This is a genomic window from Rhodoferax sp. OV413, from assembly GCF_900104385.1.
Taxonomy (GTDB): domain Bacteria; phylum Pseudomonadota; class Gammaproteobacteria; order Burkholderiales; family Burkholderiaceae_C; genus Rhodoferax_B.
Genome location: NZ_FNJA01000007.1, coordinates 56,619 through 114,289 on the forward strand (window position 1 = coordinate 56,619; position 57,671 = coordinate 114,289).

A 57,671-nucleotide genomic window follows, 5' to 3' on the forward strand; every position below is an offset into this window, starting at 1 on the left:
GCATCACCGCCGCGGCCCGCCGCACCGGCTTCGAACGCCTGCCCTTGCCCGCCTACCCGGAAGGCAAGAACAAGCCGTAGCGTGGAGCCGGCAATCTGGGGCACAATGCCAGCGTTACTGTACTTTTTATAGCAGCTAGCGCAGGTGGAATATGCGCTGGCGGCCTATTTGGCTTGAAGTTTTACCCCAGGACGCTATGACCACTGCCGAAGTTTTCTCCCTGGCCGCCACGCTCATCTGCCTGCTGTGCTTGGCGCTGGCCGCGATGGCAGCCTATGTTGCACGCCGCGCCGCCGGAGCCGCCCGCGATGCGCAAACCGCCACGGCGCTGTTGCTGCGGCAGCAAGAAGTACATGAAGCCGTGGCCGCCGCCAGCGCCGTGCAACGCGAAGCCGAACACGCGCAGCGCCTGGCGGCCGAGCTCAGCCGAGCCTATGGTTTGCTGGGTTTGTTTGCCGATTCTTTTGGCGACATCGATATGCAGCAGTCGCAGCAGATAGCCGACACCAAGGCCGACCTGGCCGGCGAGATTGCCAACCAGGCGCAGGAATTTGTCAGCTCCAGCCACCACCAGCTAGACGAGGCACCGCCACAGGAAATCGACCGCGCGGTGCACGGTTTTCACAAGGCGCTGGCCGAAGTGCGCGCCATGCGCGAAGACGTGGAACGCGAACAGGCCGCGGTCGAACGCCAGCGCACCAGCCTGCGCTGAGCAGATAGTTAAACCAGGCTTTTACGCTGCCACCAACCCAGCAGCTCGTTCGCCACCAAGGCGCCCAGCACCAGCGAGCCACCCAGCAGCACCGACTTGGCCGGCGCCTCGCCCGCGCCCAGCCACACCAGGACGATGCCGAACAGCACCTCCAGCAGCGCCAGCAAAGACACTTCGGGCGCCTTCAGCACGCGCGCACACCACACCGACAGCACGCAGGGAATCGCCAACTGCACCGCGCCCAGCATGGCCAGCAGGCCAACGTCACGCGCCGTGGCCTGGAACGGCAAGGCCAGCGGCAAGGTCAGCGCCGTCGACAGGATCGCGCCGACCAGCACCGAAGGCACCAGGTCCACATCCTGGCCCTTGGCGTGGCTGCGCTGCACCACGGTCCAGTTGACCGCACCGGCAATCGGCACGCACAGTGCTACCAGGCTGCCGACCCACTGGCCGGAGTCGCCGGCCAGGCTCAGCTGGGTGCCGTACATGGTGGCAATGCCCACGCCGGCCACCGCTATCGCCACCCAGGTGCGCAAGGGCAGCCGGTGGCCGATGAAGATGCGCGCCAGCAAGGCGGTGAACAAGGGGCCCAGGGCCATGGTCACCAGCACATTGGCCACCGGGCTCATGCTCAGCGCCACCATGAAAGCGGTGAACATCACCGACCAGCACACGCCCGACATCCACAGCGCCGAGCCACCCTGGCGGATCTTGGTGAACACCACGCGGCCTTGCAGCAGCGGCAGGATCACCAGCAAGGACAGCACGGTGAAAGCGCTGCGCCAGAAGGTGATTTCAAAGCTGTGCGCCGACTCCAGATGCCGGGTGGTAACACCCGCGATGGACCACATCAGCGTAACCACCACCATCATAAAAACAGCGCGCGTGTGAGATAACTTCATAGGTAGATTGTCAACCAGGCATGCAAAGAAAAACCCCGGCACGCCGCAAAGCGTCCGGGGTTTCAGCGGCCAGTCATCCACCTAATGGTGGACGCGGCTACCGATTAACGGCCAGCGCGCTTGCGTTCGCTCTCAGTGAGGTAGCGCTTGCGCAGACGGATCGACTTCGGCGTGATTTCCACCAGCTCGTCGTCCTCGATGAACTCGACGCCGTATTCCAGCGTGCAGTCGATCGGTGGCGTGATCTTGATCGCGTCTTCCTTGCCGGACACGCGGAAGTTGGTCAGCTGCTTGGTACGCGTGGCGTTGACCACCAGATCGTTGTCGCGGCTGTGGATACCGACAATCATGCCTTCGTACACCGGGTCGTTGGCGCGCACGAACATGCGGCCGCGATCGTCCAGCTTGCCCAGCGCGTAGGTGAAGATTTCACCAGCGTCCATGGAGATCAGCACACCATTCTTGCGGCCACCGATGTCGCCCTTGTGCGCCTCGTAGGTGTCGAAGATGTTGGAGATCAGACCGGAACCTCGGGTCAAGTTCAGGAATTCGTTGGTGAAACCGATCAGGCCACGGGCCGGGATGCGGTATTCGAGGCGGACGCGGCCACGGCCGTCCGGCTCCATGTTCACCAGCTCGCCCTTGCGCTCGCCCAGGGCTTGCATCACGCCACCTTGGTGTGCGTCTTCGATGTCGGCGGTCACCAGCTCGATAGGTTCGTACTTCTCGCCGTTGACTTCCTTCATCACCACGCGGGGCTTGGACACGGCCAGCTCATAGCCTTCACGGCGCATGTTTTCCAGCAGGATGGTCAAGTGCAGTTCGCCGCGGCCCATGACTTCGAAGATACCTTCTTCGTCGGTTTCCTTGACGCGCAAAGCCACGTTGTGTTGCAGCTCTTTTTGCAGGCGGTCCCAGATCTGGCGGCTGGTCACGTACTTGCCTTCGCGGCCAGCCAGCGGGCTGGTGTTGACGCAGAAGTTCATGGTCAGGGTGGGCTCGTCAACCTTCAGCATCGGCAGCGGTGCGGGGTTGGTCGGGTCGGTAATGGTCACGCCGATACCGATGTCGCCGATACCGTTGATCAGCACGATTTCGCCTGGGCCGGCTTCAGCGGCCTGCACGCGTTCCAGACCTTGGAAGGTCAGGACCTGGTTGATACGGCCTTTGACGGGCTTGCCGTCCGGGCCTTCCATGACCACCACGTCCATCATGGGCTTGATCGTGCCCTGGCTGATGCGGCCCACGCCGATACGGCCGACAAAGGACGAGAAGTCGAGTGCCGAAATCTGCAACTGCAGCGGCGCTTCGGGGTCGCCCTTTTGGGCTGGCACGTGCTTGAGCACGGTGTTGAACAGGGCCGACATGTCGGGGCCCCACTGTTCACCCTGCGCGCCTTCTTCCAGCGACGACCAGCCGTTGATGCCGGAGGCGTACACCACGGGGAAGTCCAGCTGTTCATCGGTCGCGCCCAGCTTGTCGAACAAATCGAAAGCGGCGTTGACCACGAAGTCGGGACGTGCACCGGGCTTGTCCACCTTGTTCACCACCAGAATCGGCTTCAGACCCAGGGCCAAGGCCTTCTTGGTCACGAAGCGGGTTTGCGGCATAGGGCCTTCTTGCGCATCGATCAGCAGCACCACGCCGTCGACCATGCTTAGTGCACGTTCCACTTCACCGCCGAAGTCGGCGTGACCGGGGGTGTCGACGATGTTGATGTGCGTGCCTTCCCAGGTCACGGCACAGTTCTTGGCCAGAATCGTGATGCCACGTTCTTTTTCGATGGCGTTGTTGTCCATCACCGTGTCGACCACTTTTTCGTGTTCGGCAAAGGTACCGGACTGGCGCAGCAGCTGGTCGACCATGGTGGTCTTGCCATGATCGACGTGGGCGATGATGGCGATATTACGGATTTGTTTAATGCTCATATTTCTCTACTCCTAAATCGGTTGGCTCTCTGCTTTTTGCGCCTGGGCCAAAATCTGGCCAATATCCAGCGGGCTTAGCAGTCGCCCTGGTATCAATTCACCGCTCTTCACCTGGGCCGTGCCCAGCAAAGCCGGTGGGTTATCGCTGTAGACCGCCACATGGGCAGCGTCTGGCCAGTCACCCCGGCGTCGCACACCGCTGAGGAACCGCCCTGCATTCTCCGTATCCAGCGTGACATGCCGGTGTTGCGGCAGCAGCGCATCCACCGGCAGCAGGCACGCCAGCCGCTCGTCTTCGGTCATGGCCTCGAGTGCCGCCAGACTCACACACTGGCCAATCACAAAGTCGCCGGTCGCAATCCGGCGCAAAGCCGTCAAATGCGCACCGCAACCCAAGGCTTCGCCTATGTCTTCGCCCAGCGTGCGGATATAGGTTCCCTTGCTGCACTTAGCTATTATTTTTATAGCTTCATGCGCAGATTCCGCCTCTGCCAAAGCCACTTCCAGCTGAAAAATCTCCACATCACGTGCAGGCCGCTCAATCTCTATGCCTTCACGTGCGTACTCGTACAAAGCCTTGCCGTCGCGCTTCAAGGCGCTGTACATCGGCGGCACCTGCTGGATTGGGCCAGTAAAGCGCCGCACCACCGTATCAATCTGCGACTGCGTCACCGCCACCGGCCGGGTCTCAACTACATCGCCCTCGGCATCGCCGGTACTGGTCTTGACGCCCAACCGGGCCACGGCCAGATAGGTTTTGTCAGCATCCAAATGCAGCTGGCTGAACTTGGTGGCAGCCCCAAAACACAAGGGCAGCACACCGGTGGCCAGAGGGTCCAGCGTGCCGGTATGGCCAGCCTTCTCGCCACGCAGCAGCCATTTCACTTTTTGCAGCGCGTCGTTGCTCGACAGGCCCAGAGGCTTGTCCAGCAGCAGCACCCCGTGCACGGGGCGCCTGGCAACCCGTACACGTGGCGTTGCGGTCATGGTGCTCAGTCTTCCTTGGCCCGGGATGCCACCGCCCGCGCAATCAGCGCGTTCATGTCGGAGGCTTTCTCGGTGGTCCGGTCAAAGTGAAAGTGCAAAGTCGGCACGGTATGGATGTGCAAGCGCTTGAACAAGCCAGCACGCAGAAAGCCTGCGGCCTGGTTCAAACCCTCGGTGCATTCGTCCGGGTTGCCCGTCAGCACGCTGAAGAACACCTTGGCGTGCGCATAGTCGGGCGTGACCTCCACCGCCTGGATCGTGACCATGCCCACCCGCGGGTCTTTCAACTCGCGGGCGATCAGCTCGGTCAGATCCCGTTGGATCTGGTCGGCGACTTTGAGGCTGCGATTCGGCGCAGCGGCTTTGCGTTTGACCATTACAGGGTACGGGCGATTTCTTTGATCTCAAAGAATTCCAACTGGTCACCCACGGCGATGTCGTTGTAGTTCTTGAGCTTGATACCGCACTCGAAGCCTTCGCGCACTTCGCGTACATCGTCCTTGACGCGCTTGAGCGAATCAATTTCACCGGTGTAGATGACGATGTTTTCGCGCAGCAGGCGGAAGCGGGCACTGCGGTTGACAGAACCGTTGGTAACCATACAACCGGCCACCGTACCAATCTTGGACGCAACGAACACGGTGCGGATCTCGGCCATACCGATGACTTCTTCGCGTTGCTCGGGAGCCAGCATGCCAGCCATGGCAGCCTTCAACTCATCGACGGCGTCGTAAATGATGTTGTAGTACTTCAGGTCGACAGCATTGTTCTCGGCCAGCTTACGCGCACCGGCATCGGCACGCACGTTGAAACCGATCACGATGGCCTTGGAGGCGATCGCCAGATTGACGTCGGACTCGCTGATCCCGCCCACAGCGGCGTAGACCATTTGCACCTTGACTTCGTCGGTCGACAGCTTGAGCAGCGACTGGGCCAAAGCCTCTTGCGAACCCTGCACGTCGGCCTTGACGATGATCGGCAACATCTTGACCTCGCCCGCCGTGATGTCGGTGAACATGGTTTCCAGCTTGGCGGCTTGCAGCTTGGCCAGCTTGGTGTTGCGGAACTTGCCGGCACGGTAGGTGGCGATTTCACGGGCCCGACGTTCGTCGAGCAAGACCATGAATTCATCACCGGCTTGCGGCACTTCGGTTAGACCCTGGATTTCCACCGGGATCGACGGACCAGCGGACTTGGACGGCTTGCCGTTCTCGTCCAGCATGGCGCGCACGCGGCCGTAGGTAGAACCTGCCAGCACGATGTCACCGGTCTTCAAAGTACCCGACTGCACCAGCACGGTGGCTACCGGGCCCTTGCCCTTGTCCAGACGCGCTTCGATCACCAGGCCCTTGGCCATGGCGTCGACCGGTGCCTTCAGTTCCAGCACTTCGGCCTGCAGCAGCACTTGTTCCAGCAGCTCGTCGATACCCTGGCCGGTTTTGGCCGACACGGAGACGAAAGGCGAGCTACCACCGAAGTCTTCGGGGATCACGTCTTCGATCACCAGCTCGTTCTTCACGCGCTCGGGGTTCGAATCGGGCTTGTCGATCTTGTTGATCGCCACCACGATGGGCACACCCGCCGCTTTTGCATGCTTGATGGCTTCTTTGGTTTGCGGCATCACGCCGTCATCGGCAGCCACCACCAGAATCACGATGTCGGTCGCTTGCGCACCACGGGCACGCATGGCGGTAAACGCTTCGTGGCCCGGGGTATCCAGGAAGGACACCACGCCGCGCGCGGTTTCCACATGGTAGGCACCGATGTGCTGGGTAATGCCGCCGGCTTCACCGGAGGCCACCTTGGCGCGGCGGATGTAATCCAGCAGCGAGGTTTTACCGTGGTCGACGTGGCCCATGACGGTTACCACAGGAGCACGCGGCAGCGACTCCGATTCTTGCTGTTGCACTTCTTCGGCGGTAAATGCTTCTGGATCGTCCAGCGCAGCAACCACGGCCTTGTGGCCCATTTCCTCGACCACGATCATGGCCGTATCTTGGTCCAGCGGCTGGTTGATGGAAACCATCTGGCCCAGCTTCATCAGGTGCTTGATCACCTCGGAGGCCTTGACCGCCATCTTGTGGGCCAGTTCGGCCACGGTGATGGTTTCTGGCACGTGCACTTCAATCGTGCGCGCTTCCACCGGTGCTTGCGACATATTGTCGTCACGCTGGTCGCGGTCATTGCTGCCACGGCGGCCACGCGGACCACCACGCCAGTTGCCACGGCCCACGCCGCCACTGGAGTCGCCACGTGTAGGCAGCGGCTTCTTCTTGGCCGGATCGGCCCAGCTGCTGGACAGCTTGGCGGACTTGACTTCCTTGCCCGTGCCTGCGCCTGGCGCAGCAGGTGCGTTGGCTGCTGGCTTGGCAGGTGCGGTGCCCGCTGCAGGCTTGTGCAGCGTGCCCTTCATGCCGGCCTTGGCGGCATCGGCCACGGCGGGCTTGGCGACAGGCTTGGGTTCTTCAGGCTTCTTGGCGACCAACACCTTCTTGGGCGTGGACATCATCAAACGGATGGCAGCAGCCTCGGCTTCGGCCTTGCGGCGGCGATCGCCCAAGTCCACCACACGGGCGGTTTCTTCGTCGGCACGGGCCTTGGACTCGGCAGCGACTTTGGCGCGGGCATCGGCATCGGCTTGCGCCTTGGCTTGTGCGGCAGCCGCCTCGGCCTGGGTCTTCGCCAGCGCAGCGGCGTCGGCCGCGGCGTTGATGTTTTGCCCCACGGCGGACAGCGGAGGCGCAGGTATGGCGGTTTTCTGTTGCTCGGCCTGGGCGCGTGCAGCAGCTTCGCTCGCGGCAGCAGCTTTTTCAGCAGCTACGCGGTCGCGGGTTTCCTGTTCTTCGCGCTGGCGGCGCTTTTCGATCAGTTCTTCTTCCTGGCGGCGCATCAGCTCGACCTGGCGGCGGGCTTCTTCTTCACGGCGGGCCAATTCGGCCTCTTCCGCGGCATTGCTGACCGGTGCTTCGACTTCCAGCTCGGGGGCCGCAACGGCTTCGGCGGGCACATCCAGCTCGTCTTCGCGCTTGATGAAAGTACGCTTCTTGCGCACTTCCACCTGGATGGTGCGGGCACGGCCGGTGGAGTCGGCTTGCTTGATCTCGCTGGTAGATTTCTTCACCAGAGTGATCTTCTTGCGCTCCAGCGTGGCTGTGCCATGGCTGGCCTGCAGATAGCCCAGCAAACGCTGCTTGTCGGACTCGCTCAGAACGTCAGACACGGCAGCTTTGGCAACACCGGCACCCCGGAGTTGTTCCAGCAGGGTGTCAGGGGATTTTTTGAGTTCAGCAGCAAACTCGGCGACGGTAGTAGTGGACATGTATTGTGTGACCTTTCATGACCATTACTCTTGAGAAGCGGCGTCATTGGTAAACCAATGTGCGCGCGCTTTCATGATCAAGGTCGTGGCCTCGTCCTCAGACTGGCCGGTAATTTCGGAGAGCTCATCACCGGCCAAGTCGGCCAGATCGTCGCGTGTGTGGATGCCGCCGGCTTGGAGCTTGGCGATCAATTCAGGGGTCAGACCTTCGAGGTCGTTCAGGTCTTGCGAGACCGGCTCGGCCGCTTCGGCGTCTTCTTCCAGGGCAATTTCCATGGTCAGCAGCACGTCTTTGGCACGCGAACGCAGCTCGTGGACGGTTTCCTCATCGAAGCTTTCGATTTCCAACATTTCCTGCAGCGGCACGTAGGCGATTTCTTCCAGGCTGGTGAAGCCTTCGTGGATCAGGATGTCGGCCATTTCTTCGTCAACATCGAGCTTTTCCATGAACAGCTTGCGGCTGGAATCGGTCTCGGTGGCCTGCTTCTGGGCCGACTCGGCGGCGTCCATGATGTTGATCTTCCAGCCGGTCAATTCGGCGGCCAGGCGCACATTTTGTCCGCCACGGCCGATCGCGATCGCCAGGTTTTCTTCATCCACCACCACATCCATCGCGTGGCGCTCTTCGTCCACCACGATCGAGCTGACGTTGGCCGGGGCCAGGGCGCCAATCACGAACTGGGCAGGGTCTTCGCTCCACAGCACGATGTCGACACGTTCGCCGGCCAGCTCGTTGGTTACGCCGTTGACACGGGTGCCACGCACGCCGACGCAGGTGCCGATAGGATCGACGCGCTTGTCGTGCGACAGCACGGCGATCTTGGCGCGCGAACCGGGGTCACGGGCGCAGGATTTGATCTCCAACAGGCCTTGTTCGATTTCCGGCACTTCCTGGCGGAACAGCTCAACCATGTAGGCAGGCGAGCTGCGCGACAGGATGATGGGTGCGCCACGCAGGGTCAGGTCCACTTCCATGATCATGGCGCGGACGCGGTCACCGGTACGCAGATTTTCCTTGGGGATCATCTCGTTGCGGCGCAGGCGGCCTTCGACACGGCCGCTTTCGACAATGATGTCACCCTTGTCCATGCGCTTGACGGTGCCGACAAAAATCTTGTCGCCACGGCTCATGAAGTCGTTCAGCAGCATTTCGCGTTCAGCGTCACGGATCTTTTGCAGAATGACCTGCTTGGCGGCCATCGCGCCAATCCGGCCGATCGGCAGGGACTCGATCGGCTTTTCGATGTAGTCGCCTTCTTCGATGTCAGGAATATCGTCGCGCACGTCCGACACCAGCTCTTCTGCCTCGGGGTTTTGCAAACCGGCAGAGTCTGGCACCACCAGCCAACGGCGGAAGGTTTCGTAGTTGCCGCTATCGCGGTCCAAAGCGACGCGGATATCCACTTCGCCCTGGTACAGCTTCTTGGTGGCTTGCGCCAAAGCCGATTCCACGGCGCCAAATACGACATCCCGCTCCACGTTCTTCTCACGTGAAATGGCATCTACCAACATCAACATTTCGCGATTCATGTCACGAATCTCCTGAACACTTAAACCAAAAAAATCAAACCCGCCGGACTGTGCTTACGCAGCCATCACGCCGGACCATCACTCTTGCGCAACACCCGTGTCTTTTGCGTTGCGACCATTGAAACTAACGATAGGGGCCAGCCGCGCATCGCGGATCTCATCCAAGGTGAAACCCATGGCCTGCAAGGGTGCTGGAACACGCTTCTTGCTGACGCGCACACCGGGCTTGGCCTCGGGCTCATCGCTCCAGACGATCTGCCAGCTAGGCGCTGCATCACCCACAGCAGCAACCGCTTCCAGCGTGCCGCGAAATTTCTTACGATTGGCGTTGACCTTGCCTTCTGCCGCGCCGCCAATGGCTACCTTGAGGTTCACGTCAATGACGTAACCGACAAAACGCTCAAAATCATTCTTGTTCCGCAACGGGCGATCGATGCCCGGCGATGACACTTCCAGCCGCTTGTATTCCACGCCGTCCACTTCCAGGGCAAACTGCAGCTGGCGGGTGACTTTTTCGCAGTCTTCGACGTTGATGAATTGCTCAGGAGTACCTGCGACCCAAGGGTGGTCGATCGTGATGCGCAGCAAACCACCGGCAGAGCGGTCGATCTCTACGAGGTCATAACCGAATCCGGTTACGGTTTGTTCAACGATTTCTTGTAACGCCACGTGTGATATGAGAGTGTGCAATTGCCCCAAAAGCCTGAAAAACAGCCACTTTTAGAGCGTGTTAAAAACAATCGACCAAAAAAAACGGGCGGTAATTACCCGCCCGTTTGGTCGTGAGCTCTTATTCTAGCCCAGAAATGGGCTTATTGCACTGATTTGTAAGGGCTTTTACGGTGACGGCTTGACGATTTAGCCCAAAGCAGGACGCAAAACGCACCCGGCCTGGAAACATCGCGGTGTTGCGGCCGAGAGACGGCGCGCTTCACGCACTGGCAGAGACCAAAGTGCGGGTATAGGCATGCTGGGGCGCGTCCAGCACGGCATGCACCGGGCCGGATTCCACGATCTCGCCGTTTTGCACCACCAGCACCTGGTGGGCCATGGCACGGACCACCTCCATGTCGTGGGTGATCAGCAGATAGGCCAGGCCACGCTCGCGCTGCAGGCGCTGTAAAAGCTGCAAAACCTGCTTCTGAATTGTTACATCCAGCGCGCTGGTCGGCTCGTCCAGCACCAGCAGCTGTGGTTGCACGATCAGCGCCCGGGCAATTGCCAGCCGCTGGCGCTGGCCGCCCGAAAAAGCATGCGGATAGCGCTGCAGCAGGCCGGGAAACTGCTGCTCCGACATACCGACATCCAGCAGCGCCTGGATTACCTGGCGCTGGCGCTCGGCCGGGCCATGCTGCGGCGCATGCACCAGCAGGCCTTCGCCAACGATCTCTTCCACCGTCATGCGCGGCGACAGCGAGGAAAACGGGTCCTGGAACACTACCTGCACCGCTGCGCGCAGGGATTTGTTTCTGGCACTGTCCCGGCTCCAGGTCTGGCCGCCCAGCTGCACCGCGCCGGTATAGGCTTGCAGGTCCAGCACCGCCAGGGCCAGCGTGGATTTGCCCGAGCCCGACTCGCCCACCACGCCCAGGGTCTGGCCGGGGGGAATCGAAAAACTGGCGTCTTGCAGGGCCACGAACTCGCTTTTCTGGAACCAGCCCTTGATGCCGGGCTGCGCCGTCGGGTAGGCCACCCGCAAGCCCTGGGCCTGCAGCAAGGGTGCATCGGTGTGCTCGGCCACCACATCGCGCACCGGTTTGCTGTCGATCAGCTTGCGGGTATAGGCGTGCCGCGGATCGCCGAATACCGTGGCCACCGGGCCGGTTTCGACAATGCAGCCGTTTTCCATCACCGCTACGCGGTCGGCAAAGCGGCGCACCAGGTGCAGGTCGTGCGTGATCAGCAGTACCGCCATGCCGTGCTGGCGCTGCAGATCAGACAGCAGGGCCAAGATCTGGCTGCGCACCGTCACGTCCAGCGCGGTGGTGGGCTCGTCGGCCAGCAGCAGCTTGGGCTTGCAAGCCAGGGCCATGGCGATCATGGCGCGCTGGCGCTGGCCGCCGCTCAGCTGGTGCGGATAGCTGTTGGCGCGGCGTGCGGGCTCGGTGATGCCGGTGCTCGCTATTATTTCAATAGCTGCCTGCGCAGACTGTTGCTGCGTCAAACCCTGTTTTAGCTCAAAAACCTCGGCGATCTGCCGGCCAATGGTGAACAGCGGGTTCAGCGCCGTCATCGGCTCCTGGAAGATCATCGCGATGTCCTGGCCGCGGATGCCGCGCAGGCTGTGCTCGGTCAGCGCCAGCAAGTCCTGCCCGCCGAACAAGGCTTTGCCGGTGGTCTGCGCATCGGCCACCAGGCGCAGCAGGCTGAGCGCCGAGATGGTCTTGCCCGAGCCCGACTCCCCTACCAGCGCAAACTTCTCGCCCGGCTGGATGTGGAAGCTGATGCCATCCACCACCGGCTTGCCGCCGAAGCCGACCGTCAAACCCTGTACGTCGAGCAAACTCATGCCTGCACCTTCCGTGGGCTGGATGGAAGTTGATCCACTTTGCGCGGATCAAGGGCATCACGCAAAGCATCGCCCATAAAGGTCAGCAGCAGCAGCGTGATGGCCAGCACCGCGAAAGTGGACAACGAAATCCACCAGGCGTCGATATTTGCCTTGCCCTGGCTCAGCAGCTCGCCCAGCGACGGCGTGCCCGGTGGCACGCCCAGGCCTAAAAAGTCCAGCGAAGTCAGCGCCAGGATCGCCGCGCTCATGCGGAACGGCAAGAAGGTGACCACCGGCGTCAGGCTGTTGGGCAGGATGTGGCGCCAGATGATTTGCGCATTGCCCACGCCCAGGGCGCGCGCAGCCTTGACGTAATCCATCTGCCGGTTGCGCAGAAACTCGGCGCGCACATAGTCGCTGAGTCCCATCCAGCCGAACAGGCTGAGCAAGACCAGCAGCAAGCTGATGCTAGGCGCAAAGATGGCGCTGAAGATGATCAGCAGATACAGCTCGGGCATGGAGCCCCAGATTTCGATGAAGCGCTGGAACGCCAAGTCGATCTTGCCGCCGAAAAAACCCTGCACCGCCCCGGTCAAAATGCCCAGCACCGTGCCCACCGCGGTCAGCGCCAGCGCAAACAGCACACTGACCCGAAACCCGTACACCAGCTGCGCCAACAGATCGCGGCCGCGGTCGTCGGTGCCCAACAGGTTGTCGCGCGACGGACCGGACGGATTCGGGTACTTGGCAAAGTAGTTCAGCGTCTTGGGACCGTAGGGGTTCGGCGGATAGATCGCCCAGTTGCCGTCCTTGGCCAGCTGTGCCTGGATGAAGGGGTCGAGGTAGTCGGTCGCGGTTTCGAAGTCACCGCCAAAGGTCTTTTCCGAATAGTCCTTGACCAGTGGGAAATAGGTCTGCCCGTTGTAGCGCAATACCAGAGGGCGGTCGTTGCTCAGCACCTCGGCCAGCAGGCTCAGGACCACCAGCACGCAAAAGATCACCAGGCTCCAGTAACCGAGGCGGTTGCGCTTGAAGCGCTGCCAGGCGCGGCGGCCCGGGCTGGGCGAGATAGATGCGCCGGGGGCGTTAGTCAAACTTGACACGTGGGTCCACCCAGACGTAGCAGAGATCGGAAATCAGCTTGGTGACCAAGCCGATCAAGGTAAACAGGTACAGCGTGCCCAGCACTACCGGATAGTCGCGGCGGATCACGCTCTCGTAGCTCAGCAAGCCCAGGCCGTCGAGCGAAAACAGGGTTTCGATCAGCAGCGAGCCGGTGAAGAAAGCGCCGATAAAGGCCGCCGGAAAGCCCGTGACGATGGGGATCAGCGCATTGCGAAACACGTGCTTCCACAGCACCTGCCGCTCAGATAGGCCTTTGGCGCGGGCCGTCAGCACATACTGCTTGCGGATTTCCTCCAGGAACGCGTTCTTGGTCAGGATGGCGGTGACAGCAAAGCTACCCAGCACCATGGCGGTGATGGGCAGCGCGATGTGCCAGAGGTAGTCGACGATCTTCGCGCCCCAGCTCAGCTCGTCAAAATTGCTAGAGGTGAGCCCGCGCAGCGGAAACCACTGCAACTGCCCGCCAAACACCACCAGCAGCACCACACCCAGCACAAAGCCGGGTATCGCATAGCCCACCAGCACCAGCAAGGTGGTGACCAAATCAAACGTGGAGCCGGCCCGCACCGCCTTGGCGACACCTAGCGGCACGGCGATCAGGTAGCTGAGAAAAAAGGTCCACAGGCCCAGGCTGATGGACACCGGCAGCTTCTCCCGCACCAGCTGCGACACCGCCTTGTTCTGGAAAAAGCTCTTGCCCAGGTCGAAGCGCGCAAACTGCCCCAGCATCTGGAAGAAGCGCTCATGGGCAGGCTTGTCGAAACCGTACAGCGCCTTGATCTGCTCGACGCGCTTGGGGTCCACGCCCTGCGCACCGCGGTAACTGAAACCACCGCCCTCCGCCCCACTGGCGCCCGCGCCCGCCTTGGCCTCGGCCATGTATTGCTCTACCGGCCCACCGGGCACAAACTGCACCACCACAAAGGTGATGAGCAGCACGCCCAGCAAGGTCGGCACCATCAGCAGCAGGCGTTTCAGGATATAGGCCAGCATGGTTTATTTGCTCGTACGGGCAGGCTGCGCCCACCAGGTGTGGATGGCCCAGCCTTCGCCGGGGGAATACGGCGGCACCTGGGCCGGCCGGGCCAGGCGCCAGGCGTTGTAGGCCATGCGGTGGGTACTGGCCGTCCACTGCGGAATCAGGATGTGGCTGTGGCTGATGACGCGCTCCAGCGCGCGGCAGGCGGGCAGCAGCTCGTCCTTGGTCTTGGCGGCCGTCATGCGCGCGATCAAGGTGTCTACCGCCGGGTTCTTCAGGCCGGTGTAGTTGCCAGAATCCTCCACATCCGCCGCCTTGCTGCCAAACATATCGGCAAACTCCTGGCCCGGGCTGTTGGTGCCCGGGTAGTTGATGGACATGATCTCGAACTCAAACTTGCTCAGCCGCTGCTGGTACAGCGCAAAGTCCACCGGCCGGTAGTTCAGCTGGATGCCCAGCTTCTCCAGGTTGCGCGCCCAGGGGCTGACCACGCGGGCACCGCTCTCGTTGCTATCCAGGTATTCGATCACCATGGGCTCGCCCTTGGCATTGCGCAGCGCGCCGTCGCGCACCGTCCAGCCGGCCTGCTGCAGCAAGGCCTGGGCACGGCGCAGATTGGCACGCAGCGACGAGTCTCCATCCGTGCGCGGCGGCAGCGCCATGGGGCCGAAGGCGGCCGCCGGAATGTTCTTGCGCAGCGGCTCCATCAGGGCCAGCTCCTGCGGGCTGGGCAGGCCGGTAGCCTGGCAGTCGGTGTTGCCGAACAAACCCACCACGCGCTGGTAGGCGCCATAGAACATCTGCCGGTTCATCCACTCGTAGTCCATCGCCAGGCCCAGCGCCTCGCGCACCCGCGCGTCCTGGAACTTGTCGCGGCGCAGGTTGATCACGTAGCTCTGGAAACCCGATGGCAGCCGGTGCTGGAATTCGCCTTTGACCAGCTCGCCGGTGTCGAAGCGCTTGCCGGTGACGCGGCGCGCCCAGTCAGCGGCAGAGAAGAAGCGCATCAGGTCGAACTCGCCGGCCTTCAGCGCCTCGAGACGGGCCGTGCTGTCCTTGTAGATCTTGACGGTGATGCGGTCGAAGTTCTCGGTGCCGCGCTTCACGTTCAGGTCACGCGCCCAGTAGTTCGGGTCGCGCACATAGGTGATGTCCTTGCCGAAATTGACCGGGCCGATGCGGTAGGGGCCGCTGCCGATGGGGATATCCATCACCACCTCGTCGAAGCGCTTGGCCTTGCCATTCTCCATGCCCCATTTATGGCTGAACACCGGCAGGCCACCTACCGTCAGCGGCAGCTCGCGGTTTGCCTTCTTGAAGCGGTAGCGCACGGTGCGGGCGTCCAGCACGTCGATGCCGGCCACATCTTCCAGCACCGTTTTGTAGGCGGGCGAGGTGTAAGGGCCCATCAAGGTGTCGAAGACGAATTTCAGATCGGAGGCCAGCACCGGATCACCATTGTGGAAGCGGGCCTCGCGGCGCAGCACGAAGGTGGCGCTCAGGCCATCGGCGGCGACTGCCACATCCTCGGCCAGCAGGCCGTAGCCTGCGCCGTTTTCGTCCATCGACCCAGCCAGCAGCGAGTCGAACAGCATGTCGCCCAGATAGGCAGGGGCACTGCCTTTGATGGTGAAGGGATTGTATTTGTCGAAGGTGGAAGTGCGCAGATTGCTGACCAGGCGCAGCTCGCCGCCCTTGGGCGCATCGGGGTTGACGTAGTCAAAATGCGTAAAGCCTGGCGCGTATTTCAGCTCGCCCCACAAGGCATAGCCGGGCGCAGCCGCAACCGATGCAGCGCACAACATCCCCCCCAGAGCCAGTAAAAATCGCATGCGACAATTCTGCAATACTTTTCTGGAGACCAAGTCATGGGATTTCTTGCTGGCAAAAAACTACTTATCACTGGCGTGCTGAGCAACCGCTCCATCGCCTACGGCATTGCCAAGGCCTGCCGCGCACAAGGCGCCGAGCTGGCCTTCAGCTACGTCGGCGAACGTTTCAAGGACCGCATCACCGAGTTTGCTGCCGACTTTGATTCGAAGCTGATCTTCGATTGCGACGTGTCCGACGACGCGCAGATCGACAAGCTGTTTGCCGACCTGGGCCAGACCTGGCCGCAGTTCGACGGCTTTGTGCACAGCATCGGCTTTGCGCCGCGCGAAGCCATTACCGGCGACTTCCTCGAAGGCCTGAGCCGCGAGAGCTTCCGCGTGGCGCACGACATCAGCGCCTACAGCTTCCCGGCCATGGCCAAGGCCGCCCTGCCCTATTTGAGCAACAAGTCGGCACTGCTGACCCTGACCTACCTGGGCGCGCTGCGCGTGCTGCCCAACTACAACACCATGGGCCTGGCCAAAGCCTCGCTGGAAGCCAGCGTGCGCTACCTGGCCGAGTCGGTCGGCCCCAAGGGTATCCGCGTCAACGGCATCAGCGCCGGCCCGATCAAGACCCTGGCCGCCAGCGGCATCAAGGACTTCGGCAAGATGCTCAAGGCCACGGCCGAATGCCCGATCCGCCGCAATGTGACCATCGAAGACGTGGGCAATGTGGCAGCCTTCCTGCTAAGCGACCTGGCGGCGGGCGTCAGTGCCGAGATCACCTATGTGGACGGTGGCTTCAGCCAAGTGGTTGGCGGCATCGGCGAAGCGGCGTAAACCTCGTCGTTTCAAGTAAAAAGGGGCGCTAGCGCATATTGCACGAGCGCCCCTACCTATATCAACTATAGCAAACTAAACCATCAGTAACCCAATGCCAAACCGGTATTGCGGCGCGGATCGTTGGCGCCGTAGAAGCGGTTCTTGCCGCGCGGCTTGCCTTCCAGGCTGGGCGCGCCCACCAGGATCGCCGCCAAGTGGTTAGCCGGCTGCGGTGCCGCCAGGTTGTGGCCCATGCCTTCCAGGATCTTGCGGGTGTCCGGGCTGATGCCGAAGGTGTCCACCTGAGTCACATCGGGCAGCCACTGCTGGTGGAAGCGCGGAGCGTCCACGGCTTCCTGCACGTTCATGCCGTAGTCGATGACGTTCAGGATGGTGTGGGTCACCGCCGTGATGATGCGGCTGCCGCCTGGCGTGCCAACCACCATCACCGGTTTGCCGTCCTTGGTCACGATGGTGGGGCTCATGGAGCTCAAGGGCCGCTTGCCGGGCTCGATCTTGTTGGCTTCGCCCTGCACCAGGCCATACAGGTTGGGCACGCCGATCTTGGCGGTGAAGTCGTCCATCTCGTTGTTCAGCAGCACGCCGGTCTTGGCAGCCGTCACCTTGGCACCGAACCAGTCGTTCAAGGTGTAGGTGACGGAGACGGCATTGCCGAACTTGTCGACGATGGAGTAGTGGGTGGTGTTGCTGCCTTCGTGCGGTGCCACGCCGGGCTTCAGGTCTTTGGAGACACCGGCCTTGGCGGGGTCGATGGCGGCGCGGATCTTGGCGGCGTAGCCCTTGTCGAGCAGGCGGTCCAGCGGGTTCTTCACGAAGTCTGGGTCGCCCAGGTAGCTGTTGCGGTCCAGGTAGGCGTGGCGCATGGCTTCGATCTGGTAGTGCACGGCCTGGGCCGAGCGGAAGCCGAGTTCTTTCAGCGGGTAGCCTTCGACGATGTTCAGAATCTCGCAGATCACCACGCCGCCCGAGCTGGGGGGCGGCGCCGAGACGATGTGGTAGCCGCGGTAGTCGCATTCCACCGGGGCCATTTCGCGCACGTTGTACTGGTCGAGGTCGGCCTGGCTGATGATGCCCTTGCCGGCCTGGCTGGCGGCGACGATGTTGGCGCCGACCGTGCCTTTGTAGAAGCCATCGGTGCCCTTCTGGCTGACCAGGCGCAGGGTCTTGGCCAGGTCTTTTTGCACCAGCTTCTGGCCAGTCTGGAAGGGCTCGCCTTTGTTCAGGAAGATGGCGGCCGAGGGCGCATCCTTCTTGAAATCGGCGGTGGCGGTTTGCAGCATGTCGACATCGCCTTCGGTCAGCACGAAGCCGCGTTCGGCCAGGGTGATGGCCGGCGCCAGCAGCTTGGCGCGCGACATGGTGCCGTACTTGGTGCGGGCGGTCTCCATGCCGGCCACCGAGCCGGGGATGCCAACGGCCAGGTAGCCGTTGGTGCTGGCGCCCTTGACGACATTACCGTCGGCGTCCAGGTACATATTGGCGGTGGCGGCCAGCGGGGCTTTCTCGCGGAAATCCAGGAAGGTCTTGCGGCCATCGGCCAGCTGCACGGTCATAAAGCCGCCGCCGCCCAGGTTGCCGGCGGCCGGATAGACCACGGCCAGCGCGTAGCCCACGGCCACGGCGGCGTCGATGGCGTTGCCGCCCTTCTTCAGCACATCCACGCCGACCTGGGTGGCCAGGTGCTGGGCGGTGACGACCATGCCGTTCTCGGCGGCGACCGGAGCCATGGAGGCCGCGTGGGCCGCGCAACTCAGCGTGACTGCGCTAGCGACCAGCGCCAGACGAAAGGAAAAAATCTGCATGCGAATAAGTCTCCAGGCTGAGGTTGAAATAGGAAGGCCGCCAGCAAAAGCACAGCTGCGCCCGCAGCACTGTAACAAGACAGCTTGATGAAGCCTCATGCTTTTTGTTACGCAAAGTATGCTGCTTTGTGGGGATAAATCGCCGGCCCGGTGATTCCCTGCGAACCGTGCTGGGCGTTAAATATGCGGCATGCACACCCTGCCCTCTACACCCCTGCTGCGCCGAACCCTGTTGCTGATCGCCGCCGCCAGCGCCGCGCCCGGCTGGGTCTGGGCCGAGGTACCGCCGCTGATGCTGCCCAAGGTCTACAAGCCCGGCATGGCGCTGGACGGCTACTGGGTCAGCGAGAAATACGACGGCGTGCGCGGCTACTGGGACGGCAAGCAGCTGTGGACGCGCGGCGGCCAGCCTATTACCCCGCCCGCCTGGTTTACCGCTGGTTGGCCGGCGGTGGCGATGGACGGTGAACTGTGGGCCGGCCGCGGCGCGTTCGCCAGCGCGGTGTCGACCATGCGGCAGCAAGCCGCGGCGGATGCGGCCTGGCGGCAGATGCAGTTCATGGTGTTCGACCTGCCTGCGCACGGGGCCATCTTTGACCTGCGGCTCGCCGCCCTGCAGGAGCTGCCCTTGCCGCCCTGGGTACAGCCGATAAAGCAATCACGCATCGCCAACCCGGCGGCGCTGCAAGCCCTGCTGCGCAAAACCGTGCAGGACGGTGGCGAGGGCCTGGTGCTGCACCGCGGAGAGTCTTTGTATGTGGGCCAGCGCAGCGACGACCTGCTGAAGTTCAAGCCCTTTGACGATGCCGAAGCCCGGGTGGTCGGCCACATCGACGGCCAGGGCAAATACAAGGGGCTGCTGGGGGCCTTGCTGGTGGAAACGCCCGAGGGCCTGCGCTTCAAGCTGGGCAGCGGTTTGAGCGATGCCCAGCGGCGCGCCCCACCGCCCGTCGGCAGCTGGGTGACCTACCGCTTCCGCGATGTCAACCCCAGCGGGATACCGCGCTTCGCGAGCTTTTTGCGGCTGCGCGAAGAGGTGTAGGCAGAGGCCGAATTACTTGGGCAACAGAACCTTGTCGACCACGTGGATCACGCCGTTCGACTGGTAGACATCGGCGATGGTGACGTTGGCGGTGCCGCCTTTTTCATCCGTGACCATCACCTTGCCGCCGCTGGCCTTGGCCGTCAGCGTACCGCCGCTGACCGTCTTCAGCGTGGCCATGCCCTTGCCGTCCATGATCATCTTGGCCAGGGAAGCCGCATCCACCTTGCCGGCGACCACGTGGTAGGTCAGGATGGTGGTCAGCGTGCCCTTGTTCTCCGGCTTCAGCAAGGTATCCACAGTGCCAGCCGGCAACGCGGCGAAGGCTGCGTTGGTGGGCGCGAACACGGTGAACGGGCCCGGGCCTTTGAGCGTGTCGACCAGGCCGGCGGCCTTGACCGCCGCCACCAGGGTGGTGTGGTCCTTGGAATTGACGGCGTTGTCGATGATGTCCTTGGAGGCCAGCATCGGCGCGCCGCCTACCATGACGTCTGCGGCCAGCGCGGAGAAAGAGACCGCAGCCATCACGGCGGCCAGGCTGAAAGATGCCAATGTACGGGTGGTTTTGATCGAGACCATGGAGAGCTCCTAGTAGTTGGATAACAAGCCGAAATGTTGCGGCTGATACCAATACGGAGCGGTGCATGGCTTTGGATTCAAAACCCTTGCAAATCACCCAAAATTTATAAAAAAAGAGCCGCTGACGCAGGCACTACCTGCGCGAGCAGCTCTTTATTTAATAGCAAACCAACTGGGAGGGATTAGGCCTTCACGCAGTCGGCGAAGTAGTGGTGCTTGCCGTCGGCGTCCACCTCTTCCACCAGGCCGTGGATGTCGGTCTCGAAGCCCGGGCATTGGGTGTTGAACTCGCGCGAGAACTTCAGGTAGTCGACGATCTTCTTGTTGAACACTTCGCCCGGAATCAGCAGCGGAATACCCGGTGGGTAGGGCGTGACCAGGCCCACGGTGACGCGGCCTTCGAGGTTGTCGATCTCCACACGCTCGGTCTTGCGCAGCGCGATGTGGGCGTAGGCGTCGCTGGGCTTCATGGCCGGGGTCAGGTCGCTCAGGTACATGTCGGTGGTCAGGCGCGCGATGTCGTACTTGGCGTACAGCGCATGCAGGTGCTGGCAGAGGTCGGCCAGGCCCATCTTTTCGTAGCGTGGATACTTCTGACAGAACTCCGGCAGGATGCGCCACATCGGCATGTTCTTGTCGTAGTCGTCCTTGAACTGCTGCAGCGCGGTCAGCATGCTGTTCCAGCGGCCCTTGGTGATGCCGATGGTGAACATGATGAAGAAGCTGTACAGGCCAGTCTTCTCGACCACCACGCCGTGCTCGGCCAGGAACTTGGTGACGATGCTGGCCGGGATGCCGGTCTTGGCGAACTTGCCGTTCAGGTCCATGCCGGGCGTGACGATGGTCGACTTGATCGGGTCCAGCATGTTGAAGCCGGTAGCCATCTTGCCAAATCCGTGCCAGTTGGCCTTGGCATTGGTTTTGGATTCGCCCTTGATGATCCAGTCGGTGGCGCGGCCTATGCCCTCTTCCACCAGTTTGTCCGGTCCCCAAACCTTGAACCACCAGTCGGTGCCGTACTCTTCGTCGACCTTGCGCATGGCGCGGCGGAAGTCCAGCGCTTCGGCAATGCTTTCCTCCACCAGCGCGGTGCCGCCGGGCGGCTCCATCATGGCGGCGGCCACGTCGCAGCTGGCGATGATGCTGTACTGCGGGCTGGTGCTGGTGTGCATCAGATAGGCTTCGTTGAACAGATGGCGGTCCAGCTTGACGTTCTGCGAATCCTGGATCAGCACATGGCTGGCCTGGCTGATACCGGCCAGCAGCTTGTGGATCGATTGGGTCGCATACACCACCGCGTGCTTGGGGCGAATGCGCTTCTTGCCCATCGAGTGGTAGCTGCCGTAGAACGGGTGGAAAGCCGCGTGCGGCAACCAGGCTTCGTCAAAGTGCAGGTTCTCCACATAGCCATCGAGCATGCTCTTGATGGTTTCGGTGTTGTAGAGCACGCCGTCGTAGGTGGATTGCGTGAGTGTCAGAATGCGCGGCTTGACCGTGTCGGCGTCCACATGCTGCAGCAGCGGATTGGCGCGGATTTTGGCCTTGATGGCGGCGGGCTCAAACTCGCTTTTGGGGATAGGCCCGATGATGCCGAAGTGGTTGCGCGTGGGCTTTAAAAACACCGGAATCGCGCCGGTCATGATGATGGCGTGCAGGTTCGACTTGTGGCAGTTACGGTCTACCACCACCACGTCGCCCGGCGCCACCGTGTGGTGCCAGACCATCTTGTTGCTGGTGCTGGTGCCGTTGGTCACGAAGAAGCAGTGGTCGGCATTGAAAATACGCGCGGCGTTGCGCTCGCTGTCGCCAATCGCGCCGTTGTGGTCCAGCAGCTGGCCCAGCTCTTCCACCGCGTTGCAGACGTCGGCACGCAGCATGTTTTCGCCGAAGAACTGGTGGAACATCTGGCCGACCGGGCTCTTCAGAAAAGCCACGCCGCCCGAATGGCCGGGGCAGTGCCAGGAATACGAGCCGTCTTCCGCGTAGTCCAGCAAAGCCTTGAAGAACGGTGGCTGCACGCCTTCGAGGTAGCTCTTAGCCTCGCGGATGATGTGGCGCGCCACGAACTCGGGCGTGTCCTCGAACATATGGATGAAACCATGCAGTTCACGCAGGATGTCGTTAGGCATATGGCGCGAGGTTTTGGTCTCGCCATATATATACAGGGGCACATCCAGGTTCTTGCGCCGCACTTCGGCAATGAAATGGCGCAGGTTCAGTACGGCCGGGTCCAGGTCCGGGCCGGGCGAGAATTCTTCGTCATCGATCGACAAAATAAAGGCGCTGGCGCGGCTTTGCTGCTGGGCGAACTGGCTCAGATCGCCATAGCTGGTTACGCCCAACACCTCAAACCCCTCCGTCTCAATCGCCTGGGCCAAGGCGCGGATGCCCAGGCCCGAGGTGTTCTCAGAGCGAAAATCTTCATCAATGATGACGATAGGGAAACGAAACTTCATGCCGGCCTCCAGCCATAACGGGATAGAACAATGTTCAAAACAGGCGCGAAGTGTAAGGACTTACGGTGAAGCTTCTTCGGCACCCCGTCGCTTTTGTCTGAAAATGTGGCGATAGCAATACAACAGGAGGCGCAATGGCGGAATCAACTTTATGGTGGCTACTGGCTGGAGGGGCGGTCGTGGTCGAGCTGGTCACCGGCACGTTCTACCTGTTGATGCTGGCGCTGGGCTTCGCCGCAGCCGCCCTCGCCGCCCATTTCGGCGCTACCACCGTCGTCCAGACCGTGCTGGCCAGCCTGGTGGGCGGCGGCGCCGTCATTGCCTGGTACCGTATCCGCAGCAAACACCCCAAAAACCTGCCTGCGGGCGCCAACCCGGATGTGAATCTAGACATCGGCGAAACCGTGATGGTCGACAGCTGGAATGCCGACGGCACCGCCCAAGTCCATTACCGCGGCGCCAACTGGACGGTGGTGCACCGCCCGGGCAATCTGCCCGTCAGCGGCCCGCATCGGGTGGCCGAAGTGATCGGCAACCGTTTATTACTCGACAAACTGTGAAACACTGAACCATCTTCACCGGAGCCTTTATGGAAATTGCCATCGTCTTACTCGTTATCGCCATCATCTTTATCAGCCGCACCCTCAAGGTCGTGCCGCAACAACACGCCTGGGTCATAGAGCGGCTAGGCAAATACCATGGCACGCTGACGCCGGGGCTGAATTTTCTGGTGCCATTTGTCGACCGCGTAGCCTACAAGCATGTGCTGAAAGAAATCCCACTGGACATCCCCAGCCAGGTCTGCATCACCCGCGACAACACCCAGCTACAGGTAGACGGCATTCTGTACTTCCAGGTGACGGACGCCATGCGCGCCAGCTACGGCTCTTCGAACTACATCATGGCGATTTCACAGCTGGCACAAACCTCGTTGCGCAGCGTGATCGGCAAGCTGGAACTGGACAAGACCTTTGAAGAGCGCGACATCATCAACGCCCAGGTGGTGGCAGCTATCGACGAAGCTGCTTTGAACTGGGGCGTAAAAGTGCTGCGCTACGAAATCAAAGACCTGACCCCCCCCAAGGAGATCCTGCATGCCATGCAGGCCCAGATCACCGCCGAGCGCGAAAAGCGCGCGCTGATCGCCGCCTCCGAAGGTCGCCGCCAGGAGCAAATCAATATCGCCACCGGCGAGCGCGAAGCCTTCATCGCCCGCTCCGAAGGCGAAAAACAGGCAGTCATCAACAAGGCGCAAGGTGAAGCGGCCTCCATCACCGCAGTCGCCACCGCCACCGCAGATGCCATCGAACGTGTGGCCTCCGCGATTCGGCAACCTGGCGGTGAGCTGGCCGTGCAGCTCAAAGTTGCAGAAAAAGCCGTCGAAGCCTACAGCCGTGTCGCCGCTGACGCCAAAACCACCTTGATCGTGCCCAGCAACATGACCGAGGTATCGGCCTTGATCGGCTCAGCCATGAAAATGGTCAACGCCACCAAACCGCAATAGGAGCCCTATGGAAGACCCGGCCATGGAACACAACGTACTCGGCTCCGAGCTGGTGCCATGCTCCTACGACCCGCTGACGGGCTACTTTCGAGATGGCTGTTGCACCACCGATGAAACCGATAGCGGCTCGCACGTCATCTGCACCAAGGTGACGGCCGAATTTTTAGCCTTCTCACTGGCGCGCGGCAACGACTTGACCACGCCCCGGCCCCAGTGGCGTTTTGCGGGACTCAAGCCGGGCGACCGCTGGTGCCTGTGCGCCAACCGCTGGAAAGAAGCCCATGAAGCCGGGGTTGCCCCACCGGTGGTGCTGGAATCCACCCACATCCGGGCGCTGGAGTTCGTGTTGCTCGAAGATCTGGAGAAACATGCAGTGCCCCGCCGAAATGAGGCTTATTGACTGCTATACTTGTGGGCTTAGGAACGGTGGATGAGCGGTTTAAGTCGCACGCCTGGAAAGCGTGTGAGGGTTAATAGCCCTCCGCGGGTTCGAATCCCGCCTGTTCCGCCAGTTTAGGCCCGCCGTATTGCACGGCGGGCCTTTTACTTTGTGCAGTAACACCACGTGTTCGGCAAGACACCCCATGCCTCAAGCGTGAAATAGTTCCGATTCCGGCCACCGAATACGCCAATAGTCCGAATGGACTATCGACTAGGGTTAACACTGCCTTTACGATCCAGCCGAAGCCGGTTTGTATGCAATCTAAAAAATGCATGCCCCAGCGCCCCCCCCCCACCCGCCACCAAGGAAGTAAACAATGCGTAATTTGATGATGGCCATCGCTACAGCAGCCGTAATGGCAACCAGCGTACCCGCTCTAGCCGCCACAACAAATGTGGGCGTTTTGACTGCTTTGGGATCGACCGGCTACGACACGCCCGTGACCTACTCAGCCGGCAGCTTTAGCGACTCTTTTACGTTCAGCACCACCGGCGGAACCAATATTTTCTCAGTACTCGCCGTCAAAAACTCGCTCACTACGGCCAGCTTGCTGGACCCTTTCACGGCGGTGTTGACCAGCCTGGGTGGCTTGACCACGTATCTGACCTACTCCACCGCCATCAACTCAGCTACCAATTCCTTTAGCCAATCGCTTTACTACACGGGCAATATTGCAGCAGACACATACACCCTAACATTGTCTGGCGGTGCCAACAACGCAAGCTCGTTCAGCCTACTGATGTCTGCGTCCAGCCTTTCGCCAGACATCACAACCCCAGTACCTGAGCCTGAAACATACGCCATGATGTTGGCCGGTCTCGGATTGATCGGCGCGGTCGTGCGTCGTCGCAACAAGGCCAAACAAGACGCGTAACCGTTTTTCACCGAGGTTTCAAAAGGATTGCATGGCAATCCTTTTTTTTGCCTGGATTGAGTGAGATTTATCACAAAGACCATGCTGCAGCGCAGCATGCGCCTCCCTAAAATTCAGACAAAGATTGGCGCAAGCTGCATCTTTTACGTTTCATAACGACATCCAATTGCAGGAGTTCCACCACATGGCGTTTTTGCCATCTTTGTCATTTAATGAACTCCAGCATTACCATCGCGTTATTTGCGGTTCAGTGGAAGTGCGCAACCAGGCGGAAATGCGGGTATGGCTGCAAGGCGATATGCAGCGCTATCTACCGCACGACATATTGATAGCAGCGTGGGGGCAATTCGCCAAAGGCCAGGTGCAGCACGACATCATTTCGCCACTCACCGGTATCAGTGCCCCTGGTATCCCATCTAAAGCCTTCTCCACCCTGTTACAACACTGGTTCGCACGATGGATCGAATTTGGGAGAAAACCCTTCATGCACCATCCGCACGAGTATGGTTTTCCAGTCGAAGTCTCCGGCTTTGCACTGAGAGAGATGCAATCTGTCATGGTGCATGGCATCCGTGACGCAAGAGGAAGCCATGACTGTCTGTATGTGATTTTCAGCAGACGCCCCCCGCAAAGCCAGATTGAGCTTAGTGCAATGTCCGTGCTACTGCCGTACATAGACACCGCTTTGCGCCAGATCCCCCTCCAGCCCCGGCAGACACATGCAACTCAACCTGAAAGCCAGACACCTACTGGCGCAGTGTTGAAAAAGAACCATGGCTTAAGCGAACGCGAAGCTGAAATCCTAAGCTGGGTCACTGAAGGAAAGAGCAACTCCGAAATCGGCAGCATTCTGGAAATCAGCGCTTTCACAGTCAAAAACCATATGCAGCGTGTCTTCAAGAAGCTAAATGTAAGTAATCGTGCACAAGCCGTTGGCAAGCTTAAAGCGCTTCGAGAGCATGCATAATGGCGCGCAATAAGGTCAAACCCGGTGTTGCGCCAAGCTGAGCGAACAATCTCAGCTGCGGCGCTAAGTTGCTATAGCAAAGAAAGGCCATATCGGCGGTGCTGTTGATTAACCAAGCCTACGGGTTGTTGGCATCTACATTGCTTTATCTTTCAACGACCCATCAGGTGGTCATAAATCAGCCAACCCTCAACGCATGCATGTAAAACGCCCGTACGCTCTTCTGCTCCCAGCCCTGTTGCTCTTGACAAGCATGCCTCTCGTCTGGGCGCAAACTGAAGATACCTTAAAGCTGAATGCGGGCTATGCGTTGCAAACCGACAATAATCTCTTTCGCTTGCCCGCCAGCACCCTGGCCCAAGGAGGTAATGCCAGTGCAACGGAACGCATCAGTCAGTCGTCGCTCGGGCTAAGTTTAAACAAGCCTTACAGCCTTCAGCGCTTTGAAGCCGACGTCAATCTCATTGACTACAGGTACCAGCACAACAGCTATCTCAGCTTTACAGCCCATAACGCTAGCGCCGCATGGCGCTGGAGTCTCACACCCAAGCTGCACGGCAATTTGACTAGTTCGCTCAAAGAAGCCTTAAACAGCTTCGCAGACAACCAGACGCTGAACGTACGCAACCAGCGCACCGACACCACCACCCGCCTCGACTCAACTTATGAGTTAGGTGCGGCGTGGCACGTGATAGGTGGCATCGGTACCACGTCGCAAAAGAACGTACTACCTCTGGCGGCCGAGGGCAACACCTCCACCACAGCAGGGGATGCGGGTTTAAGATATCTGTGGCCTTCAGGTAGCACACTGTCTTATACGTTCAAGAAGACCAGCGGCGAGTACACCAACAGAACAATTCAGCCTGCAACATTATTTGACAACCGGTTCAACCAGCAGGACAACGAAATCCGACTGCACTGGTTGCTAAGCGGTCAAACCACAGCCGACTTGAGCGCGGCCTACATCAATCGCAGCCACCCGAACTTCGGACAACGTGACTACAGCGGCATCAACACGGATGCCAGCCTGAAATGGGCAATTTCAGGAAAATCGACATTGACGGCCAACTGGGCCCGTGAACTAGCCAGTTTCCAAAATAGCAACACGAACTTCACGAGAACAGACCGACTGTCCCTCAGTCCAGTCTGGCAAATCACCCCCAAAACCGCTATTCGCGCACGCTATGAAATAGCCCTGCGCGACTATCTGGGCTCACCAAGTAGCGCTACGCCAAGCCAGCGCAGCGACACGACGCGGGATGCCAGCTTGAATTTTGACTGGCAACCCTACCGGAACCTCACACTAACTACCTCACTGCAAAATGCCCGACGTACATCCAACCAGGCGGGCCTAGACTACAACAGCAATATGGCGTCGTTCGCTGCGCAATACAGCTATTAATTGGCAACCATGAAGCGCCATCTCTACTATTGCACTGTTATTCCGTCTGTTGTAGCGCTGAGCCTCGCGGCATGTGGCGACAAAGGCAACCCCATCGCTACTACACAGGTAGCCGCTAAAGTGGGCTCCGAAGAAATATCGGTCCACCAGATAAACCAGGTGCTTAGTCGCGCCAGCAAATCAAGTGATTCGCCAGAAGCAATACAAGTACTAACACGCGAAATTCTTGAGAAGCTGATTGACCAGCAATTGGCGATAGACCAAGCCACAGAAAGCAAGCTCAACCGCTCGCCCCAGGTGATAGCTGAACTGGAGGCCGCTCGTCGCGACGTTCTTGCAAGAGCCTACCTGCAACAAATGGCGAGTGGATTACCAAAACCTACGCCTGAAGAAATAAAAAGCTATTTCACCGACCACCCTCAGTTATTTGCAGAGCGGCGCATATTTAACCTGCAAGAAATCATCATTCCTATCGCGCCTGGCTTGGTAGAACAACTGCGCAGCTTTACGACAAACGACAAAACCGTAGAGGAAGTCTCTGCTTGGCTCAAAGGAAAAAATATCGCTTTTACCACCGGTAACGCCTCTCGCGCTGCAGAGCAAATTCCACTGGAAATTTTGGCAAAGATACATCCGCTCAACACTGGACAAAGCGCCGTATTAGAAGCGACCAAGGCCATTACGTTCTTACACATCGCTGCGTCACAAAAAGCACCTATAACCGAAGCCGCCGCATCGGCCGGCATTGAGAAGTACCTGATGAGTCAACGCACGGATGAAGCCTTGGCCAAGAAGCTAAAGGAATTGCGTGCCAACACCCAAATTACCTACATGGGTGAATTTGCCAAAGCGCACAACGCATCTACCACTCCCCCTATAAACACATCAACCACCATCGAAAAAGGTGTCGCCGGACTCAAATGAACACGATGGACATCAGTTATTCCACCGGCTTGCCAACACGGATATCCAATATGACAAAGCACCTGTTCCGCCCATTTCAGTTTCTTTTAGCCGCCCTGACAATGCTTTGCTGCTTTGCGGCCCAGGCCCAGACGCAGCCCGATTACCCTTTGGGCGCAGGCGACTCAATTCGCATACAAGTATTCCAAAACCCCGATCTGACGGTAGAAACACGCGTCTCGGAAAACGGCGCCATCACTTACCCACTTATTGGAACCGTCGCACTCGGAGGTCTATCGATCGCGACGGCCGAAAAGAAAATTGCCGATGCTTTACAGAATGGAGGTTTCATCAAGAAACCCCAAGTCAATATCGTGCTGGTGCAAATACGCGGTAACCAGATCGCCGTATTGGGCCAAGTTGCTCGTCCCGGTCGTTTTCCGCTAGAAACCACCAATACCCGACTCAGCGACATGCTTGCAATGGCAGGCGGCGCTACACCCATAGGCGACGACGTTGCGATAGTTTCCGGCACACGCAATGGGCAGCCATTCCGCAAACAAATCAACATCGCATCGATCTTTCTGACCGACAAAGAGCAAGACAACATCGTATTGCAAGGTGGTGACAGCATCTATGTAGACAAGGCCCCCGTGTTCTACATCTACGGTGAAGCGCAGCGCCCAGGTGCCTACCGTATCGAAAGAAACATGACCGTCATGCAAGCCCTGGCTTTGGGCGGTGGCCTTACGCCCCGCGGTACCGATAGACGCATGCGCATTGACCGCAGCGCCCCCGATGGCAGCGTTCAGCACATAGAACCCAAGCTCACCGACACCATTCAACCCAATGACGTCATTTACGTCAAAGAAAGCCTGTTCTAAGCCGAGCGCACCCACCATGACGTTTCAACAACTCCTGCTCATTCTGCGTGCGCGCTACAAAATAGTGCTGCTCATTTTTGTGCTCACCGTGATCACCACGGTCAGCATAAGCCTGCTGCAATCAAAGCAATACACCGCCAATGCCGCACTCGTGGTTGATGTCAAATCACCGGACCCCATGAGTGGCCAAGTTCTGCAAGGCTTGGCAACAACAGGGTATATGGCAACCCAAATTGACATCATCAACAGCGATCGCACAGCCAAAGCGGTGGTGAAGCTTTTGCGCCTGGAAGATAACCCCACAATTCGCCAGCAATGGCTCGAAGCCACCAAAGGCAAAGGCCAACTCGCAGACTGGCTAGCCACGTCATTACAAAGAAGTCTGGACGTAAAGCCATCCAGAGACAGCAACGTCATCAACATCACATACACAGGAGCAGACCCCGACTTCAGTGCGGCTACCGCCAACGCTTTTGCTCAAGCCTATATGGATGTCAATTTGGACCTGCGCCTAGCGCCTGCTCGCCAGTACGCGCAATTCTTTGACGAACAAACCAAGGCAGCACGCGAAAAGCTGGAAACAGCCCAACGCGCCATGTCGGACTACCAGCAAAAAAACGGTATTACCTCCTCCGAACAGCAAGTCGACTTCGAAACCACCAAACTGAATGAAACCTCCAGCCAGCTTACCGGTGTGCAGGGGCAGACTACCGACAGCCAAAGCAAACGCCAGTCATCCAAGGCAGATACCTTGGCTGAGGTCATGCAAAGCCCTTTGATCAACGGACTGAAGACAGACATAGCCAGGCTCGAAGCCACGTTGATGCAAAACAATACCAACCTGGGTAAAAACCATCCGCAGACGCTGCGCTCCGAAGCCGAGCTGGCAACCCTCAAAGCCCAGCTGGAGTCGGAAACTCGCAAAATCACTACGTCAATCGAAACGTCCTACCAAGTTGGCAAACAGCGCGAACAGCAATTGCAAAGCGCACTCGCAAACCAGAAGGCACGCGTGCTGGTACTGAACAAGCAGCGCGACGAACTCAATGTATTGCGCCGCGACATCGAATCAGCTCAGCGTGCCTTTGAAGCCGTAAGCCAACGTGCATCGCAAACCAACATGGAAAGCCAAGCCAATCAAACCAACATCTCGCTGCTGAACCCAGCCGTAGTGCCTACCAAACCGTCCTCGCCTCGCGTTGTGTTTAACACCTTGGTTTCCATATTTTTGGGCATCCTGCTCGGAGTCGGGCTAGCGCTGGTGCTGGAACTCACCAACCGCCGCGTGCGCTCCGCGGAAGACCTGCCGGAAGCACTAGGCTTGCCAGTCCTAGGCACCATTGCATCCGCGGCAGGCATGCTTAAACACGCCAAAGGAGCCCGCGCATGAACACATTGGTTAACGGAGCAACCCGCTCCATTGGCGACATTCTGGTTGCGACCGGCCGCTTGACTGTCGAAGATGCTGCGCGCATCACGCAGCACCAGCAAAAGGAAAACCTCAAATTTGGCGATGCTGGCATTGCATTAAAGCTGCTAAACAAAGAGCACATTGACTTTGCGCTCTCTTTGCAATTTGACTATGCCTACCTGTCCGACCAGGACACCAGCCTCAGCCCAGAACTGGTAGCCGCCTACAAACCCTTCAGCCGCGTGGGCGAAAACCTGCGCGCCGTGCGAAGCCAATTAATGCTGCGCTGGTTCAATACCGACCCTGCCCGCAAAGTACTCACCGTGGTGAGCCCGGACAAAGGCGAAGGCCGCAGTTTTATTGCCGCCAACCTGGCCATCGTATTTGCCCAGCAAGGTGAACGTACGCTGCTGATTGATGGCGACCTGCGCGCGCCGCGACAGCACATCTTGTTCAAGCTCGTCAAAAATGCAGGTCTCTCCGGCATATTGGCCGGGCGCGCAGGCTTGGAAGTGGCCCGCCCCATACCCAGCCTGCAAGGTTTATGCGTTCTGCCCGCTGGCGCCACCCCACCCAACCCACAAGAACTTCTAGGTCGCCCAGCCTTTGGCAGCCTTTTGCAGCTGGCCGCGCAAGACTTTGACGTGATCATCATCGATACCCCCGCCGGCTCCGTTTACGCTGATGCAGAAATCATCGCAGCGCGCACCGGTGCGGCATTGGTGGTCACGCGTAAAAATCAGAGCTTGCTCCCCAGCGCAGTCAAACTCACCCGCCGGCTCCAGGACGGCGGCGTAGCCCTCGTTGGCGCCGTGCTCAACGATGACTAAGCACCGCCCCGCCATTCAGGCACGCTCCAGCGCACCCGTGTGAATCCAGAAGCCCAGAAAATACATGTTGTCCATACCGCCAAGCCCCTGCGTGCAGAGCTGGTGGCGTGGCTGCCTGTCATTTTGGGATTGGCGGTGCTGTATGTACCAAGCCTCCACGACCTGCTCACCGGCGTATGGAACCAGGATGAGCAAAGACACGGCCCCATCGTCCTAGGCATAGCCATATGGCTGGTGTACCGCAGCTGGCCCAGCATGGTCGCGGTCAGCCTTGGTAAAGCTACCAGCCCTTGGGGTTGGCCAATCGTTGTTTTCAGCCTGCTGCTGTACATACTGGGCCGGTCGCAAGACATACTGATGTTCGAGGTGGGCTCGGTGGTCTGGCTGCTGGTGGGCACCGTCTTGCTCATGTACGGATCTGCTGCACTCAAGGCGCAATGGTTCGGCTTGTTTTTCATGCTGTTCATGGTGCCCTTACCTGCTGCGGTGGTCGACACCCTCACCATGCCCATGAAAATGGCCGTCTCGTACGTGGCAGAGCACGTGTTGTTCTGGGCCGGCTACCCCATTGGCCGTACAGGCGTCATGCTGCAAATTGGCCAATATAGGCTGCTGGTCGCCGACGCCTGCGCCGGCCTGCACACCTTGCTCACCCTGGAGGCACTGGGCCTGCTGTATCTAAACCTGGTACGGCGCGATTCACCTTTTCGCAACTTGGGACTAGCCATCTTGGTTGTACCCATCTCCTTCACAGCCAATGTCATACGCGTTATGGCCTTGACGCTAATTACCTACCATTTGGGCGATGCAGCCGGCCAAGGCTTTTTACATGGTTTTGCAGGCATGGTGCTCTTTACCAGCGCCCTGCTGCTCATCATCGGCGTCGACACCCTGCTCCACACGGCCGAAGCCTATTACCAACGGCGCAATGCCCCACAAGGTGTAGCCTCGTGAAAGCACCTCTCAAAAGCCTATCTCTGCTAGCCATGATGCTGCTGGGCGCCTGGCTTACCGTCTACTTGCGGCCGACGCAAAGCCTGGCCGACTTCCGCCCGTCCATCGCCCTGGCATCTCTGGTACCCACCACATTCGGAGATTGGAAAGAAGTATCCCAAGGGCAAGCACAAATTGTTGACCCGTTGCAAAAAGCCGCTGTTGAAGCAAGCTACGACCAAACCCTGGCACGCACCTACACCAACAGCCAAGGCTATCGAATCATGCTGTCCATCGCCTATGGCAAAAGCCAGCGCGGGGAGCTTCAGCTACACCACCCAGAGCTCTGCTACCCCGCCCAGGGCTTTGAGGTGCAATCCAATCGCGTTGGCAGCTTGGCTACACCGTATGGCGTAGTGCCCGTCCGACGTCTTGAAACGCAACGCAACCACGACCGCACTGAACCCGTAACCTACTGGGCCATGGTCGGTGAGCAGGTAGTGCTGGGCAGCGTGCAACGCAAACTGGTTGAAATTCGCTATGGGCTAAGGGGTCTGGTCACAGACGGCTTGCTGTTCCGCGTATCCAGCATCGACACCGCGCCCAACAACGGTTTTGACCAGCAAGCCGCATTCGCGTCAGCGTTGCTGGCAGTACTTACTCCCACAGACCGCCAACGCATTGCCGGTATTTAACTAGCTATGCCTTCGCCACGCTCCATATTTCCGCACATGACCCCAAACAAATACCAAGGGTTGACCGAACGCTCAACGCCAGCCTATCCGGCGCGCTTGGTTACAGGTATCTTGATAGCTTCGGTTACCTATCTGTCCATCCTGAGTTTTCTGAATGCCAGAGGCATTTATGCATCCGCGGCCATTGCAGGCGGAACAGAGGGTTTGATTTACGCCGCCTGCCTGTACGTCGTGCGGCGCCACCTGCCGCTATCCACCATTACATTCAGTTTTTGTGCATTTGCCTGGTTGATTTTTGCCTGGTTGATACGCCAGTCACCCGACGTAAAAAGCTTGCGCGACCTGCTGATACCAATTCTCTTCCTCAGTCTTGGCAGGTATGTTGCAGACATCCAATTCGCGGATCGCTCTGTGAAGCTGATCAGCTACATCCTGATTGCGGCCGGTTTGTTCGAGGTTTTCTTCACAGACACCTATGCCAACCTGTTCAATACCTTTTCGTTCTACGTACACATTGGTGGCATAAGTCAAAGTTCGGCGGCTTTCGAAGGACAAATGCTGACCTTGAATGGCTATCGGCCCGAAGGTATTGGCCGCACCATATTGCCGCAAATATTTGGACCACATCGTGCTTCGTCTCTGCTAATGGAGCCAGTAGCTGTTGGCAATTTTTCAGTTATTTTGATGGCTTGGGCGCTTAGCAAGCCTTGGGCGGAAATGCGCAAAATGCCCGTATTCATTATTTGCGCAGCGGTTCTCATCACACTGTCTGACTCCCGTTTTGGCATGATGATGAGTGCTGCTTTGCTGCTGCTGCGCTTGTTCCCCGTACGCATGGTTAGCAGGATCGCACCAACCATCCCTTTCCTGCTCTTGGCCGTGGTCCTCGGAATTGCCGCAAACCTCTATAGCAAAGAAGACAATCTCATCGGAAGAATTTACCGCAGCGGCGTCGAGGTATTGAATTTCGACTGGACCTTGCTCATGGGCTTGAGCAACCCTCTGCCCAACTACGGGGACATGGGCTATGCCTACATGATTTCCCGCTTTGGTGCACCGCTGTCCATACTGCTGATCACCTTGGTCTTCTTAATTCCAATGTCTGACCAGCGCGGGATTCGATTTCGAGCTTTGATAACACTCTATATTTTTGCCAATCTTGGCATCAGCGGCACATCCATTTTTGCGTTGAAGACAGCAGGCGTTGTGTGGTTTTTGATGGGAGTGTTAACTGACCGAGCGCAAATCCCAGGGCAAACGCCCAAGAGTCAACCGGACCAAGTCTTAGCTTCCCAGCAAACTCATCTAGTGTCGGCAGCTACCACCACCGCACACCCCTCGGCCACCAAAGGAAAAACTGCATGAAAGTCGCCCACGTCGTACGCCAGTACCTCCCATCCATAGGAGGCATGGAGGAAGTGGTGCGCAACCTGGTGCAATACCAGCACACATCAACCACCTACCAACCTTACGTCGTCACGCTAGACCGGGTCTTTCGCGAGCCCAACCAGGCGCTGCCAGTGCATGAAACACTGGACGGCATCCCCGTACACCGCCTGCCATATAGCGGGTCTGAACGTTACCCGTGGTGCCCGCAGGTATTGCAAAAGCTGCGCGAGGCGGATCTGGTGCACGTACACGGCGTTGATTTTTTCTTCGACTTCCTAGCCTGGACAAAGCTGCTCCACGGTAAACCACTGGTGGCGTCCACACACGGCGGTTTCTTCCACACCCAATTTGCTCAGCGCCTAAAGAAAATTTATTTTCATAGCATGACCCGCATGTCCTGCATGGCTTACAACCGGGTTATTGCCACAAGCGACAACGATGGCGATATCTTTAGCCAAATACTGGGCGACCGCAAACTCAAGGTCATTGAAAACGGCGTCGACATCCAAAAGTTTGACGATGCTTCCTCGCAAAGCCTGCTACCAGAGCTGATCTACTTCGGCCGCTGGTCAGTCAACAAGGGCCTACTGGAAACGCTGGACGTGCTGGCAGCCCTGTGTGCACAGCAACCCCAGACACCCTGGCATCTCACCATTGCCGGACGCGAATACGATCTGACGGCCCAGGCCATACTCGACCACGCCGCGCAAAAAGGCTTGGCAGACCGCGTAACCATATTCCCAGGCCCGACCAACCAAGACTTGCGCGCCCTGATCGCCAAAGCCAGCTACTTCATTTGCATGTCGCACCACGAAGGCTTTGGCATCGCCCCCATTGAAGCCATGAGCGCCGGCTTGGTACCCATCTTGAGTCCAATACCCCCTTTTAAACGCCTGGTGGACAGCACAGGCGTTGGACTGGTTCTTGCGTCCTCCGACCTCGCTACCCAAGGCAAGCAAATTGCGGAACTGCATACACGGCTCATTCAGCAACTTGGCGCAGGCCAAGACCACAGGGCTGCCGCCCGCAATGCAGCACAAGCCTATTCCTGGAAAGACGTTGCTGCCCGCTACACGCAGCAATACAACCAAGTGATGAAGGTAACGCAATGACCAAACGCACTGCGTCGCTCACCCTGGGCATGGGCTTCAAGAATCTCGGCGTCACATTTTTCATGCTGTGCATGCTGCTTCTTGGCCATGCCCATGCTGGTTGTATCGACCAGAAGCGCCTCCTAGGGGTCAATCTGTCTGGCGGCGAGTTCGGCCACACACGCCTACCGGGTGTTCTCTACAAAGACTACATCTATCCGTCACGCAACGACCTCGCGTACTTCAAAGCGCAGGGTATGAATATCGTACGCGTGCCATTCCGCTGGGAGCGCGTACAACGGCAAATTAACACCCCCTTGGACGTTGCCGAGATTGAACAACTTCGTAACGTGGTCGGTTGGGCCCGGGATATGAACATCTGCGTATTGCTGGACCTGCATAACTTCGGCACCTACCAAGGACGCGTACTAGGCAGCGTAGATCTGCCCGCTAGCGCATTTTTCGACGTATGGCGGCGCTTATTGCAGGCATTCAACAATCCAGACGAAACGGCCTTTGGCCTCATGAATGAGCCCGCGGCTCTGTCCGTACCACAGTGGATGCAAATTGCCCAACAAACCGTGCTGACACTTCGCAGCGCTGGGGCACGCCATTTGCTTCTGGTAGGTAGCGGGCGCTGGAGCGGCGCCCATGAATGGGAGAAGTCATATGACGGTGTTGCAGCAACCAATGCATTCCGTACCTTTTACGACCCCCTCAACAACTTTGCAATTGAGCTACACCAGTATGCAGACGCCAACTATTCGGGAACAGGCACTAGCTGCATTGACGCAGCACGTCTGCGCGACGCTCTGGCACGCATCACCGTCTGGGCAAAACAAGAAAAGAAGCGGTTCTTGCTAGGAGAGTTTGGGGTAGCTCCGTCCACTGAGTGCCTGGCTGCACTTAGAGCCATGCTGGAGTCCATGCAAGACGCAGATGCATGGCTGGGCTGGACCTATTGGTCGGCAGGCCCCTGGTGGGGCAATTACGCATTCAGCATACAGCCGGGTAATGGAACAGAGGCACCTCAACTGGGCCTGCTAAAAAATTTCATACCTCAGTAATTTAAGAGTTCGAAAATAAATTAATGAAACCATACAAGCATGCGGAAGTAGTAAGTGCGATAGAACTTCCCCCAAAAACATCAAAGTCTTTTTTGCCAAATCTAGATGGCATTAGAGCAATTGCATGTTTATTGGTTGTTTTAACACACATACCATTTTCAATTAACACAGAAGTAATGGGTGCAATAGGTGTTGGAATTTTCTTCACTCTTAGTGGGTTGCTCATGAGCCACCTCTATGCGCGTGAGCCATGGAGTGCCCCCGCCGTAATTAAATATGGAGTAGCCAGATTTTCCAGAATTGCACCTATCTATTGGCTAGTAATCAGCACATGCATAATTATTTCCTACGCTCAACCTGATACATACTTTTCAATGAGAATTCATGGTGCAACGCAGATTGCAAGGCACTATCTATTCGGCGGAAGTGCAAGTATTTTCTGGTCGATACCTCCAGAAATTCAATATTATATTTTCTTTATATTCATATGGTGGTCAATTGCAAAAACCTCGAAGCTACCGTATGCATTCCCGTTCATGGCTTTATTGTGTGCGGCACTGATAGTTACGCATGCCCACTGGCCAGGACTCGCTTTACCAAACAAGTTACATTTATTTTTAGCAGGTTCTATAGCGGGTTTTGCGCCGCGTGTTGAATGGAATGGTGTTGCGCAACGCAGAGCATTATTCGCACTTCAATTGGGTGCCATTTTTATGTTGGCAATGCCATTATGGCTTTTTGCAACCAAAGAGGAATTCTACGGCGCCCCCGAGCTAGGCCTCACCATCGCATTAGCAGTTTATTTATTATCCATTCCATCTCAATGGACAACTTTTATTTTTGCATCCCCAATAATGCGAAAAATTGGCCAAGCCAGCTTCTCCATTTATCTGATGCATGTTTTGGTATTTCACTATGGAACACTGCTACTTGGTCTTTCGCATGACCAGTATGATCCACTCTGGCTATTGCTAGGCTTGGCGGGTGTTGTGTTGCCCATGATTGCATCCAAGTACATAGAAATTCCGTTGCAAAATAAAATGCGCAAAGCACTTGAAAAAATATTCAAATTCCCCACTAAAAAACCCATAATCCAACCACTACAAACATAAAACCCCCAAATTAAATGCCACGTCAATATAATAAAAAATTATTTTTAGCATGAAAATATTACTTGTTTGTTCTGCTTTCCCCCCCCGTGGTAAAGGTGGTGGCCCTGCTGGTTCATACATGATTGCCAACGGACTGCTGGCGCAAGGGCACGATGTGCGTGTTATTACCGTAGGGGATAAAGCCGGTGTAGAGCGATATCAAGACGTAGAGGTTCACATAATTCGCTCCCCTAACGTCTATTGGGATTATTTTTTTACAAAACGATCCGCTTTTATTAAGCTGGTTTGGCATGTATTGGAAAACTTTAATCCAGTCGCATATTTTCGCTTGCGACCGCACATCAAAGAATTCTCGCCAGATGTTGTGGTTACCATCAGCATAGAAAATACAAATGTTGCAACATGGTTATTGGCACGATTGCACTCCACGCCCGTGGTACATGTCATTCAAAGCTATTTTCTTGCTTGTTGGCGTGGTGGATTTTTCAAGAATGGAAAAAATTGCACAGGGCAATGCACGAGCTGCAAAATACTTTCCACAGGTAAAAAACCCATGACTTCTTTGGTAAATGGTGTTTTTGGAGAAACCAGTTTCGTATTGCAAGAACATCTTAAACTGGGTTACTTTGCAAATGCACAATCTGCAGTCATACCCGGGGCAATGCCACCAATAGCAGGACGGGTTCCCAAAAGGCGCAATGGCCCTTTAGTTGTCGGATATATGGGCGTACTTTCACCGCACAAAGGTGTCGATGTACTAGCCGATGCTGCACGCAGCATTGGCCAAACAGGCAATATGAAATTTATCATAGGCGGAACGGGCGAAGACCCCGCATACGTTGAACAACTGAAAAAGCAATTTGGCCAAGCCGACGTAGAGTTCCTAGGATGGGTAAAGCCAGAGAATGCCTATCCATTATTCGACGTTTTAGTCGTACCTTCCAAGTGGAAAGAGCCATTTGGACGCATTGTGGTTGAGGCGTTGGCTTACGGTGTACCGGTTATTTGTGCTCGATCCGGGGGTATTTCCGAAAGCCTTATCGAGGGCAAAAATGGTTACACATTTGAATCAGGAAATCATCTTGAATTAACAAACCTGCTTCGGGATGTTATAGAACCCAATGAACCCGCCAGACTCATATTAGCTGAGAATGCCCTCAAGCACTCCAAAACATTTGATATTTCAACTATATCAAATCGCATAGAAGATTTTTTAGTTAGAACCATTGAAAATAGTAAAGGCAAATAAAATTAATGCATAAAATTCTTATTGTCTGCTCAGCTTACCCTCCCAACATCAAGGGAGGAGGAGAAAAATCAACCCAGATTCTTGCGCAAGGATTAAGTGCAAAAGGGCACCAGATTCGGGTTGTAACAGTGGCCGACAAGACGGGAGAGTATTTGGATGTAGATGGAAAAACGCAAATAAAGACTTTTCCATCTCCAAATATTTACTGGAATTTTCGTAGTGACTACTCTATTCCTAAAAAATTAGTCTGGCATGTGCTGGATAACTACAACCCCAGCGCCATCAGCCTGGTCGAACGGGAGCTCCTGGAGTTCAATCCAGATATTGTTGTTTCCAGTACGATTGAAAACTTCGGTCCTGCAGTTTGGCAAGCATGCAATCGTAGGAATATTCCCGTTGTTCACATATTGCGCAGTTATTACATTCGCTGCTTCAAAGGAACAATGTTTTCTGATGACAGAAACTGCGTTAACTCATGCGTGAAATGCTCTGCTCTCACCGTAGGCAGAAGGCACGCAGCAAAATATGTAGACGGCGTTGTAGGCATTAGTCATTTTATTTTAAATCAACATAAATCTTTATTTCCCACAGCATTGCACACAGTAATATCCAATGCCGTTCCCGCAACCAAAAAAGCAAACAAAATATCAGAAAAAAAGAGCACATATACTTTTGGGTACATGGGTAGACTGGAGCCAGAAAAAGGAGTTTCAGAAATATTGGAAGTATTCAGCAAACTACCAAGCCACTTTCGCTTAGTTATTGCCGGAAGTGGGAAAAAAGACTACGAAGCTCAATTAATAGAAAAATTTTCTTCAGAGCGTATTAAATTTTTGGGCTGGGTTGAGGCAGACACCGTTTATTCACAAATTGATTTCGCCGTTATTCCATCCATGTGGAATGAACCGTTTGGACGGGTAGTCATAGAAGCCTATGTGCAAGGGGTTCCAGTCATTGCTTCAGCGCGTGGAGGCTTATCTGAACTGGTGCGCGAGGGAGATACAGGATATCTATTTGATCCATCAAACCCTAATGGTCTTCGTGACGCCTGCATACGTGCTGTAGATGCAAGCGCATCATACGAGAACATGATTAAAACCGTCAAAACCGAAGCAGAACGCTATGTGCCCTCGGTCATTGTTGAAGAATATGAAAAATTCTTTCTACAGGTTTTGACACACAAATCAAAGTAACCATTCTATTTTCACTCTAAAAAATAGAGATGAAGCTGCCCCACATATCTATTATTTTTACTAATACGTGAAAAATACTCTCCATTCAAAAAAACATCCGAATATTAAAATAATCAGATGTACGCTCATCGCAATTTATGCACTGAAAATAATTCGTAATGACTAAACCTCAAAGTCATCTCGGATCAGGGGCGAAGTGGTCCATGCTGGACAACCTGGCCCAGCAAGTACTGTCGTTTCTGGTATTCATGGTGCTGGCGCGCTTTGTGGCGCCCCAGGAGTTCGGACTTATTGCGATTGCCCACGTCATTGTTACGTTTGTGAGGCAAACCGTATTCGATGCTATATCCCATCCGGTCGCCAGAGCCGAATCCACATCAGACACGCTGTACTCATGGGCATTTAGTGTTTGTGTCTTGGCCGCTCTTTGCATGTCCATATTAATGCTGGCTGGCGCAGGATTTGTGTCACGCTTTTACGCACACCCAGAGTTGGTGCAAGTACTGTCGTGGATGAGCTTGGTAGTGCTAGCCACTGGAACTGCTTCGGTTTATGAAGCACGATTGGTTCGACGCATGGAGTTCCGTCCATTGGCGATCCGCTCTATCGTTTCGGTCACGATAGGTGGAACTGTCGGTATCGTGCTGGCGTTTCGCGGCGCCGGCGTTATGGCATTGGTCGCGCAACAAGTAGTGACGAGCTGCCTGGCCCTTGCTTTATTGGTCGCACAAGCGCGTTGGATTCCGCAGATTGCTTTGCGTAATTTAGCGTTTAAAGAATTCTTACCAGAGGCTTCTCGTGTCAGCATGACAGGCCTGTTCAACTTCCTAGCGAGCCAGGGTGATACGGTTTTGGTCAGTATTTTTCTCGGTAGCTACGCAACCGGCATTTACAACTTTGCCAAACGTTTGACATCTGCGGTTTATCTAGTGATCGGGAGTTCGCTGCTGAAACTCGCCATACCTGCATTTGCAGAAGCAGGCAAGAATCCCGATGCGTTGCGTGATGCTTATGTACGCATATTGGGAACAACCATTTTTCTAATGGCGCCGCTACTCGCCGGTATGAGCATACTGGCAATACCCACGATTACGCTGCTATTTGGCGCCGTGTGGGTAGAAGCAGCCCCTATCGTTGCACTGCTATCCATTTTGTATATCTTGCTGGCAGCCAACCAGATTAACGATTACCTGATGTTCGCAACCGGGTCACGCACGGTTCCCATGCAAAGAGGCCTAGTGCAAACCTTGCTTGCATTACTGCTTGGCTGGATGTTCTCGGGCCTGGGCCTGGGCCTGGCCTGGACTTCGGTGGGATTCGTACTGGCCGGCGCCATTGTGTGGCCATGGCCCCAGCGACTTGCAAATAGCCGCATGCATTTTAGTTTTTTAAAGTTAATATCTGCATTAAAAAGCCCATTATTGGCAACAACTGCCATGTCATTATTTTTAATGGCGACTTACAAATATATGCCATTAAATATATGGGCGTTAGGCTGCATGGTTTCGGCAGGTGCATTGACATTTTTTATTACGCATTTAATCGTCATCAAAATGTGGCCATCTTCATATGATGCGCTGAAAGAGCTTATTCGCCGTCGCCACCCCTCCACTAGCTAGGGCATATGCAATGCAACACAATACCCATATAGAACTACTTCCTCTCGCCGGTTATCCAATTCGATCCACCACGTCTTCCGTCTTGGCTGCAATGCTGCAAACTAGACTTAATAAGCATAAAAAATCAGTACTGCTCTTTGCCAATACAAATTTTGTATTGAAATGCCAACCCCTACAGCCATGGCTTAAAGGTGAAGAAGTTATTTTGGTGAACGACGGTATTGGCCTGGATATTGCTTGCAAACTGGTGCACGGACAGCGCTTCCGAGACAATCTCAACGGAACCGATTTTTTACCTTATCTATTCAAGAATCTTGCGGCTCCGTACAAGATTTTTCTTCTGGGTGGCAAACCAGGGGTGGCAGAGAAAGCAATCTCCGCGATTGAACAGAACTCCAACAAGCAAGTGGTTGGATGCCTAGATGGCTACTCCAAGCTATCGCCTGCGGAGCAATGTGCACGCATCAACCAGTCGGGGGCGGATATTGTTCTTGTCGCCATGGGCAATCCTTTGCAGGAAGAGTGGATACGCGCAAATATGGCCTCACTGGATGCGCAGCTGTTTGTAGGTGTGGGTGCCCTTTTCGACTTTCTATCCGGTGGGGTGCAACGTGCTCCGCGCTGGGTCCAGCAAATACGGTGTGAATGGCTGTTTCGACTGCTTCAGGAGCCTACACGGCTCATGCGGCGCTACACGATAGACATTGCTCGCTTTCTTTTTGTATGCCTGCGTTATGGCAATAAGCAAAAGCACAGTGTTTAGTGTTCAGTTTTTAGTAACATTTAGCTACTAAAAATATAGCTATCAACGCAAGCCAGATAAGCACCAAAGGCATTTTTTATTATTTTTTGTGTTCTCATTACACAAAATGTCCGCAACTCTGCCCAATGGTCACGGACGGCACCCTACCCATGAAAAGGATCTCTGCATGACCCAAAACAAACCGGCCCTAACCGGATTCCGAGACGATATCAACGGCTTACGCGCATGGGCGGTGGTTGCTGTTGTGCTCTACCATTTTGGTGTACCCGGTTTCAGCGGCGGCTTTGTAGGGGTTGATATATTTTTTGTCATCTCGGGGCTCTTGATGACAGGCATTGTGGTCACGGGCTTGGAACGTGGCACGTTTTCCGTCATCAGCTTTTACATGGCAAGAGCGCGCCGCATTGTGCCGGCACTCGTGGTTTTGTGCGCTGTGCTGCTGCTTCTTGGCTGGTGGATGCTGCCGCCCGCCGACTACAAACTGTTGGGCGTGCACGCGGCCTCCAGTCTGGCTTTTGTATCGAATATGAAATATTGGCTGGAGGCCGGGTATTTTGATGCAACCTCGCATGACAAATGGCTATTGCATACATGGTCCCTGGCCGTTGAATGGCAGTTCTATCTGTTACTGCCGCTAGTATTGCTGGGCGTATGGAAGCTCCGCCCAGGCCGCACCCCTTTGACATGGATACTGGCAATAGGCTTGCTGCTGTCTTACGGCTTATGCATTGCCCTCACACCAACCAAACCCACAGGTACATTCTTTGTGCTGCCAACCCGTGCCTGGGAAATGCTGGCAGGTGGCTTGGTCTACTTAGGGGCGACGCGCCTTGCACTCAGCACGGGTATGCGACGCGCATTGGAAGCAGCCGGATTGGCCTTGGCAGTCGGGGCAATACTTGTCTTTGACACAACAACACCCTGGCCAGGCTGGCAAGCCATGGTTCCGGTACTGGGCTCCGCCCTGGTGCTATTGGCCGGGAGATCCGACTCGGTGTGGACGGGCAACAGCATTGCACAGTGGTTGGGCACACGATCTTATTCAATCTACCTATGGCATTGGCCCATCGTCGTTGCACTGCGTTACCTGGATGTGCAGGCTGCGCCGCTGGCCATTGCAGCCGGACTGCTACTGACGATCACTCTCGGGCACCTGTCCTACCAGTGGGTAGAAACACCGGCCCGCAAACAATTTAACAAACTGTCGCTAGGATTCAGTGCGGCTGCGTTGGCAGGGACAACCGCCGTCGTAGCCACCGCAGGGATGGTAATTCAGTTACAGCAAGGTGTACTAGGACGGTTTCCACATGAGCTAGAGGTAATCAGCCAGGCCACTCTAGATAAAAACCCCAGACGTGATGCCTGCCATCCCAGCAAAGGCATTTCTTCGCCATCCTGCATGTATGGCGAGGGTCCACTGCGCGCGATTGTGCTGGGTGATAGCCACGCGGATGCAGCGGTAAATGGTGTGGCGGCAGCGGTTCCCTCGAACCATGCAGGAGCTGTGATGCAATGGTCGTATAGTGGTTGTCCTATTTTTATAGGTGCTCACCGTATGGGGTTTGATGGAAATAATAAATGTGGAGATTTTGTTACATGGGTATTTCAAAAACTTCCTGAAATACCAAAAAACGTTCCCATCGTGGTCATTAACAGACTTGGGCAATACGCTTTTGGAAAGTTTACACAAGGGCAAGTTAGCACTCCCTGGGTATATTTTTCACGCCCCTATGCGACGGCAGAACCCGCATTTCTTAAGGAATATGCACAGCACATCACTGAGGCAGCTTGTGCACTTGCCAAAGAGCATCCAGTTTATTTGGTCAGACCATTTCCGGAAATGAATGTTGACATTCCAAATACGGCTCGCGCGATGGTATGGGGTCATGAATCAGCAACTTCATTGAGCTTAACCGATTACCGTCAACGCAATGGTTTCATCTGGGCAGCACAGGATGCGGCCCGTGAGCAATGCGGCGTCAAGATTCTCGATCCCTTACCGTACCTGTGCAAAGATGGCGCCTGCCAGGGTCTGAAGAATGGTCGGCCGGTATATTACGACGACAATCATTTAAGTGAATTTGGCAACCGCCTGTTGGTGCCGATGTTTGCAAAAGTATTTGAGCCGCTATAGAAATGATTTGTGGCAGCCATTGCGTTAGTTTTTAGTTTGGGAGAGTTTATTTATGAAAATTACGGTTATTGGAACGGGCTATGTGGGTTTGGTATCAGGCACTTGCCTAGCCGAAGTCGGCAACGATGTGCTGTGCCTGGACGTGGACCCGGCCAAAATCAAGATTTTGGAAGATGGGGGCATTCCCATCTTTGAACCTGGTCTGCAAGAAATGGTGCGCCGCAACGTAGCCGCCGGCCGCTTGCACTTCACGACCGACGTGGAAAAAGCTGCGCACTTTGGTACCGTGCAGTTCATTGCAGTGGGTACGCCGCCCGACGAAGATGGCTCGGCCGACATGAAATACGTCACGGCTGCCGCGCGCAACATTGGCAAGTACATGACGGACTACAAGGTCATCGTGGACAAGAGCACAGTACCTGTGGGCACGGCAGACGCGGTGAAGGCGGCAGTAGCCGAAGAGCTGAAGAAGCGCGGCGTGGACACGCCTTTCAGCGTGGTGTCCAACCCCGAATTCCTGAAGGAAGGCGCGGCCATCGACGACTTCATGAAGCCCGACCGGATTGTGGTGGGCTGCGACGATGAACAGGCGGCGTTGAACATGCGCGCGCTGTACGCGCCCTTCCAACGCAACCACGACCGCCTGATCGTAATGGACGTACGTAGCGCCGAGCTGACCAAGTACGCGGCCAATGCCATGCTGGCCACCCGCATCAGCTTTATGAACGAACTGGCTAACCTGGCCGAAAAGCTGGGTGCCGATATTGAGCAGGTGCGCAAGGGTATTGGCAGCGACCCACGTATTGGCTACGACTTCTTGTACGCGGGCGCGGGCTATGGTGGATCGTGCTTTCCAAAAGACGTGAAGGCGCTGATCAAGACCGCCGCAACAGACGCCGGCATCGACATGAAGGTGCTAAATGCCGTAGAGGCCGCCAACGATGCACAAAAGCACGTGCTGGGCACCAAGGTGAAGACACGCTTTGGCGGCGACCTCGCGGGCAAGCACTTCGCGCTGTGGGGCTTGGCGTTCAAGGCCAATACCGATGACATGCGCGAAGCCACCAGCCGCGAGGTCATCAAAGACCTGCTGGATGCGGGCGCCACCGTTACCGCGTACGACCCGGTGGCGATTGCCGAAGCCAAGCACTGCTTTCCCAACGAGCCCCGCATTACCTATGCCGACAGCCAAAGCGCTGCGCTGGACAACGCCGACGCCTTGGTGATCGTGACCGAATGGAAGGAGTTCCGTAGCCCCGACTTCGACACGCTCAAAGCCAAACTGAAGCACCCCTTGATTTTTGATGGCCGCAACATGTACGACCCCAAGGTGGTGCGCGCCATGGGCATAGAGTATTTGGCAATTGGCCGTTGATCTACGTGAGGGCTTATTAATGCAGCAGTATCGTTTCGAAGACACCACGATTCGCTCAGGCGTGCTTTTCGGCACCAGTGGCGCCCGGGGCTTGGTGGAGGCCATGTCAGACGAGCTTTGCTATGCATACACCACCGCCTTCTTGCAAAGCGTGGCCGCTGGCGCCGAGAAAGTAGTTGTGGGCCACGATCTGCGACCGAGCAGCCCGCGCATTGCAGCAGCCTGTGCCGCAGCGATCCAGGATTCGGGCCGCGAATGGATCTACGCCGGGGCGCTGCCCACCCCTGCCCTGGCCGCTTATGCGGCCCAACTGGGAGCACCTGCCATTGTGGTGACGGGCAGCCACATTCCATTCGACCGCAATGGCATCAAGTTTTACCGCGCCGATGGTGAAATATCGAAGGCCGACGAACAAGCGATGTTGGATGCGGCGGTCAGCCTGCCGGCCGCGGTGACACCACCAGTTCTACCCTTGCCCGATGGCCTAGCCCGTGCGGCATATGTACAGCGTTACCTGGATTTTTTTGAGCCTAGTGCTCTGCAAGGTCTGACGGTAGCGGTGTATGAGCACTCCAGCGTGGGGCGCGATGTTCTGCGCTCGATTCTGGAGGGATTGGGCGCCCAAGTGATCGCTTTGGGCCGGACCGATATTTTTGTGCCCATCGACACGGAAGCGGTGCGCCCTGAAGACGTGGCCCAAGCCCGGCAATGGGCGACCGAATATAACTTCGACGCACTGCTATCCACCGATGGCGACGCGGATCGGCCACTGATTGGGGACGAGAACGGCGAATGGCTGCGCGGTGACGTAGTGGGCATTTTGTGCGCCAAGTATTTGCAAGCCCAGGTGGTGGTGACGCCCGTGAGCAGCAATACCGCGGCAGAAAAAAGCGGCGTATTTACGCATGTGGCGCGCACCCGTATTGGCTCGCCCTACGTGATTGCCGGTATGGACGCGGCGGTCGCGCAAGGCAATGCATTGGTTGTGGGTTACGAAGCCAATGGTGGTTTCTTACTAGGCAGCGACGTGGTGCGGCATGCCCGCCGTCTAAGCGCACTACCGACCCGGGACGCAGTGTTACCCATGCTGGCATTGCTGTGCATGGCACAAGAAAATCGCTGCAAACTGTCCGCGCTGACGCAGGATTTGCCGCCACGCTTCACGGCCAGCGACAGACTGCAAAACTTTGCTACCGAAAAAAGTCGAGCACTGCTTCAGCAGTTGTTGGAGCAACCGGTCCTGCTGGCATCTACCCTGGCACCACAGTCCGGCAACGCCATTCGAACAGACCAGACCGATGGGCTGCGTGTGACGTTCGAATCGGGCGATATCGTGCATTTGCGCCCCTCAGGCAATGCCCCTGAGTTGCGTTGTTATGCCGAGGCAGACACGCCGGAGCATGCCAAGTTGCTGTGTGATGCGTGCTTGATACAAGTACGTAGTGCCGCAGGCTAAATATATGCAAGTGACAACGCTTAGTCGAATATGTAATTAACCAATGTATTCGACCGCACAAGCAAATTGAACCTGTCACAACATAATGGTCTATTCGGAGTTCGTATTAACTATGCAAATGAATCCAAGGAGTAAAAATGGCTAAGGGAATGATTTTGGCAGCAGGCCAAGGGACGCGCGTACGCCCCCTGACCAAGAACATGCCTAAACCAATGGTGCCCATCTTGGGCAAGCCGGTCATGGAGTACCTGATCGAGCATTTGGCCAACTACGGCATCAAAGAGATCATGGTGAATGTGGCATACAACCACTACAAGATTGAGCAGTACTTCGGCGATGGCCACCGCTGGGGTGTGCAGATTGGCTACGCCTACGAAGGCGTACGCGAACATGGTGACGTGATACCCAAGCCTTTTGGTTCGGCCGGTGGCATGCGGCGCATCCAGGATTTCAGCGGCTTTTTTGACGAGCCTACCCTGGTGCTGTGCGGCGATGCACTGATCGACTTGGACATTGGCGCGGCTCTGCACGAACACAAGGCCAAGGGTGCGATAGCCAGCGTGGTGACGCTGGATGTGCCACGCACGGAAGTCTCCAACTACGGCATCGTGGTAGCCAATGCCGAAGGGCAAATCCAGTCGTTCCAGGAGAAGCCCTCGCCCGAAGAAGCGCAGTCCACGCTGGCCAGCACCGGTATCTACATCTTTGAGCCTGAAGTGATCGACATGATCCCGGCGAACAAGATTTACGACATTGGCTCCGAGCTGTTTCCGCAGCTGGTGGCCGAAAAGCTGCCGTTCTATGCACAAAAGCGCTTCTTCAACTGGATCGACATTGGCCGCGTGAGCGACTACTGGGCGGTGCTACAGCGCGTGCTGCGCGGCGAAGTGGCGCAGATGAACATACCGGGTCGCGAAGTCAAGCCAGGCATCTGGGTTGGGCTGAACACCTCGGTGGCCTGGGACCAGTGCAACATCCAGGGGCCGGTGTACATCGGCTCCAGCGTCAAAATCGAGCCGGGTGCGACCATCATCGGCCCCTGCTGGATCGGCCACGGCAGCCACATTCGCTCGGGCGCCAAGGTGACGCGTAGCATCTTGTTTGAGTACACCCGCATTGCGGCCGACATGCATTTCAACGAGATGATCGTGTCACCCAACTACTGCGTGGACCGCGCCGGTGAGACCTTGTACCGCGGCGACGAAACCGCCCAGCTGCGTTGGGGCGACGCACGCGCATAGTTTGGCTCACCCCCGAGGCTGCGCCTCCCCCTTGCAGGGGTCGATACCTGTGGACTGGCGGAGCCAGATCCACGGTATCTCTGGAAGGGGTATCTCTATGCGAGGTATATGCTTTTTAGGCCGCTGGCGCTCATGGTACTTGCGGCAGCAGCTATCTAATATGTAGCAATCTGGCATTCCACTTAGACATAAAAAAAGCCACCTCGCGGTGGCTTTTTTATGGGTGCTGGAACCGATTAGTTCAGCGCGGTCTTCTTGCCGTCTTTGTAGACAGACAGGGTGATCGCTGGGTTCTTCAGTTCGCCATTGGCTTCGAAGCCGATGGTGGTGGTCACGCCCTTGTAGTTGGTCTTGATGATCTCTGGGGTGTAGACCTTGGGATCGGTGGAGTTGGCACGCTTCATAGCGTCAACCAGCACCATGGTAGCGTCGTAGGTGTAAGGGCTGTAGATCTGGAACTGGCCAGGGAACTTGGCGTCGTAACGCTTCTTCCAGGCTTCGCCGCCAGGCATTTTGGCCAAGGATGCGCCGCCTTCGGCACACACCACGTTGTCCAGGGTCTTGGCGCCAGCAGCCAGCTTGGCCACTTCGTTGGTGCACAGGCCGTCACCGCCGAAGTACTTGACGTTGGTCATGCCCAGTTGTTCCATCTGGCGCAGCATCGGGCCAGCTTGGGGGTCCATACCGCCGAAGAAGATAGCGTCAGGTGCTTTGGACTTGATGGAGGTCAAGATAGCCATGAAGTCGGTGGCTTTGTCGGTGGTGAACTGTTCGTCCACCACGGTCATGCCCTTGGCCAAAGCGGTCTTCTTGAACACTTCAGCCACGCCTTGGCCGTAAGCGGTGCGGTCGTCGATGATGGCGACTTTCTTCAGCTTCAGCGCGTCGATGGCGTAGAAGGCCAGCCCTGCACCCAGCGAGTTGTCGTTGGCGATGATGCGGTAGGTGGTCTTGTAGCCGGGCTTGGTCAGGTTGGGGTTGGTTGCCGCGCCGGTGATGTGGGGGATACCGCAGTCGTTGTAGACCTTGGATGCGGGGATGGTGGTGCCGGAGTTCAGGTGGCCCACAACGCCGTTAACCTTTGCATCGCACAGTTTTTGTGCAGCAGCGGTACCTTGCTTTGGATCCGCTGCGTCGTCTTCTGCCACCAGTTCGAACTTGATCTTTTTGCCACCGATAACGATGTTCTGGGTATTCAAGTCCTCAACGGCCATGCGGGCGCCGTTTTCGTTGTCTTTACCGTAGTGGGCTTGGCCACCAGACATGGGGGCGACGTGGCCGATCTTGACGACCTGCACGTCCTGGGCTGCAGCCATGCCAGCAACAGCTGCAATGGCGGCAGCGACAGTCAGTTTCAACTTCATTTGCATAAAAACTCCGATAGTGGACAAACTAGAGAACAAATAACTCTGTGAATCAAATAACTTCACGAGCGGCACGATAGCGCAATTTTTGGGCCTGAAACATAGGGAAGATGCCGAGGCCGGAACTGATGGCCCATTAATTCCGCTAATGCAGGTTTTTTGGTCAGGGCGTCTGGCGTGTCGCCAGTTCGTCGGCCACCGCATCGGACACCGATTGGCGCACCACGAACTCGATTTCCTCCCGCAATCGCGGCACCATGGATTGCGTCTGCTGCAGCACCATAGCGGCTACCGCGTCGCGCAAACGGCGCTCCAGCGACAGGTCCACGCGCTGCATCACGCGGTGGATGATTTGGTCCTCCAGAGCCTCCTGGGCCAGGGCTTGCGGAGGCGTCGCCGAGGTGACAGGCACCACATTGGACTGCACCACTTCGGTGAGTGTGGGTACATAGCGCGGCGGCTGGCGGGGCGGATTCGACATCAGCTGGGCTCCTTCAATTCAAGATCCTTGCGCTGCACCGCATAGCCCCGGCTGGCGTAATGCTTCCAGCGCTGGCGTGCCAGCGCACGGTCGTCTTCGTCCAGCGTCACCACCTCGATCAGCCGCTCGAAACGCTCGAAACCTGCTGGCACCGCATCGCCCAATTGCAGCAGCACCTGCTGGTGCGGCGCTTCCAGCACCGACTCCAGCAGCAGCACGGGCGACGCAGCCAGCACCGTGGCATCGTCGGTGGCCAGGCTGTGAGCGACGAAGTCGGTAGCCGAGAAGGACCACAGAGCGGCGTCCAGCTGCTGCAACATATCGGCCGCCCCAGTGACCACCACGCGTGCCCCCTGGCGGGTGGCTTTGCGCAACAAGCGGCAGGCGTAGCTGATCTTGTCCGGCGCATTGAAATGGAAGGCAACTTCGGTCATGCAGCGCAGTCGGGTTTACTTTGCAGCGGCTTTGCGCGGCGCGGCCGGCTTCCGCTTTGCTACCGTTTTAATAGCTGCCTGCGCAGGTACTACGGGCGCCGCAGCTTGCCCGAGCACATAGTCGAGCAGCAGACCGACGGGCCGGCCGGTAGCGCCCTTGGCCGCCCCACTCTTCCAGGCCGTGCCGGCAATGTCCAGATGCGCCCAGGGCATTTTGGCGGTGAAGCGCTGCAAGAACTTGGCAGCGGTGATGGCACCGCCAGCGCGGCCGGCCACGTTGGCCATGTCGGCAAAATTGGACTTCAGGCCTTCGCCGTACTCGTCGTCCAGCGGCAGGCGCCAGCAGGGGTCGAGAGCCGATTCGCCCGCGGCCTGCAGGGCTGCAGCCAGCGAGTCGTCCGCTGAGAACATGCCGCTGCGCACGCCGCCCAGCGCGACCACGCAGGCACCGGTGAGGGTGGCGATGTCGATGATGGCGCGCGGCTTGAAGCGTTCGGCGTAGGTCAGTGCATCGCACAGCACCAAGCGGCCTTCGGCATCGGTGTTGAGGTTTTCAATCGTCTGGCCGCTCATGCTGGTGACCACGTCGCCGGGCTTCACCGCGCCGCCATCGGGCATGTTTTCGCAGGCCGGAATCAGGCCGACCACATTGATGGCGGGCTTCAGGTCGGCCAGCGCGCGGAACACACCGAGCACGCTGGCGGCACCGCACATGTCGAACTTCATCTCGTCCATCTCGGCCGATGGCTTGATGGAGATGCCGCCGGTATCAAAGGTAATGCCCTTGCCGACCAGCACCGTGGGCGCCACCGTTTTAGCGGCACCGTTGTAGCGCAGCACGATGAAGCGCAGTGGCTCCTTGGAGCCCTGCGCCACCGACATGAACGAGCCCATGCCCAGCTGTGCGACTTCTTTCGGGCCCAGCACCTCGCAGGCCAGCTTGGGGAAGCGCGCGAGTGCTTTGGCGGCCGTGCCCAGCATGGTGGGCGTAGCATGGTTGGCCGGACGGTTCGCCCATTCCTTGGCCAGCTCCACGCCGGCGACCGTAGCAGTACCCAGGGCCAGCTCGGCCTTGGCTGCCGCGGCATCGGGAGCACACAGCCACACCTGGGCCAGCTTGCGGCCTTCGGGCTTGGACTTGGTGGTGGTGTAGACGTAGGTGCATTCGGCTACCGTCTGCACCACGGTGCGCACCGCTTGCTGCGCGGCGGCACCGGCAAAACTGATCAACAATTTCTGTACGGTCGGAGCTTTGACGGTAGCCACTGCGGCGGCTACCGCCTGGCGTACCTGGCGCGCCGAACCGTCGCCGGCACCCACCAACACCAGCCGCGTGGCCACGGCCGCGGTGGAGCGGTACATTTGCAGCAGCTTGCCGGGCTTGGTCTCCAGGTCGCCGCTTTTGCGGGCCTGGGCAATCAACTGAGACAATGCATCTTTGCCCGGCGTAAAAGCCTCGGACACCAACACGATCAAGGCATCACACTTCTCAGTGGCACAGCCCGCCAGGTCCAGAGACTTCAGTTCAAAGTTCATAATTCAAATCTTTAGGTTAGGCCCACTGCTGCGGCCTTGTGTGTGTAAGCAACAATGTTATTCCATTCTTCTATTCGCAAAGAGCTGGCGCGCGGCTTCGGTGCCACGCTGGTAGCTCTAATCACCATCGTGATGACCATGATGCTGATCCGCACCCTGGGCCAGGCCGCCAAAGGCTCGGTCAATCCATCCGAGGTAATGATGGTGCTGGGCTATACCGTCCTCGGCTATCTGCCCACCATTCTGACCCTCAGCCTGTTTGTCGCCACGGTGAGCACTTTGTCGCGCATGTACAGCGACAGCGAGATGGTGATCTGGTTCGCCAGCGGCTATGGGCTGACCGGCCTGCTGCGGCCGCTGCTGCGTTTTGCCTGGCCGATTTTGCTGGCGGTGGCGGCGTTCGCGCTGGTGGTATGGCCCTGGGCCAACCAGCAGATCCAGGGCATGAAAGACCGCTACGAACAGCGTGGCGATCTGGAGCGCATTGCGCCCGGCCAGTTCCAGGAGTCGGCCAACGGCAACCGCGTGTTTTTTATCGACAAGGATTCGCCCGACAAGCGCAGCGGCAACAACGTGTTCATCTCCTCCATCGACCATGGCCGCGAGACCGTCACCTCGGCTCGCAGCGCCAAGATCGACGATGTGGGCAACCAGCGCTTTCTGATCCTGAACAATGGCCAGCGACTGGAATCCACCATCGGCCAGCCCGACCTGAAGATCAGCCAGTTTCAGGAGTACGGCACCCGCGTCAGCTCCAGCGCGCTGGACAACACCGACACCACGCCTTCGCGGGCCCGCTCCAGCCTGGACCTGGTGCGCGACCCCAGCCCCATCAACCAGGGCGAGCTGGCCTGGCGCCTGAGCCTGGCGCTGGCGGCACTCAACTTTGTGGTGATCGCGCTGGCGGTGTCGGGCGGTAACCCGCGCTCGGGGCGCAGCGGCAACATCCTGTTTGCGCTGTTCGCCTTCGTGGTCTATTTCAACCTGCTGAACCTGGGGCAAAGCTGGATCGCCAATGGCACGGTGCCGTTTGGCGGCTTTCTGCTAGGCCTGCACGGCGGGGTGTTCCTGCTGGCCATGGGCTGGCTGTTGGCGCGCCACCACAATTGGTCCTGGCGCAACCTGCTGCCCAAGCCCACCGCACAGGACACCCAAGCATGAGAACCATACGCCGACTGCTTTACAAAGAAATTCTGGCCGCTGTGGCCTTCGTCACGCTGGGCTTTTTGGCACTGTTTTTCTTCTTCGACTTTGTGGACGAACTGCGCTGGGTCGGCAAGACCGGCGAAAACGGCTACCAGCTGACGCATGCGCTGATGGTGGTCGGGCTGATGGTGCCCAGCCATCTGTACGAGCTGCTGCCGATCACCGTGCTGATCGGCACTATCTTCGTGATGGCCCGGCTGGCGCAGAGCTCGGAGTTCACAATTCTGCGCACCAGCGGCCTTGGCCCTTGGCGGGCGTTGAACACCTTGCTCACGCTGGGCGTAGTGTTTGTGGTGGCCACCTTCAGCATCGGCGATTACCTGGCGCCGCTGACCGACCGCACCGCACAGCTGATCAAGGCCCGCTACCAGGGCAACATCACCATCGGGCAAACCGGTGCCTGGCTGAAGGAAAAGCAAAACAATCGCTCGTTTGCCGCCAACGTCAGCGCTCTCACGTCCGATGGCCGCATGCAGGGCATACGGATTTTTGAGTTCGACAGCAACGGTCTGCTGGTGTCGCTGATGCACGCCGAGAAGGCCGAATTTGCCAGCGGCGGCGCCTGGGCCATGACCACGGTGGAGCGCAGCGACTTCCACACCCAGGCTGCCGACAGCGCCAGCGTCGAACGGTCCAAGCTGCCCAGCTTCCGCTGGCCGACCGAGATCACCGCCGAGATGGTGTCCACCGCCCTGCTCAAACCCGACCGCATGGGCACGCTGGACCTGTTCCAGTACATACGCCACCTGAACACCAACGGCCAGTCGGCCCAGCGCTACGAAATCGAGTTTTGGCGCAAAGTGTTCTACCCCTTGAGCTGCCTGGTGATGGTGGTGCTGGCCTTGCCGTTCGCCTACCTGCACTTCCGCGCCGGCGCCATTACCACCTATGTGTTTGGCGGCGTCATGGCCGGCATCAGCTTCTTCCTGCTGAACAACGTGTTTGGCTATATTGGCAACCTGCAAAACTGGCAGCCCTGGCTGACGGCGGCGGCGCCGGGGATGATCTATTCCATGCTCTCACTGGCGGCCTTTGGCTGGCTGGTATTACGACGGTAACTCACCCTGATGCAACAACGCGGAATCATCTTATTTGCGCACGGCTCGCGCGACCCGCTGTGGCGCCTGCCGATGGAAGCGGTGGCAGCCCAGGTGGCGGCCACCGATCCACAGGTGCAGGTGCTGTGCGCCTACCTGGAACTGACCCAGCCCGACCTACCCAGCGCGGCCCAGCAACTGGTGGCGCAAGGCGTGCAACAGCTGACCGTCGTGCCGCTGTTCCTGGGCGTGGGCAAGCATGTGCGCGAGGATTTACCGCAGCTGATGGACGGGCTGCGCCAAGCCCACCCGGGCGTTGACATCGTCCTGCAACCGTCCGTGGGCGAAAACCCGGAACTCGTGGCCTTGCTGGCCCGCATCGCATTGGCCGAGGTTTAATAGACATTTAAGGCATAATGAATTTCACAATACGCTGAAATTCGATATGAACCTACACCAGTTCCGCTTTGTCCAGGAAGCCGCCCGGCGCAACCTGAACCTTACCGAAGCCGCCAAGGCCTTGCACACCTCGCAGCCCGGAGTGTCCAAAGCCATCATCGAGCTGGAAGAAGAACTGGGCGTAGAGATTTTCGCCCGCCACGGCAAGCGCCTGAAGCGCATCACCGAGCCCGGCCAGCACGTGCTGCGCAGCATTGAAGTCATCATGCGGGAGGTCGGCAACCTCAAGCGCATCGGCGAACAGTTCAGTGCGCAAGACAGCGGCACCTTGTCGATCGCCACCACCCACACCCAGGCGCGCTATGTGCTGCCAGTGCCGGTGGCCAAGCTGCGCGAGGCCTACCCCAAAGTCAACGTCAGCCTGCACCAGGGCGCGCCCGATCAGGTCGCCCGCATGCTGATCGACGAAGTGGCCGAGATCGGCATTGCCACCGAATCGCTGTCCAACTACACCGAACTGGTCACCCTACCCTGCTACGAATGGCAGCACGTGATCGTCTTCCCGGCCAACCATCCGCTAGCAAAAAAAGAGCGCCTCACGCTGGAGGATATTGCGCAAGAGCCAATAATTACCTACCACCCGTCGTTCACCGGGCGGACCAAGATCGACCAGGCTTTTGCCTCCCGCAAGCTGGTTCCCCGCATCGCGCTGGAAGCCATCGACTCGGACGTGATCAAGACCTATGTGCGTCTCGGCCTGGGCATCGGCATCGTGGCCGAAATGGCGGTGCGCGACGACGTGAACTCCGACCTGGTGGTGCGCCCCGGCGGCATTTTGTTCGGCGTCAACGTTGCCCGCGTGGCCTTCAAGCGCAGCGCCTATCTGCGCAATTTCGTCTTCAAATTTGCCGAGCTGCTGAGCGACCGTCTGGACCGCAACCTGGTCGCCCAAGCCATGACTGGCCACGTCAACGATTACGAGCTTTAACAGACAGTGAGCTTTGAAATGACCCCTCGTACCCCCCACATCGAGACCAAACTCCCCGCCGTTGGCACCACCATCTTCACCGTGATGTCGGCCCTGGCCACCGAACACAACGCGGTCAACCTGGGCCAGGGCTTTCCAGATTTCAACTGCGACCCAGCACTGGTGCAGGCCGTCACCGACGCCATGCAGCAGGGGCTGAACCAGTACCCGCCCATGCCCGGCATTCCGGCGTTGCGCGAAGCAGTTGCTACAAAAATAAAAGCACTCCACGCACGTGAATACAGCGCCAACAGCGAAATAACCATTACGGCCGGCGCCACGCAAGGCATCATCACCGCCATCCTGGCCGTGGTGCGGCCGGGTGACGAAGTCATCGTGCTGGAGCCCTGCTACGACAGCTATGTGCCCAACATCGAGCTGGCCGGCGGCACCGTGGTGCGCGTACCGCTGACGCCGCATACCTTCCGCCCCGACTTCGACAAGATCGCAGCGGCCATCACGCCCAAGACCCGCGCCATCCTCATCAACTCGCCGCACAACCCCAGCGCCACCATCTGGTCGCGCGAGGACATGCTGCAGCTGCAAGAGCTGCTCGCGCCCACCGAGGTGCTGCTGATCAGCGACGAGGTGTACGAACACATGGTGTTCGATGGCCGTCAGCATGAAAGCGCAGCCCGCTACCCCGGCCTCGCGGCACGCGCCTTCATCGTCAGCAGCTTCGGCAAAACCTTCCATGTAACCGGCTGGAAGGTCGGCACCGTGGTCGCGCCCGCGCCGCTGATGGCCGAGTTCCGCAAGGTACACCAGTTCAATGTGTTCACCGTCAACACGCCGGTGCAGCACGGCCTGGCCAAGTACCTGGCCGACCCCAAGCCCTACCTGGAGCTGCCGGCGTTCTACCAGCGCAAACGCGATCTGTTTAGAGAAGGTTTGCAGCAGACCAAATTCAAGCTGCTGCCTAGCGAAGGCAGCTACTTCCAGTGCGTGGATATTTCGGAAGTCAGCGACCTCAGCGAGTCCGACTTCTGCCAGTGGCTGACCAAGGAAATCGGCGTGGCCGCCATTCCGCTGTCGGCCTTCTACGGCAACGGTTTTGACCAGCGCGTGGTGCGCTTCTGCTTCGCCAAGAAGGATGAAACGCTGCAGGCAGCGCTGGCCCGTCTGGCCAAGCTTTAACTATCAA

Annotated in this window: 50 protein-coding genes, 1 tRNA gene and 2 pseudogenes (1 of these 53 only partly in view); 34 read left to right on the forward strand and 19 right to left on the reverse strand. The window is 57.8% G+C overall.

Translation table 11 applies throughout. The annotated features are described in order from the left end of the window. Both malQ and BLT66_RS20895 read left to right on the forward strand, forming a co-directional pair. On the forward strand, positions 1-80 hold the final stretch of the coding sequence (gene malQ / locus BLT66_RS20890; protein WP_092760815.1) for a 4-alpha-glucanotransferase. Its footprint begins 1,465 nt before the window's first position; the window shows 80 of its 1,545 coding nt (coding positions 1,466-1,545); its start codon lies beyond the left edge, outside the window; its stop codon occupies positions 78-80. 116 nt (positions 81-196) lie between these two features. Next, entirely contained in the window at positions 197-712 is a 516-nt protein-coding gene (locus BLT66_RS20895; protein WP_092760817.1) for a hypothetical protein, read from the forward strand. Positions 713-720: 8 nt separating this feature from the next. Here BLT66_RS20895 and BLT66_RS20900 read toward each other — a convergent pair whose 3' ends face one another. The 12 genes and pseudogenes from BLT66_RS20900 to BLT66_RS20950 form a co-directional block, all read right to left on the reverse strand. Beyond that, positions 721-1,614 carry a DMT family transporter gene (locus BLT66_RS20900; protein WP_092760819.1) on the reverse strand — a complete coding sequence of 298 codons (894 nt, stop codon included), beginning with the start codon at positions 1,612-1,614 and terminating at the stop codon, positions 721-723. Between the two features lie 104 nt (positions 1,615-1,718). Beyond that, positions 1,719-3,542 (reverse strand): translational GTPase TypA, encoded by a 1,824-nt coding sequence (typA, locus tag BLT66_RS20905; RefSeq protein WP_092760821.1) that lies wholly within the window; start codon positions 3,540-3,542, stop codon positions 1,719-1,721. Positions 3,543-3,554: 12 nt separating this feature from the next. After that, entirely contained in the window at positions 3,555-4,529 is a 975-nt protein-coding gene (truB, locus tag BLT66_RS20910) for a tRNA pseudouridine(55) synthase TruB (protein WP_092760823.1), read from the reverse strand. 5 nt (positions 4,530-4,534) lie between these two features. Beyond that, the gene (rbfA, locus tag BLT66_RS20915; RefSeq protein ID WP_092760825.1) at positions 4,535-4,906 is read right to left on the reverse strand and encodes a 30S ribosome-binding factor RbfA; all 372 of its coding nucleotides are present in this window, start codon (positions 4,904-4,906) and stop codon (positions 4,535-4,537) included. Beyond that, positions 4,906-7,230 (reverse strand): annotated as a pseudogene (gene infB, locus BLT66_RS20920) (translation initiation factor IF-2); the annotation flags it as partial. The pseudogene infB and the gene rbfA, both read right to left, overlap by 1 nt. Before the next feature lie 314 nt (positions 7,231-7,544). Continuing rightward, positions 7,545-7,848: pseudogene (locus BLT66_RS27470) on the reverse strand (translation initiation factor IF-2 associated domain-containing protein); the annotation flags it as partial. Positions 7,849-7,872: 24 nt separating this feature from the next. After that, on the reverse strand, positions 7,873-9,378 hold the full coding sequence (gene nusA / locus BLT66_RS20925; protein ID WP_092760829.1) for a transcription termination factor NusA: 1,506 nt from the start codon (positions 9,376-9,378) through the stop codon (positions 7,873-7,875). 78 nt (positions 9,379-9,456) lie between these two features. Continuing rightward, on the reverse strand, positions 9,457-10,047 hold the full coding sequence (gene rimP / locus BLT66_RS20930) for a ribosome maturation factor RimP (protein WP_092760831.1): 591 nt from the start codon (positions 10,045-10,047) through the stop codon (positions 9,457-9,459). A gap of 262 nt (positions 10,048-10,309) precedes the next feature. After that, entirely contained in the window at positions 10,310-11,887 is a 1,578-nt protein-coding gene (locus tag BLT66_RS20935) for an ABC transporter ATP-binding protein (protein ID WP_092760833.1), read from the reverse strand. Next, the gene (locus BLT66_RS20940) at positions 11,884-12,963 is read right to left on the reverse strand and encodes an ABC transporter permease (protein ID WP_255407026.1); all 1,080 of its coding nucleotides are present in this window, start codon (positions 12,961-12,963) and stop codon (positions 11,884-11,886) included. Before BLT66_RS20940 ends, BLT66_RS20935 begins: the two co-directional genes overlap by 4 nt. Next, positions 12,956-13,987, reverse strand: coding sequence for a microcin C ABC transporter permease YejB (locus BLT66_RS20945; protein WP_092760837.1), 1,032 nt, complete (start codon positions 13,985-13,987; stop codon positions 12,956-12,958). Before BLT66_RS20945 ends, BLT66_RS20940 begins: the two co-directional genes overlap by 8 nt. Before the next feature lie 3 nt (positions 13,988-13,990). Then, positions 13,991-15,805, reverse strand: a complete 1,815-nt coding sequence (locus tag BLT66_RS20950; protein ID WP_092760839.1) for an extracellular solute-binding protein — start codon at positions 15,803-15,805, stop codon at positions 13,991-13,993. Between the two features lie 36 nt (positions 15,806-15,841). On the opposite strand from BLT66_RS20950, the gene fabI reads away from it, so the two are divergent. After that, complete coding sequence (gene fabI / locus BLT66_RS20955) at positions 15,842-16,627, forward strand: enoyl-ACP reductase FabI (protein ID WP_092760841.1); 786 nt, start codon at positions 15,842-15,844, stop codon at positions 16,625-16,627. An 83-nt stretch (positions 16,628-16,710) separates the two neighbouring features. Here the strand turns inward: fabI and ggt are convergent, their stop codons facing one another. Then, positions 16,711-18,432: a gamma-glutamyltransferase gene (ggt, locus tag BLT66_RS20960; protein WP_092760843.1), complete on the reverse strand. Its 1,722-nt coding sequence runs from the start codon at positions 18,430-18,432 to the stop codon at positions 16,711-16,713. Positions 18,433-18,622: 190 nt separating this feature from the next. Between ggt and BLT66_RS20965 the strand changes: the two genes are divergently transcribed. Beyond that, positions 18,623-19,474: a DNA ligase gene (locus tag BLT66_RS20965; protein WP_092760845.1), complete on the forward strand. Its 852-nt coding sequence runs from the start codon at positions 18,623-18,625 to the stop codon at positions 19,472-19,474. A 12-nt stretch (positions 19,475-19,486) separates the two neighbouring features. Here the strand turns inward: BLT66_RS20965 and BLT66_RS20970 are convergent, their stop codons facing one another. After that, positions 19,487-20,053 (reverse strand): fasciclin domain-containing protein, encoded by a 567-nt coding sequence (locus tag BLT66_RS20970; RefSeq protein ID WP_092760847.1) that lies wholly within the window; start codon positions 20,051-20,053, stop codon positions 19,487-19,489. A 182-nt stretch (positions 20,054-20,235) separates the two neighbouring features. Then, a complete protein-coding gene (locus BLT66_RS20975; protein ID WP_092760849.1) occupies positions 20,236-22,509 on the reverse strand; it encodes an arginine/lysine/ornithine decarboxylase in 2,274 nt (757 codons plus the stop codon). Positions 22,510-22,643: 134 nt separating this feature from the next. Between BLT66_RS20975 and BLT66_RS20980 the strand changes: the two genes are divergently transcribed. The 25 genes from BLT66_RS20980 (at position 22,644) to BLT66_RS21100 (ending at position 49,043) form a co-directional block, all read left to right on the forward strand. Continuing rightward, positions 22,644-23,069, forward strand: a complete 426-nt coding sequence (locus tag BLT66_RS20980) for an NfeD family protein (protein WP_092760851.1) — start codon at positions 22,644-22,646, stop codon at positions 23,067-23,069. Positions 23,070-23,098: 29 nt separating this feature from the next. After that, the gene (locus BLT66_RS20985; protein ID WP_092760853.1) at positions 23,099-24,013 is read left to right on the forward strand and encodes an SPFH domain-containing protein; all 915 of its coding nucleotides are present in this window, start codon (positions 23,099-23,101) and stop codon (positions 24,011-24,013) included. A gap of 7 nt (positions 24,014-24,020) precedes the next feature. Then, complete coding sequence (locus tag BLT66_RS20990) at positions 24,021-24,413, forward strand: DUF2237 family protein (protein ID WP_255407027.1); 393 nt, start codon at positions 24,021-24,023, stop codon at positions 24,411-24,413. Positions 24,414-24,433: 20 nt separating this feature from the next. Beyond that, positions 24,434-24,524: transfer RNA gene (locus BLT66_RS20995), tRNA-Ser, on the forward strand. A gap of 247 nt (positions 24,525-24,771) precedes the next feature. Then, on the forward strand, positions 24,772-25,329 hold the full coding sequence (locus tag BLT66_RS21000; protein WP_092760855.1) for an FxDxF family PEP-CTERM protein: 558 nt from the start codon (positions 24,772-24,774) through the stop codon (positions 25,327-25,329). 184 nt (positions 25,330-25,513) lie between these two features. After that, a complete protein-coding gene (epsA, locus tag BLT66_RS21005; RefSeq protein ID WP_092761316.1) occupies positions 25,514-26,296 on the forward strand; it encodes an XrtB/PEP-CTERM-associated transcriptional regulator EpsA in 783 nt (260 codons plus the stop codon). Between the two features lie 196 nt (positions 26,297-26,492). Continuing rightward, positions 26,493-27,698 carry an XrtB/PEP-CTERM-associated polysaccharide biosynthesis outer membrane protein EpsL gene (gene epsL / locus BLT66_RS21010; RefSeq protein WP_092760857.1) on the forward strand — a complete coding sequence of 402 codons (1,206 nt, stop codon included), beginning with the start codon at positions 26,493-26,495 and terminating at the stop codon, positions 27,696-27,698. 9 nt (positions 27,699-27,707) lie between these two features. Then, positions 27,708-28,622, forward strand: a complete 915-nt coding sequence (locus BLT66_RS21015) for an EpsD family peptidyl-prolyl cis-trans isomerase (protein ID WP_092760859.1) — start codon at positions 27,708-27,710, stop codon at positions 28,620-28,622. Beyond that, positions 28,619-29,485: a polysaccharide export protein EpsE gene (gene epsE / locus BLT66_RS21020; protein ID WP_369821626.1), complete on the forward strand. Its 867-nt coding sequence runs from the start codon at positions 28,619-28,621 to the stop codon at positions 29,483-29,485. The genes BLT66_RS21015 and epsE overlap by 4 nt, the downstream gene beginning before the upstream one ends. Positions 29,486-29,501: 16 nt before the next feature. Further along, positions 29,502-30,875 carry a chain length determinant protein EpsF gene (epsF, locus tag BLT66_RS21025; RefSeq protein WP_092760860.1) on the forward strand — a complete coding sequence of 458 codons (1,374 nt, stop codon included), beginning with the start codon at positions 29,502-29,504 and terminating at the stop codon, positions 30,873-30,875. Next, positions 30,872-31,726 (forward strand): chain length determinant protein tyrosine kinase EpsG, encoded by an 855-nt coding sequence (gene epsG, locus BLT66_RS21030; RefSeq protein WP_092760862.1) that lies wholly within the window; start codon positions 30,872-30,874, stop codon positions 31,724-31,726. The genes epsF and epsG overlap by 4 nt, the downstream gene beginning before the upstream one ends. Positions 31,727-31,765: 39 nt before the next feature. Continuing rightward, the gene (gene xrtB, locus BLT66_RS21035; RefSeq protein ID WP_255407028.1) at positions 31,766-32,680 is read left to right on the forward strand and encodes an exosortase B; all 915 of its coding nucleotides are present in this window, start codon (positions 31,766-31,768) and stop codon (positions 32,678-32,680) included. Continuing rightward, on the forward strand, positions 32,677-33,354 hold the full coding sequence (gene epsI, locus BLT66_RS21040) for an exosortase-associated protein EpsI, B-type (RefSeq protein ID WP_369821627.1): 678 nt from the start codon (positions 32,677-32,679) through the stop codon (positions 33,352-33,354). The genes xrtB and epsI overlap by 4 nt, the downstream gene beginning before the upstream one ends. A gap of 36 nt (positions 33,355-33,390) precedes the next feature. Continuing rightward, positions 33,391-34,719, forward strand: a complete 1,329-nt coding sequence (locus BLT66_RS21045) for a polysaccharide polymerase (RefSeq protein WP_143029253.1) — start codon at positions 33,391-33,393, stop codon at positions 34,717-34,719. Beyond that, positions 34,716-35,855 (forward strand): glycosyltransferase family 4 protein, encoded by a 1,140-nt coding sequence (locus BLT66_RS21050; protein ID WP_092760868.1) that lies wholly within the window; start codon positions 34,716-34,718, stop codon positions 35,853-35,855. Before BLT66_RS21045 ends, BLT66_RS21050 begins: the two co-directional genes overlap by 4 nt. Then, entirely contained in the window at positions 35,852-36,901 is a 1,050-nt protein-coding gene (locus BLT66_RS21055) for a glycoside hydrolase family 5 protein (protein WP_255407029.1), read from the forward strand. The genes BLT66_RS21050 and BLT66_RS21055 overlap by 4 nt, the downstream gene beginning before the upstream one ends. Before the next feature lie 23 nt (positions 36,902-36,924). Beyond that, positions 36,925-38,013 (forward strand): acyltransferase family protein, encoded by a 1,089-nt coding sequence (locus tag BLT66_RS21060; RefSeq protein ID WP_092760870.1) that lies wholly within the window; start codon positions 36,925-36,927, stop codon positions 38,011-38,013. 49 nt (positions 38,014-38,062) lie between these two features. Beyond that, on the forward strand, positions 38,063-39,262 hold the full coding sequence (locus tag BLT66_RS21065) for a glycosyltransferase (RefSeq protein ID WP_092760872.1): 1,200 nt from the start codon (positions 38,063-38,065) through the stop codon (positions 39,260-39,262). A gap of 5 nt (positions 39,263-39,267) precedes the next feature. Next, complete coding sequence (locus BLT66_RS21070) at positions 39,268-40,455, forward strand: glycosyltransferase family 4 protein (RefSeq protein WP_092760874.1); 1,188 nt, start codon at positions 39,268-39,270, stop codon at positions 40,453-40,455. Positions 40,456-40,613: 158 nt separating this feature from the next. Further along, a complete protein-coding gene (locus BLT66_RS21075; protein ID WP_092760876.1) occupies positions 40,614-42,074 on the forward strand; it encodes a lipopolysaccharide biosynthesis protein in 1,461 nt (486 codons plus the stop codon). 10 nt (positions 42,075-42,084) lie between these two features. Beyond that, a complete protein-coding gene (locus BLT66_RS21080; RefSeq protein ID WP_092760878.1) occupies positions 42,085-42,837 on the forward strand; it encodes a WecB/TagA/CpsF family glycosyltransferase in 753 nt (250 codons plus the stop codon). A gap of 166 nt (positions 42,838-43,003) precedes the next feature. Continuing rightward, positions 43,004-44,971: an acyltransferase family protein gene (locus BLT66_RS21085; RefSeq protein ID WP_092760880.1), complete on the forward strand. Its 1,968-nt coding sequence runs from the start codon at positions 43,004-43,006 to the stop codon at positions 44,969-44,971. Positions 44,972-45,023: 52 nt separating this feature from the next. Further along, positions 45,024-46,346 carry a UDP-glucose dehydrogenase family protein gene (locus tag BLT66_RS21090; RefSeq protein ID WP_092760882.1) on the forward strand — a complete coding sequence of 441 codons (1,323 nt, stop codon included), beginning with the start codon at positions 45,024-45,026 and terminating at the stop codon, positions 46,344-46,346. A 19-nt stretch (positions 46,347-46,365) separates the two neighbouring features. Continuing rightward, positions 46,366-47,802 carry a phosphomannomutase gene (locus tag BLT66_RS21095; protein WP_092760884.1) on the forward strand — a complete coding sequence of 479 codons (1,437 nt, stop codon included), beginning with the start codon at positions 46,366-46,368 and terminating at the stop codon, positions 47,800-47,802. A 149-nt stretch (positions 47,803-47,951) separates the two neighbouring features. Then, complete coding sequence (locus BLT66_RS21100; RefSeq protein ID WP_218922648.1) at positions 47,952-49,043, forward strand: sugar phosphate nucleotidyltransferase; 1,092 nt, start codon at positions 47,952-47,954, stop codon at positions 49,041-49,043. Between the two features lie 236 nt (positions 49,044-49,279). Here BLT66_RS21100 and BLT66_RS21105 read toward each other — a convergent pair whose 3' ends face one another. The 4 genes from BLT66_RS21105 to BLT66_RS21120 all read right to left on the reverse strand — a co-directional run bounded on the left by BLT66_RS21105 (position 49,280) and on the right by BLT66_RS21120 (position 52,858). Continuing rightward, on the reverse strand, positions 49,280-50,413 hold the full coding sequence (locus tag BLT66_RS21105) for a branched-chain amino acid ABC transporter substrate-binding protein (protein ID WP_092760888.1): 1,134 nt from the start codon (positions 50,411-50,413) through the stop codon (positions 49,280-49,282). Positions 50,414-50,570: 157 nt separating this feature from the next. Next, positions 50,571-50,888 (reverse strand): hypothetical protein, encoded by a 318-nt coding sequence (locus BLT66_RS21110; protein ID WP_092760890.1) that lies wholly within the window; start codon positions 50,886-50,888, stop codon positions 50,571-50,573. Beyond that, complete coding sequence (locus BLT66_RS21115) at positions 50,888-51,322, reverse strand: DNA polymerase III subunit chi (protein ID WP_092760891.1); 435 nt, start codon at positions 51,320-51,322, stop codon at positions 50,888-50,890. The genes BLT66_RS21110 and BLT66_RS21115 overlap by 1 nt, the downstream gene beginning before the upstream one ends. A 15-nt stretch (positions 51,323-51,337) precedes the next feature. Continuing rightward, entirely contained in the window at positions 51,338-52,858 is a 1,521-nt protein-coding gene (locus BLT66_RS21120) for a leucyl aminopeptidase (protein ID WP_092760892.1), read from the reverse strand. Positions 52,859-52,912: 54 nt separating this feature from the next. On the opposite strand from BLT66_RS21120, the gene lptF reads away from it, so the two are divergent. From lptF to BLT66_RS21145, 5 genes are read left to right on the forward strand one after another with little or no spacing between them, the layout of a single operon-like run. Then, positions 52,913-54,019, forward strand: coding sequence for an LPS export ABC transporter permease LptF (lptF, locus tag BLT66_RS21125; RefSeq protein ID WP_092760894.1), 1,107 nt, complete (start codon positions 52,913-52,915; stop codon positions 54,017-54,019). Beyond that, complete coding sequence (gene lptG, locus BLT66_RS21130; protein ID WP_092760896.1) at positions 54,016-55,122, forward strand: LPS export ABC transporter permease LptG; 1,107 nt, start codon at positions 54,016-54,018, stop codon at positions 55,120-55,122. The genes lptF and lptG overlap by 4 nt, the downstream gene beginning before the upstream one ends. A 9-nt stretch (positions 55,123-55,131) precedes the next feature. After that, a complete protein-coding gene (locus BLT66_RS21135) occupies positions 55,132-55,500 on the forward strand; it encodes a sirohydrochlorin chelatase (protein WP_092760898.1) in 369 nt (122 codons plus the stop codon). Between the two features lie 46 nt (positions 55,501-55,546). Next, a complete protein-coding gene (locus BLT66_RS21140; protein ID WP_092760900.1) occupies positions 55,547-56,488 on the forward strand; it encodes a CysB family HTH-type transcriptional regulator in 942 nt (313 codons plus the stop codon). A gap of 18 nt (positions 56,489-56,506) precedes the next feature. Further along, positions 56,507-57,664 carry a pyridoxal phosphate-dependent aminotransferase gene (locus BLT66_RS21145; protein ID WP_092760902.1) on the forward strand — a complete coding sequence of 386 codons (1,158 nt, stop codon included), beginning with the start codon at positions 56,507-56,509 and terminating at the stop codon, positions 57,662-57,664. The last annotated feature ends 7 nt before the right edge of the window (positions 57,665-57,671 follow it).

What these genes read in the sequence shown, in the direction of transcription:
- BLT66_RS20895 (WP_092760817.1), top strand. Translation starts at nt 197, where the DNA reads ATGACCACTGCCGAAGTTTTCTCCCTGGCCGCCACGCTCATCTGCCTG.
- BLT66_RS20900 (WP_092760819.1), bottom strand. Translation starts at nt 1,614, where the DNA reads ATGAAGTTATCTCACACGCGCGCTGTTTTTATGATGGTGGTGGTTACG.
- typA (WP_092760821.1), bottom strand. Translation starts at nt 3,542, where the DNA reads ATGAGCATTAAACAAATCCGTAATATCGCCATCATCGCCCACGTCGAT.
- truB (WP_092760823.1), bottom strand. Translation starts at nt 4,529, where the DNA reads ATGACCGCAACGCCACGTGTACGGGTTGCCAGGCGCCCCGTGCACGGG.
- rbfA (WP_092760825.1), bottom strand. Translation starts at nt 4,906, where the DNA reads ATGGTCAAACGCAAAGCCGCTGCGCCGAATCGCAGCCTCAAAGTCGCC.
- nusA (WP_092760829.1), bottom strand. Translation starts at nt 9,378, where the DNA reads ATGAATCGCGAAATGTTGATGTTGGTAGATGCCATTTCACGTGAGAAG.
- BLT66_RS20935 (WP_092760833.1), bottom strand. Translation starts at nt 11,887, where the DNA reads ATGAGTTTGCTCGACGTACAGGGTTTGACGGTCGGCTTCGGCGGCAAG.
- BLT66_RS20945 (WP_092760837.1), bottom strand. Translation starts at nt 13,987, where the DNA reads ATGCTGGCCTATATCCTGAAACGCCTGCTGCTGATGGTGCCGACCTTG.
- BLT66_RS20950 (WP_092760839.1), bottom strand. Translation starts at nt 15,805, where the DNA reads ATGCGATTTTTACTGGCTCTGGGGGGGATGTTGTGCGCTGCATCGGTT.
- fabI (WP_092760841.1), top strand. Translation starts at nt 15,842, where the DNA reads ATGGGATTTCTTGCTGGCAAAAAACTACTTATCACTGGCGTGCTGAGC.
- ggt (WP_092760843.1), bottom strand. Translation starts at nt 18,432, where the DNA reads ATGCAGATTTTTTCCTTTCGTCTGGCGCTGGTCGCTAGCGCAGTCACG.
- BLT66_RS20965 (WP_092760845.1), top strand. Translation starts at nt 18,623, where the DNA reads ATGCACACCCTGCCCTCTACACCCCTGCTGCGCCGAACCCTGTTGCTG.
- BLT66_RS20970 (WP_092760847.1), bottom strand. Translation starts at nt 20,053, where the DNA reads ATGGTCTCGATCAAAACCACCCGTACATTGGCATCTTTCAGCCTGGCC.
- BLT66_RS20975 (WP_092760849.1), bottom strand. Translation starts at nt 22,509, where the DNA reads ATGAAGTTTCGTTTCCCTATCGTCATCATTGATGAAGATTTTCGCTCT.
- BLT66_RS20980 (WP_092760851.1), top strand. Translation starts at nt 22,644, where the DNA reads ATGGCGGAATCAACTTTATGGTGGCTACTGGCTGGAGGGGCGGTCGTG.
- BLT66_RS20985 (WP_092760853.1), top strand. Translation starts at nt 23,099, where the DNA reads ATGGAAATTGCCATCGTCTTACTCGTTATCGCCATCATCTTTATCAGC.
- BLT66_RS20990 (WP_255407027.1), top strand. Translation starts at nt 24,021, where the DNA reads ATGGAAGACCCGGCCATGGAACACAACGTACTCGGCTCCGAGCTGGTG.
- BLT66_RS21000 (WP_092760855.1), top strand. Translation starts at nt 24,772, where the DNA reads ATGCGTAATTTGATGATGGCCATCGCTACAGCAGCCGTAATGGCAACC.
- epsA (WP_092761316.1), top strand. Translation starts at nt 25,514, where the DNA reads ATGGCGTTTTTGCCATCTTTGTCATTTAATGAACTCCAGCATTACCAT.
- epsL (WP_092760857.1), top strand. Translation starts at nt 26,493, where the DNA reads ATGCATGTAAAACGCCCGTACGCTCTTCTGCTCCCAGCCCTGTTGCTC.
- BLT66_RS21015 (WP_092760859.1), top strand. Translation starts at nt 27,708, where the DNA reads ATGAAGCGCCATCTCTACTATTGCACTGTTATTCCGTCTGTTGTAGCG.
- epsE (WP_369821626.1), top strand. Translation starts at nt 28,619, where the DNA reads ATGAACACGATGGACATCAGTTATTCCACCGGCTTGCCAACACGGATA.
- epsF (WP_092760860.1), top strand. Translation starts at nt 29,502, where the DNA reads ATGACGTTTCAACAACTCCTGCTCATTCTGCGTGCGCGCTACAAAATA.
- epsG (WP_092760862.1), top strand. Translation starts at nt 30,872, where the DNA reads ATGAACACATTGGTTAACGGAGCAACCCGCTCCATTGGCGACATTCTG.
- BLT66_RS21045 (WP_143029253.1), top strand. Translation starts at nt 33,391, where the DNA reads ATGACCCCAAACAAATACCAAGGGTTGACCGAACGCTCAACGCCAGCC.
- BLT66_RS21050 (WP_092760868.1), top strand. Translation starts at nt 34,716, where the DNA reads ATGAAAGTCGCCCACGTCGTACGCCAGTACCTCCCATCCATAGGAGGC.
- BLT66_RS21055 (WP_255407029.1), top strand. Translation starts at nt 35,852, where the DNA reads ATGACCAAACGCACTGCGTCGCTCACCCTGGGCATGGGCTTCAAGAAT.
- BLT66_RS21060 (WP_092760870.1), top strand. Translation starts at nt 36,925, where the DNA reads ATGAAACCATACAAGCATGCGGAAGTAGTAAGTGCGATAGAACTTCCC.
- BLT66_RS21065 (WP_092760872.1), top strand. Translation starts at nt 38,063, where the DNA reads ATGAAAATATTACTTGTTTGTTCTGCTTTCCCCCCCCGTGGTAAAGGT.
- BLT66_RS21070 (WP_092760874.1), top strand. Translation starts at nt 39,268, where the DNA reads ATGCATAAAATTCTTATTGTCTGCTCAGCTTACCCTCCCAACATCAAG.
- BLT66_RS21075 (WP_092760876.1), top strand. Translation starts at nt 40,614, where the DNA reads ATGACTAAACCTCAAAGTCATCTCGGATCAGGGGCGAAGTGGTCCATG.
- BLT66_RS21080 (WP_092760878.1), top strand. Translation starts at nt 42,085, where the DNA reads ATGCAACACAATACCCATATAGAACTACTTCCTCTCGCCGGTTATCCA.
- BLT66_RS21085 (WP_092760880.1), top strand. Translation starts at nt 43,004, where the DNA reads ATGACCCAAAACAAACCGGCCCTAACCGGATTCCGAGACGATATCAAC.
- BLT66_RS21090 (WP_092760882.1), top strand. Translation starts at nt 45,024, where the DNA reads ATGAAAATTACGGTTATTGGAACGGGCTATGTGGGTTTGGTATCAGGC.
- BLT66_RS21095 (WP_092760884.1), top strand. Translation starts at nt 46,366, where the DNA reads ATGCAGCAGTATCGTTTCGAAGACACCACGATTCGCTCAGGCGTGCTT.
- BLT66_RS21100 (WP_218922648.1), top strand. Translation starts at nt 47,952, where the DNA reads ATGATTTTGGCAGCAGGCCAAGGGACGCGCGTACGCCCCCTGACCAAG.
- BLT66_RS21105 (WP_092760888.1), bottom strand. Translation starts at nt 50,413, where the DNA reads ATGCAAATGAAGTTGAAACTGACTGTCGCTGCCGCCATTGCAGCTGTT.
- BLT66_RS21110 (WP_092760890.1), bottom strand. Translation starts at nt 50,888, where the DNA reads ATGTCGAATCCGCCCCGCCAGCCGCCGCGCTATGTACCCACACTCACC.
- BLT66_RS21115 (WP_092760891.1), bottom strand. Translation starts at nt 51,322, where the DNA reads ATGACCGAAGTTGCCTTCCATTTCAATGCGCCGGACAAGATCAGCTAC.
- BLT66_RS21120 (WP_092760892.1), bottom strand. Translation starts at nt 52,858, where the DNA reads ATGAACTTTGAACTGAAGTCTCTGGACCTGGCGGGCTGTGCCACTGAG.
- lptF (WP_092760894.1), top strand. Translation starts at nt 52,913, where the DNA reads ATGTTATTCCATTCTTCTATTCGCAAAGAGCTGGCGCGCGGCTTCGGT.
- lptG (WP_092760896.1), top strand. Translation starts at nt 54,016, where the DNA reads ATGAGAACCATACGCCGACTGCTTTACAAAGAAATTCTGGCCGCTGTG.
- BLT66_RS21135 (WP_092760898.1), top strand. Translation starts at nt 55,132, where the DNA reads ATGCAACAACGCGGAATCATCTTATTTGCGCACGGCTCGCGCGACCCG.
- BLT66_RS21140 (WP_092760900.1), top strand. Translation starts at nt 55,547, where the DNA reads ATGAACCTACACCAGTTCCGCTTTGTCCAGGAAGCCGCCCGGCGCAAC.
- BLT66_RS21145 (WP_092760902.1), top strand. Translation starts at nt 56,507, where the DNA reads ATGACCCCTCGTACCCCCCACATCGAGACCAAACTCCCCGCCGTTGGC.